Source organism: Mesorhizobium sp. IMUNJ 23033 (genome assembly GCF_044778005.1).
Classification (GTDB): domain Bacteria; phylum Pseudomonadota; class Alphaproteobacteria; order Rhizobiales; family Rhizobiaceae; genus Mesorhizobium; species Mesorhizobium amorphae_A.
The window spans coordinates 1-53,815 of the sequence record NZ_JBJACT010000035.1; the positions used below are offsets into that span (position 1 = coordinate 1).

General features: G+C 61.6%; 54 protein-coding genes and 5 pseudogenes (1 of these 59 cut by a window edge). 31 read left to right on the forward strand and 28 right to left on the reverse strand.

The features are described from left to right. Positions 1–195: 195 nt before the first annotated feature. Positions 196–480 (forward strand): annotated as a pseudogene (locus tag ACFX5Q_RS29090) (HlyD family type I secretion periplasmic adaptor subunit); the annotation flags it as partial. A 546-nt stretch (positions 481–1,026) separates the two neighbouring features. On the opposite strand, the gene ACFX5Q_RS29095 reads toward ACFX5Q_RS29090, so the two are convergent. From ACFX5Q_RS29095 to ACFX5Q_RS29105, 3 genes are all read right to left on the reverse strand, one after another. Beyond that, the gene (locus ACFX5Q_RS29095; RefSeq protein ID WP_404283551.1) at positions 1,027–1,272 is read right to left on the reverse strand and encodes a transcriptional regulator; all 246 of its coding nucleotides are present in this window, start codon (positions 1,270–1,272) and stop codon (positions 1,027–1,029) included. A gap of 255 nt (positions 1,273–1,527) precedes the next feature. Continuing rightward, positions 1,528–1,734 carry a hypothetical protein gene (locus ACFX5Q_RS29100; RefSeq protein ID WP_404283444.1) on the reverse strand — a complete coding sequence of 69 codons (207 nt, stop codon included), beginning with the start codon at positions 1,732–1,734 and terminating at the stop codon, positions 1,528–1,530. A gap of 343 nt (positions 1,735–2,077) precedes the next feature. Beyond that, positions 2,078–2,314 carry a helix-turn-helix domain-containing protein gene (locus ACFX5Q_RS29105; protein WP_112099334.1) on the reverse strand — a complete coding sequence of 79 codons (237 nt, stop codon included), beginning with the start codon at positions 2,312–2,314 and terminating at the stop codon, positions 2,078–2,080. Between the two features lie 166 nt (positions 2,315–2,480). Between ACFX5Q_RS29105 and ACFX5Q_RS29110 the strand changes: the two genes are divergently transcribed. Beyond that, positions 2,481–3,089: a helix-turn-helix domain-containing protein gene (locus ACFX5Q_RS29110; protein ID WP_404283446.1), complete on the forward strand. Its 609-nt coding sequence runs from the start codon at positions 2,481–2,483 to the stop codon at positions 3,087–3,089. Here the strand turns inward: ACFX5Q_RS29110 and ACFX5Q_RS29115 are convergent. The 4 genes from ACFX5Q_RS29115 to ACFX5Q_RS29130 all read right to left on the reverse strand — a co-directional run bounded on the left by ACFX5Q_RS29115 (position 3,009) and on the right by ACFX5Q_RS29130 (position 6,659). Continuing rightward, positions 3,009–4,262, reverse strand: coding sequence for a CapA family protein (locus ACFX5Q_RS29115; protein WP_404283448.1), 1,254 nt, complete (start codon positions 4,260–4,262; stop codon positions 3,009–3,011). The genes ACFX5Q_RS29110 and ACFX5Q_RS29115 overlap by 81 nt on opposite strands. A 74-nt stretch (positions 4,263–4,336) precedes the next feature. Next, positions 4,337–5,185, reverse strand: coding sequence for a transporter substrate-binding domain-containing protein (locus tag ACFX5Q_RS29120; protein ID WP_404283450.1), 849 nt, complete (start codon positions 5,183–5,185; stop codon positions 4,337–4,339). Between the two features lie 51 nt (positions 5,186–5,236). After that, on the reverse strand, positions 5,237–5,986 hold the full coding sequence (locus ACFX5Q_RS29125) for an ABC transporter permease (protein WP_404283451.1): 750 nt from the start codon (positions 5,984–5,986) through the stop codon (positions 5,237–5,239). 13 nt (positions 5,987–5,999) lie between these two features. Beyond that, positions 6,000–6,659: an ABC transporter permease gene (locus ACFX5Q_RS29130; RefSeq protein ID WP_404283452.1), complete on the reverse strand. Its 660-nt coding sequence runs from the start codon at positions 6,657–6,659 to the stop codon at positions 6,000–6,002. A 271-nt stretch (positions 6,660–6,930) separates the two neighbouring features. Between ACFX5Q_RS29130 and ACFX5Q_RS29135 the strand changes: the two genes are divergently transcribed. Further along, the gene (locus ACFX5Q_RS29135) at positions 6,931–7,995 is read left to right on the forward strand and encodes a LysR family transcriptional regulator (RefSeq protein WP_404283453.1); all 1,065 of its coding nucleotides are present in this window, start codon (positions 6,931–6,933) and stop codon (positions 7,993–7,995) included. Here the strand turns inward: ACFX5Q_RS29135 and ACFX5Q_RS29140 are convergent. The 3 genes and pseudogenes from ACFX5Q_RS29140 to rocF form a co-directional block, all read right to left on the reverse strand. Then, positions 7,982–8,452, reverse strand: a pseudogene (locus tag ACFX5Q_RS29140) (MucR family transcriptional regulator). The gene ACFX5Q_RS29135 and the pseudogene ACFX5Q_RS29140 sit on opposite strands and share 14 nt — an antisense overlap. A gap of 228 nt (positions 8,453–8,680) precedes the next feature. Next, on the reverse strand, positions 8,681–9,736 hold the full coding sequence (locus ACFX5Q_RS29145) for an ornithine cyclodeaminase (RefSeq protein ID WP_404283455.1): 1,056 nt from the start codon (positions 9,734–9,736) through the stop codon (positions 8,681–8,683). A 2-nt stretch (positions 9,737–9,738) separates the two neighbouring features. Next, positions 9,739–10,671, reverse strand: a complete 933-nt coding sequence (gene rocF / locus ACFX5Q_RS29150) for an arginase (protein WP_404283456.1) — start codon at positions 10,669–10,671, stop codon at positions 9,739–9,741. 133 nt (positions 10,672–10,804) lie between these two features. Here rocF and ACFX5Q_RS29155 point away from each other — a divergent pair, with 133 nt between their 5' ends. Then, positions 10,805–11,245 (forward strand): Lrp/AsnC family transcriptional regulator, encoded by a 441-nt coding sequence (locus ACFX5Q_RS29155; protein WP_031261243.1) that lies wholly within the window; start codon positions 10,805–10,807, stop codon positions 11,243–11,245. A gap of 858 nt (positions 11,246–12,103) precedes the next feature. Here the strand turns inward: ACFX5Q_RS29155 and ACFX5Q_RS29160 are convergent. Together ACFX5Q_RS29160 and ACFX5Q_RS29165 are read right to left on the reverse strand one after the other, a co-directional pair. Further along, positions 12,104–12,580, reverse strand: coding sequence for an Hsp20 family protein (locus tag ACFX5Q_RS29160; RefSeq protein WP_404283458.1), 477 nt, complete (start codon positions 12,578–12,580; stop codon positions 12,104–12,106). A gap of 161 nt (positions 12,581–12,741) precedes the next feature. Continuing rightward, on the reverse strand, positions 12,742–13,200 hold the full coding sequence (locus ACFX5Q_RS29165) for a DUF982 domain-containing protein (RefSeq protein ID WP_404283460.1): 459 nt from the start codon (positions 13,198–13,200) through the stop codon (positions 12,742–12,744). A gap of 206 nt (positions 13,201–13,406) precedes the next feature. Between ACFX5Q_RS29165 and ACFX5Q_RS29170 the strand changes: the two are divergent. From ACFX5Q_RS29170 to ACFX5Q_RS29180, 3 genes and pseudogenes are all read left to right on the forward strand, one after another. Next, positions 13,407–13,835, forward strand: a pseudogene (locus ACFX5Q_RS29170) (divalent metal cation transporter); the annotation flags it as partial. A 102-nt stretch (positions 13,836–13,937) separates the two neighbouring features. Continuing rightward, positions 13,938–14,096, forward strand: a complete 159-nt coding sequence (locus ACFX5Q_RS29175) for a hypothetical protein (RefSeq protein WP_404283462.1) — start codon at positions 13,938–13,940, stop codon at positions 14,094–14,096. Next, a complete protein-coding gene (locus ACFX5Q_RS29180) occupies positions 14,087–14,353 on the forward strand; it encodes a hypothetical protein (RefSeq protein ID WP_404283464.1) in 267 nt (88 codons plus the stop codon). The genes ACFX5Q_RS29175 and ACFX5Q_RS29180 overlap by 10 nt, the downstream gene beginning before the upstream one ends. Before the next feature lie 522 nt (positions 14,354–14,875). Here the strand turns inward: ACFX5Q_RS29180 and ACFX5Q_RS29185 are convergent. Beyond that, the gene (locus tag ACFX5Q_RS29185; RefSeq protein ID WP_404283465.1) at positions 14,876–15,526 is read right to left on the reverse strand and encodes a methyltransferase family protein; all 651 of its coding nucleotides are present in this window, start codon (positions 15,524–15,526) and stop codon (positions 14,876–14,878) included. A 163-nt stretch (positions 15,527–15,689) separates the two neighbouring features. On the opposite strand from ACFX5Q_RS29185, the pseudogene ACFX5Q_RS29190 reads away from it, so the two are divergent. The 4 genes and pseudogenes from ACFX5Q_RS29190 to ACFX5Q_RS29205 all read left to right on the forward strand — a co-directional run. After that, a pseudogene (locus ACFX5Q_RS29190) lies at positions 15,690–15,812 on the forward strand (ATP-dependent DNA ligase); the annotation flags it as partial. Positions 15,813–16,151: 339 nt separating this feature from the next. Beyond that, positions 16,152–16,454, forward strand: a complete 303-nt coding sequence (locus ACFX5Q_RS29195) for a hypothetical protein (RefSeq protein ID WP_404283467.1) — start codon at positions 16,152–16,154, stop codon at positions 16,452–16,454. Between the two features lie 298 nt (positions 16,455–16,752). Continuing rightward, positions 16,753–16,974, forward strand: a complete 222-nt coding sequence (locus ACFX5Q_RS29200; protein WP_404283469.1) for a hypothetical protein — start codon at positions 16,753–16,755, stop codon at positions 16,972–16,974. A gap of 23 nt (positions 16,975–16,997) precedes the next feature. Continuing rightward, complete coding sequence (locus ACFX5Q_RS29205; RefSeq protein WP_404283471.1) at positions 16,998–17,210, forward strand: hypothetical protein; 213 nt, start codon at positions 16,998–17,000, stop codon at positions 17,208–17,210. Between the two features lie 85 nt (positions 17,211–17,295). On the opposite strand, the gene ACFX5Q_RS29210 is transcribed toward ACFX5Q_RS29205, so the two are convergent. Continuing rightward, positions 17,296–17,517: a hypothetical protein gene (locus ACFX5Q_RS29210; protein WP_404283472.1), complete on the reverse strand. Its 222-nt coding sequence runs from the start codon at positions 17,515–17,517 to the stop codon at positions 17,296–17,298. A gap of 769 nt (positions 17,518–18,286) precedes the next feature. Beyond that, on the reverse strand, positions 18,287–18,577 hold the full coding sequence (locus ACFX5Q_RS29215; protein WP_404283474.1) for a hypothetical protein: 291 nt from the start codon (positions 18,575–18,577) through the stop codon (positions 18,287–18,289). Between the two features lie 564 nt (positions 18,578–19,141). Here ACFX5Q_RS29215 and ACFX5Q_RS29220 point away from each other — a divergent pair. After that, positions 19,142–19,417, forward strand: coding sequence for a hypothetical protein (locus ACFX5Q_RS29220; RefSeq protein ID WP_404283475.1), 276 nt, complete (start codon positions 19,142–19,144; stop codon positions 19,415–19,417). Between the two features lie 782 nt (positions 19,418–20,199). Here ACFX5Q_RS29220 and ACFX5Q_RS29225 read toward each other — a convergent pair. Together ACFX5Q_RS29225 and ACFX5Q_RS29230 are read right to left on the reverse strand one after the other, a co-directional pair. Further along, on the reverse strand, positions 20,200–21,273 hold the full coding sequence (locus ACFX5Q_RS29225; RefSeq protein ID WP_404283552.1) for a Gfo/Idh/MocA family protein: 1,074 nt from the start codon (positions 21,271–21,273) through the stop codon (positions 20,200–20,202). 61 nt (positions 21,274–21,334) lie between these two features. Then, positions 21,335–22,072: a GntR family transcriptional regulator gene (locus ACFX5Q_RS29230; protein WP_404283477.1), complete on the reverse strand. Its 738-nt coding sequence runs from the start codon at positions 22,070–22,072 to the stop codon at positions 21,335–21,337. A gap of 127 nt (positions 22,073–22,199) precedes the next feature. Between ACFX5Q_RS29230 and ACFX5Q_RS29235 the strand changes: the two genes are divergently transcribed. Then, entirely contained in the window at positions 22,200–23,357 is a 1,158-nt protein-coding gene (locus ACFX5Q_RS29235) for an LLM class flavin-dependent oxidoreductase (protein WP_404283479.1), read from the forward strand. After that, the gene (locus tag ACFX5Q_RS29240) at positions 23,357–23,842 is read left to right on the forward strand and encodes a flavin reductase family protein (RefSeq protein ID WP_404283481.1); all 486 of its coding nucleotides are present in this window, start codon (positions 23,357–23,359) and stop codon (positions 23,840–23,842) included. Before ACFX5Q_RS29235 ends, ACFX5Q_RS29240 begins: the two co-directional genes overlap by 1 nt. Here the strand turns inward: ACFX5Q_RS29240 and ACFX5Q_RS29245 are convergent. Further along, positions 23,824–24,891: a LacI family DNA-binding transcriptional regulator gene (locus ACFX5Q_RS29245; RefSeq protein ID WP_404283483.1), complete on the reverse strand. Its 1,068-nt coding sequence runs from the start codon at positions 24,889–24,891 to the stop codon at positions 23,824–23,826. The genes ACFX5Q_RS29240 and ACFX5Q_RS29245 overlap by 19 nt on opposite strands. Positions 24,892–25,004: 113 nt before the next feature. Here ACFX5Q_RS29245 and ACFX5Q_RS29250 point away from each other — a divergent pair, with 113 nt between their 5' ends. From ACFX5Q_RS29250 to ACFX5Q_RS29280, 7 genes are all read left to right on the forward strand, one after another. Then, complete coding sequence (locus ACFX5Q_RS29250; protein ID WP_404283485.1) at positions 25,005–26,105, forward strand: glycoside hydrolase family 105 protein; 1,101 nt, start codon at positions 25,005–25,007, stop codon at positions 26,103–26,105. Further along, positions 26,102–26,935 (forward strand): 5-dehydro-4-deoxy-D-glucuronate isomerase, encoded by an 834-nt coding sequence (gene kduI / locus ACFX5Q_RS29255; RefSeq protein WP_404283487.1) that lies wholly within the window; start codon positions 26,102–26,104, stop codon positions 26,933–26,935. The genes ACFX5Q_RS29250 and kduI overlap by 4 nt, the downstream gene beginning before the upstream one ends. Then, positions 26,932–29,436 carry a hypothetical protein gene (locus ACFX5Q_RS29260; protein WP_404283489.1) on the forward strand — a complete coding sequence of 835 codons (2,505 nt, stop codon included), beginning with the start codon at positions 26,932–26,934 and terminating at the stop codon, positions 29,434–29,436. Before kduI ends, ACFX5Q_RS29260 begins: the two co-directional genes overlap by 4 nt. A gap of 87 nt (positions 29,437–29,523) precedes the next feature. Then, positions 29,524–30,792, forward strand: coding sequence for an ABC transporter substrate-binding protein (locus ACFX5Q_RS29265; protein WP_404283490.1), 1,269 nt, complete (start codon positions 29,524–29,526; stop codon positions 30,790–30,792). Next, the gene (locus ACFX5Q_RS29270; protein WP_404283491.1) at positions 30,789–31,811 is read left to right on the forward strand and encodes a carbohydrate ABC transporter permease; all 1,023 of its coding nucleotides are present in this window, start codon (positions 30,789–30,791) and stop codon (positions 31,809–31,811) included. The genes ACFX5Q_RS29265 and ACFX5Q_RS29270 overlap by 4 nt, the downstream gene beginning before the upstream one ends. Further along, positions 31,808–32,860 carry a carbohydrate ABC transporter permease gene (locus ACFX5Q_RS29275; RefSeq protein ID WP_404283493.1) on the forward strand — a complete coding sequence of 351 codons (1,053 nt, stop codon included), beginning with the start codon at positions 31,808–31,810 and terminating at the stop codon, positions 32,858–32,860. The genes ACFX5Q_RS29270 and ACFX5Q_RS29275 overlap by 4 nt, the downstream gene beginning before the upstream one ends. A gap of 7 nt (positions 32,861–32,867) precedes the next feature. Beyond that, positions 32,868–33,956 carry an ABC transporter ATP-binding protein gene (locus tag ACFX5Q_RS29280; RefSeq protein WP_404283495.1) on the forward strand — a complete coding sequence of 363 codons (1,089 nt, stop codon included), beginning with the start codon at positions 32,868–32,870 and terminating at the stop codon, positions 33,954–33,956. Between the two features lie 507 nt (positions 33,957–34,463). Here the strand turns inward: ACFX5Q_RS29280 and otnK are convergent. Genes otnK through ACFX5Q_RS29300 form a run of 4 tightly spaced genes read right to left on the reverse strand, consistent with a single transcriptional unit; the run spans position 34,464 to position 38,857 of the window. Then, positions 34,464–35,741, reverse strand: a complete 1,278-nt coding sequence (gene otnK, locus ACFX5Q_RS29285; protein WP_404283497.1) for a 3-oxo-tetronate kinase — start codon at positions 35,739–35,741, stop codon at positions 34,464–34,466. Further along, complete coding sequence (gene otnI, locus ACFX5Q_RS29290; protein ID WP_404283499.1) at positions 35,738–36,550, reverse strand: 2-oxo-tetronate isomerase; 813 nt, start codon at positions 36,548–36,550, stop codon at positions 35,738–35,740. The genes otnK and otnI overlap by 4 nt, the downstream gene beginning before the upstream one ends. A gap of 17 nt (positions 36,551–36,567) precedes the next feature. Beyond that, positions 36,568–37,515 carry an L-threonate dehydrogenase gene (ltnD, locus tag ACFX5Q_RS29295; RefSeq protein WP_404283500.1) on the reverse strand — a complete coding sequence of 316 codons (948 nt, stop codon included), beginning with the start codon at positions 37,513–37,515 and terminating at the stop codon, positions 36,568–36,570. Between the two features lie 28 nt (positions 37,516–37,543). Continuing rightward, complete coding sequence (locus ACFX5Q_RS29300; protein ID WP_404283502.1) at positions 37,544–38,857, reverse strand: MFS transporter; 1,314 nt, start codon at positions 38,855–38,857, stop codon at positions 37,544–37,546. Between the two features lie 255 nt (positions 38,858–39,112). Here ACFX5Q_RS29300 and ACFX5Q_RS29305 point away from each other — a divergent pair, with 255 nt between their 5' ends. Both ACFX5Q_RS29305 and ACFX5Q_RS29310 read left to right on the forward strand, forming a co-directional pair. Further along, positions 39,113–40,090 (forward strand): LacI family DNA-binding transcriptional regulator, encoded by a 978-nt coding sequence (locus ACFX5Q_RS29305; protein ID WP_404283504.1) that lies wholly within the window; start codon positions 39,113–39,115, stop codon positions 40,088–40,090. Continuing rightward, positions 40,087–40,752, forward strand: coding sequence for an aldolase (locus ACFX5Q_RS29310; RefSeq protein ID WP_404283505.1), 666 nt, complete (start codon positions 40,087–40,089; stop codon positions 40,750–40,752). Before ACFX5Q_RS29305 ends, ACFX5Q_RS29310 begins: the two co-directional genes overlap by 4 nt. On the opposite strand, the gene ACFX5Q_RS29315 is transcribed toward ACFX5Q_RS29310, so the two are convergent. Together ACFX5Q_RS29315 and ACFX5Q_RS29320 are read right to left on the reverse strand one after the other, a co-directional pair. Further along, on the reverse strand, positions 40,749–41,039 hold the full coding sequence (locus ACFX5Q_RS29315; RefSeq protein ID WP_404283506.1) for a hypothetical protein: 291 nt from the start codon (positions 41,037–41,039) through the stop codon (positions 40,749–40,751). The two genes, ACFX5Q_RS29310 and ACFX5Q_RS29315, sit on opposite strands and share 4 nt — an antisense overlap. Positions 41,040–41,254: 215 nt before the next feature. Then, complete coding sequence (locus tag ACFX5Q_RS29320; protein ID WP_404283508.1) at positions 41,255–41,938, reverse strand: GntR family transcriptional regulator; 684 nt, start codon at positions 41,936–41,938, stop codon at positions 41,255–41,257. A gap of 165 nt (positions 41,939–42,103) precedes the next feature. Here ACFX5Q_RS29320 and ACFX5Q_RS29325 point away from each other — a divergent pair, with 165 nt between their 5' ends. The 6 genes from ACFX5Q_RS29325 to ACFX5Q_RS29350 all read left to right on the forward strand — a co-directional run bounded on the left by ACFX5Q_RS29325 (position 42,104) and on the right by ACFX5Q_RS29350 (position 49,060). After that, entirely contained in the window at positions 42,104–43,141 is a 1,038-nt protein-coding gene (locus tag ACFX5Q_RS29325; RefSeq protein ID WP_404283553.1) for a 4-hydroxythreonine-4-phosphate dehydrogenase PdxA, read from the forward strand. Between the two features lie 69 nt (positions 43,142–43,210). Then, positions 43,211–44,203 carry a Bug family tripartite tricarboxylate transporter substrate binding protein gene (locus ACFX5Q_RS29330; protein ID WP_404283509.1) on the forward strand — a complete coding sequence of 331 codons (993 nt, stop codon included), beginning with the start codon at positions 43,211–43,213 and terminating at the stop codon, positions 44,201–44,203. 61 nt (positions 44,204–44,264) lie between these two features. Beyond that, positions 44,265–44,765, forward strand: a complete 501-nt coding sequence (locus ACFX5Q_RS29335) for a tripartite tricarboxylate transporter TctB family protein (RefSeq protein WP_404283511.1) — start codon at positions 44,265–44,267, stop codon at positions 44,763–44,765. 36 nt (positions 44,766–44,801) lie between these two features. Next, entirely contained in the window at positions 44,802–46,340 is a 1,539-nt protein-coding gene (locus ACFX5Q_RS29340; RefSeq protein ID WP_404283513.1) for a tripartite tricarboxylate transporter permease, read from the forward strand. 33 nt (positions 46,341–46,373) lie between these two features. Then, entirely contained in the window at positions 46,374–47,351 is a 978-nt protein-coding gene (locus tag ACFX5Q_RS29345) for a sugar phosphate isomerase/epimerase family protein (protein WP_404283514.1), read from the forward strand. Further along, positions 47,348–49,060: a dihydroxyacetone kinase family protein gene (locus ACFX5Q_RS29350; protein WP_404283516.1), complete on the forward strand. Its 1,713-nt coding sequence runs from the start codon at positions 47,348–47,350 to the stop codon at positions 49,058–49,060. Before ACFX5Q_RS29345 ends, ACFX5Q_RS29350 begins: the two co-directional genes overlap by 4 nt. A 290-nt stretch (positions 49,061–49,350) precedes the next feature. Here the strand turns inward: ACFX5Q_RS29350 and ACFX5Q_RS29355 are convergent, their stop codons facing one another. Genes ACFX5Q_RS29355 through ACFX5Q_RS29370 form a run of 4 tightly spaced genes read right to left on the reverse strand, consistent with a single transcriptional unit; the run spans position 49,351 to position 51,923 of the window. Then, positions 49,351–49,851, reverse strand: coding sequence for a DoxX family protein (locus ACFX5Q_RS29355; protein WP_404283518.1), 501 nt, complete (start codon positions 49,849–49,851; stop codon positions 49,351–49,353). Continuing rightward, positions 49,848–50,657 (reverse strand): DUF2063 domain-containing protein, encoded by an 810-nt coding sequence (locus tag ACFX5Q_RS29360; RefSeq protein WP_404283519.1) that lies wholly within the window; start codon positions 50,655–50,657, stop codon positions 49,848–49,850. Before ACFX5Q_RS29360 ends, ACFX5Q_RS29355 begins: the two co-directional genes overlap by 4 nt. After that, entirely contained in the window at positions 50,644–51,570 is a 927-nt protein-coding gene (locus ACFX5Q_RS29365; RefSeq protein ID WP_404283521.1) for a DUF692 domain-containing protein, read from the reverse strand. The genes ACFX5Q_RS29360 and ACFX5Q_RS29365 overlap by 14 nt, the downstream gene beginning before the upstream one ends. A 29-nt stretch (positions 51,571–51,599) precedes the next feature. Further along, positions 51,600–51,923 carry a DUF2282 domain-containing protein gene (locus ACFX5Q_RS29370; RefSeq protein WP_404283522.1) on the reverse strand — a complete coding sequence of 108 codons (324 nt, stop codon included), beginning with the start codon at positions 51,921–51,923 and terminating at the stop codon, positions 51,600–51,602. 171 nt (positions 51,924–52,094) lie between these two features. Here ACFX5Q_RS29370 and ACFX5Q_RS29375 point away from each other — a divergent pair. Beyond that, a pseudogene (locus ACFX5Q_RS29375) lies at positions 52,095–52,214 on the forward strand (RNA polymerase subunit sigma); the annotation flags it as partial. Positions 52,215–52,508: 294 nt separating this feature from the next. Further along, positions 52,509–53,815, forward strand: the 5' portion of a protein-coding gene (locus ACFX5Q_RS29380; RefSeq protein WP_404283524.1) for a chloride channel protein. Its footprint extends 46 nt past the window's final position; 1,307 of the gene's 1,353 nt are visible here — the first part of the coding sequence; it begins with the start codon at positions 52,509–52,511; the stop codon falls past the right edge of the window.

Sequence of the window (53,815 nt, forward strand, 5' to 3'; positions counted from 1 at the left end):
CGTACCTTGCTTTAGAAATATCGGACATACTTACCCCACCCTGTATGATCTTGATATTTTGTGAGTCTTAACAAATACAGAATCATGAAATGGATGTTGTTTGAAGTGATTGATAATATAAATCGACGCTGAATTAGATATACCTAATATTGTAGGCAGGTTTGATATTGATAAGCGGGATGGCCGTCGCCATGGCAGGGCGCAACATTGCAGCTGTCTGCCTTCAACCAGCGCACGACGCCTGAACTCAACGGCACCGTCAGCAAGATTTCCACCGATCTCAGCATCGATGAACGAAGCGGCGCCGGCTTCTACACCGTGCATGTTGTTTTGCAGCGCGCGGAACTCGCCAGGCTCAAAGGATTGGCCTTTGCGCCTGGAATGCCGGTCGAGGTGTTCTTTTCGACCAGCAGCCGCTCGACGCTGTCCTATCTGGTGAAACCCCTGGCTGATCAGATCAAGCGGGCTTTCCGGGAAGAGTGGGCTGCGCTCGATTTCGATCCGATGATGGCCCGCATCGCGTGTTGCCGAGGGGGGCATTGTGCATCAGGTTTACGGTCACTTTGCCAGCATCAAAGATGACCTTTGCTGGGCGCGAAATCGTTGTGTTGTCCCGGCTTTTATCGTCAGCGTTCGGGTTTGGCACGGCCAAGCCTGAACAGCCTCCTTGATCGTATGTGAAATGTCCGCTTCAGCTAAGTACCTCCCGATAGCGGAGAGTCGGCTTTCGGCCCGTTGCGGCCATTTCTGAGCTCCCACACTTGGCTTTTCCAGCGCTAAACTGTCCTTGGGCGATGAATGGAAACGGTCAGATGTTCCCGGTCTGTGCTCGAAAAGTGGCATAAAAGGCAGTGTGGAACTGCAGCGTATTGGGTAACGGCAGCTCGTCCTACCGAACCACCAAAAGCCATCCGACTGCTTACGGCCCCTTGTCGGTCGTTCAATGTCACAATAGGTATGGCGGCACCTGGCGCAAAGCGGCCGGAAGTCGGTGTCGATCGCTCGAAGCTGTGCGTTCGGCGTTCGCTATTGCCGTTTGGCCAAGCGCACGCCAGCACCACCGCCGTTTTCCGAAATGAACACGATGCCCGCTCTCTCAAGGGCGCCACGGATCGCGTTCCGATTTGCTATTGTGATCGGAGGGACGCCATCCGCAGCTTCTGCGCGCCTAACTGTCGCCACTCCCACGCTAGCTGCATCGGCCAAATCTTCGGCACTCCAACGTATCAACGCTCGCGCTGCTCTGATCTGGGCGCCGGCAATTTCTTTCACATCATCTAATTTCAAGTTGATCACTTACGGCTCATGTGATATGAAATCGCTCACGTAAGCCTTTCTGCCGCCGAAGTTCATAGGGCAGGGGCTCACGTATGGACTCGGCTGAGGGACGTGCGTCGGCAGTCATCCGGCCTGACCACAACCAAGCTTCAGGGAACTCGGATCATAGCTGATTCCGACAATAGCACGACTTTGCTTCTCGTCACGCGCAGGAGGGTACTTGTGGGAACGGCAATTGCAATGGCGAGATCAAATCGAAACGCGTTTGTCCGCAGCGATCTGGAAACAGGCCAATCTGCCGATCATGCGGTGGCGGTGTGGCGCAAATGGCAGGATGCCCACCAGCAGACTGAATGGCTGTGCCGTCAACAGCAACGCCTGGAGCGGAAACTCATCGAAACGATTGGATTTCCTTGCGCGACCACCCTGTCCGACGGTGAGACCGTGACGCTGCATTCACCTGAGGCGCTTCGAGATGTACTCGGCGTCGGTCCTATCACGTGGCTGTCCGCGCGAAGGCTGAAGCCGACTTTGCGGCCCAGGCACGCTGGGATACGGCAGATAGGGAAGTTGGCTACTCGGCGACGTTGCGGGCCGAACGCGAGGCGGCCGTCCGAGCAGCGGACCTGCTCGAGATACTGTCCGACCCCCCCGCTGCTTCTCGTGCCGGTGTGGCAGCCAAGCTTGATGGTGCCTAGCGAAGGGCAGTCTTCGGAGGACGACGCTGAGTTTCCTTGGCCGCAGATACGCTCGACCTTGGAGAATATTATTCGGATTGGCCAGCAAACAGACTGGACCATCAAACCAGAGGATCTAAGAGCCGTACACCCTCACCCTTTTGACCAGCAGACAAGAATTCGACACCTGCTTTTGTCAGAGCCGCCTCAATGGCCTGCAACGTGCTGATCCGGGAATCTACCTTGCCATTTTCCAACCGGGCCAGCGCATTCAGCGACACAATTGCCTTGTCGGCCAGCTCCTGCTGCGACCAACCAAGCAAAGCCCGAGCGGCTCGAATCTGTCGTGGACTGACCATGAGTCCACAATCGGCAGGCAGATTTTCTTTGCCACCTATAGGGTCATTTTGCACCCTATAAGGTATATTAAATGGCGATTCGATCTGCGGATAACATCGGAGCGAAGAGCCCGGAGCGTACGCGACATACTCTCTATCCGACTGACTTGTGGAGGATCGAAAGGCCTTGTTGAAACCGCAACGCTCCGTCCTCCTTCGGACGGGGCCGAAGCCAAAGATCGACAGTGACCCTCATCCCGCCGATCAGCACGTCGGCAGGCAGATTGCGACCGTTCGCGTCCAATCCGACGTCTCGCAAGCCCAGCTTGCCCGGTCCATAGGCATCAGCTTCCAGCAGCTCCAGAAATACGAGAACGCGCGGAATCGCGTGAGCGCGTCGATGCTCTACGAGATCGCCAGCTCGCTCGGCGTTCCTGTCGGCCGCTTCTTCGAAGGCCTGCCGGGAAACGATGAGGCCCGTGTCGAGGCGCGGCCCCTGCCGGTCGATGAGCGCCTGGATTTCATCGCCAGCGCGGAGGGCCGGCGCCTGATCGAGGGGCTTGTAAACCTTCCGCCGCGTGTGCGCGGTCGCGTCTCGTCCCTTATCGCCGCATTGGGGGAGGAGTTGGCATTGCTCGATGCGAACGCGACAATGAAACGGTCGGCGAAGCCGCGCCGGCCGAACACAATACGGCCTGACGGCCGGTCGGCCCCGTCAGCCGAATTTTCGGGCAGCGAACACTGCGATGCGGCCGCAAGCCGAGGACACTTCGATTTCGACGCCGAACGCCCGTGAGCGGGTCGCGAATCCCTCGAGGATGTCTCGCGCCGCGCTTCCCGTCACGGCGACGGGTACCAATCTGCCCGTTGCTGATCCGAGAGACTGAGCTTCCGCCCCGATCACGACGGGCAGGAGATCTATTTCTGCGAGGTTTCCGCCCGCATCATAGCGGCACGCGGCGACGATGCTTTGCCAGACTTCCGGTGGATCCCATTCGTTTTCGTCGGGATGCACGTGGAAGAGGAAATTTCCCAAACCGTAGAAGATCGGCGAGTCATTGTAGATCTCCACCGCCTGCAGCACCGGAGCGCCGTGGCTGACGAACAGGTTCGCGCCGGCGTCGATGCACATCCGGGCAAAGGTCTGCACCCAGCGCGGCACGTCCTGCCAACCTGGTTCCCAATGATGGTGGTGCAGATAGGCGATGACGAAATCGCCTTGTGCCGCCGCGTGCCGGATGGCGGACAGATGGACACTCGCGCTCCGCTGATCGACCTCGATCCGACGGCCGAAATCCGGGGCTTGCGTGAACACGGTGCCGTAGAAATTGATCTCCTTGCCGGCCGACACCTCTACCGGGTCCTCCGGTTGCGCATAGTTGGCCAGTTCAAAGGGGGAGCTTTGCAAATGAGCGCCCAGCCTTGCCAGTCTGCGGAAATGTCCGTCCGGCACCCCCATCTTGCGAACGGTGTTCAGACGATTGACGCCGGGCCGAGCCGGCCGGAAGGCCGTGCGGTCTTCCGCATACATGTTGGTCGGGCCGGGGCCTGCATCCATTGCAAGAAGCGCGACCTCGCGCGCGCCCAGCCGGCGGCGGCCCGGTTTCCTGGCCTCCGTCTCGTCGGCCCCGATGCCGGCATGCAGGAAGCCGCGCGCTTCCACTTCCTCCAGCGTCGAGAGGATGCCGCCGGCGCCGAGATCGAAGGCGTGGTTGTTTGCCAGCGCGAGCGCGTTGAAACCGATGGCCTGCAATGCGTCGAGCACTTCAGCCCTGGAATATCCGAAGTATTTGCCCTTGGTCGGCCACCCGCCGTGCTTGCCGAGGATTGTCGACTCGAAGTTGGTGAAGACGACGTCGCCTTGGCGCAGGAAGTCCGTAACCGCGATGAAGCGTTCGTCTTTGACGTCACGGATATCGTGCGTGATCAGGGATTGGCCGGTAACGACCGCGCAGAACTGGTCTTTCATGGAGCTCGCCTTGAAGGAGGGGAGGGCGCTGGCGTTCCGGCCACCGCCCCGTCAATGTCGAAGCCGGTTGCCGCCTATTGAGAGAGGGCCGGTGAGATGTCGGTTTTGAACCACTTCAGGCTCAGCGCCTTGATCGTCCCATCCTTGGTGGCCGCGTCGATGGCCGCGTTGAACTTGGTGAGCAATTCGGCATCGTCCTTGCGCATGCCGGCGCCGACGCCCGGTCCCCAGAGGCCGCCTTTCAATTCCGGGCCGAAAAACACCGCATCCGAGCCGGAAGGCGTCTCCAGAAAATCCCGCCAGGTGAAATAGTCGGCGAGGCCGCCGTCGATGCGACCCGCGGCAAGATCGAGCTTCATGTTGTCGAGGCTGTCGTAACTGCGAATGGTCACGACATCGCCCAGGATTTCCTTCACGACGGCTTCCGAATTTGACGAGCGCAGGGCCCCGATCGCCTTGCCGGCGAGTGTCGATCTGAGGCGATCAATGGTCGCCTTCTCCTTGTCGCCGATGGTCGAAAGGTTGACCTTTTCCTTGGTGTCGCCGGCGTCGAGACCCAGTTCCTTTCGCACCACGAACTGGTTGAAGCCGGCGGCGTAGGGGATCGAGAATGCGATCGACTGCTTGCGCTTCTCGGTGATCGCCATGCCGGACATGATGACGTCGAACTTGCCGACAAGCAGTGCCGGGATGATCCCGTCCCAATCCTGCGGGACGAAGGTACATTTGATCTGGATGCGACGGCATAGTTCCTGTCCGACATCGATATCGTAGCCGTAGAGTTGACCGTTCGCGTCGGTGCCGTCCCAGGGCGGTGAGGCGCCTTCGGAGGCGATCGAAATGACGCGCTCGCTTTCGGCGTTGGCCGGGAATGCCGACATCAGGGATGCGATGGAAACAGCAATAGCCAGGGGTATGCGCATGATGCACCTCATCGTTGGTTAAGATGGAAAGGGCGGCCAAAAACCCGCAGTTCAGGGCATGGGCGTCGTGATCTCTGGGTCAGGCAAGGGGGGACGCAATCGGGCTTTGCGTCGATGCACCGCATGGCCGTCGGTCGAAAGCCATCGCTCCAGCAACTGGATCGCTTTCACCGCGATCGAGGTGAGCGATAGGTAGATCGCTCCGGCGACGATGAAGATCTCGTACGGCGCGAACGTCGTCGACACCATCTGTCTCGCCATGCCGGTGATCTCGAGCAGCGTTACGGTGCTCGCCAGGGACGAGCCCTTGATCATCCCCACGACCTCGTTGCCGTAGGCCGGAAGCGATATCCTGAAGGCGATCGGGAAGGTGACCAGGCGAGCGATCTGGAAGCGTTTCAAGCCGAGAGACGTGGCCGCCTCGGTGACACCCTTAGGCACGGACTGGAGACCGCGGCACAGGATCTCGGTGGTGTGTGCCGCGCTGTTTAGCGAAAATGTCAGAAGGGCGCACCAGAAAGGGTCGCGCAGGATCACCCAAAAGATGCTGGTTCGCACCGCCTCGATCTGACCGAGGCCGTAGTAGAGCAGGAAGAGCTGAACAAGCATCGGCGTGCCGCGGATGACATAGGTGTATGCCAGCACAGCGAGCGAGAGGCCGGGGCGTCCAAACGCGCGCATGAAGGCCAGCGGCACGGACAGAAGAAATCCGGCCGTCAGCGACAAGACCGTCAGGGTCAAGGTGAGACCAACGCCCGAAGGCAGGACAACCATTGCGTCAAAGATCAAGCCGAGGTTCATGGGTCGCTCCCTCCTACCGGCTGAGTGCCGGATAGCGCCGCTCAGCCAGCTGGATCGACAGCAGCGTGACGGTGGTCAGCGAGAGATAGAGAGCGGAGGCCGCAAGGTAGAAGGTCAATGGTGCGCGCAAGGATCCGGCCCCCACATACGCAACGCGCATGATGTCGGTCAGGCCGACGATCGAAACCAGCGCGGTATCCTTGAAGAGCGAAATCCAGAGATTGCCATAGGCAGGCAGCGCCAACCGCAGCATTTGAGGTCCGATGACGAACATCCAGCGCTGCCAGGCGTTCAGCCCAAGCGACTTTGCCGCTTCGGTTTGACCCGCTGGCACTGCCGCAATCGCGCCGCGAAACACTTCGGTAGCATAACCGCTGAAAACGACCGAGAGCGCGATAACCCCTGCGGTGAATGCGTTCACCTCCACATACCGGCCGGCGATCTTGCTGGCGAGCGTGGTTCCGCCGAAGTAGATGAGCAGGATAATGAGAAGTTCTGGTACACCACGGACAACCGTGGTGTAGGCCGTCACGACACTGTTGAGGCGCGGTTGTGCCGTGCCCTTCGAAATAGCCAAGAACAACCCAAATGCCGTACCCAGGCAGCCGCTGACAAGGGCCAGGCTTATGGTCACGGTGAGCGCGACAACAAACTGAATAGTAAAACCACCCATGGGGCGTTTTCCTCGACTCGCAGTACCTCAAGATACGCCGGCCTTTGTCACTCAGACCAAGTCGTATAACCCAAGGTTGCGAATTGTTATATTTGTAATTTGGAGTTAATTTGAGATATTGCCTAATTCTAGCGCTTGAAATTACACACTCAATCTATAATTTTTATTATTTTATCTATAACGCACCGTTATATACTGCGGCGGTTCGTTGTTCCCCAGGTTGGCCTTATCTGCTTCCCGGGTGGCGTTATCAGGGAAAGGAGCGCAGGGAATGGAGTTGCTGCAGAGCGACCTGAAGCTCCGTCAACTGAAGGTCTTCCGAGAAGTGTTGCGGGCCGGTTCGACAAGGCGAGCGGCGGCAGTGCTCGGGATAAGCCAGCCGGCCGTCAGTCAACATGTGAAGCAACTCGAGACCACGCTCGGCATTACACTCTTCAAGAGATCAGCCAACCGCATCGTCCCCTTGCAGGAAGCCTGGGAACTCCTGCGAAACGTAGAACTTGCCCTGACGTCCCTGGATCGACTGGAAGCGTCGATCTTCGCGATGAAGAATGAGGAAAAGCAGAGGATTGCGATTGCCGCGCCATCCGTTTTCGGTTTCGTGACCTTGCCCAAGGTTGTGGCGATTATCCATTCAAAGACCGCTTCGAATGTCCGGTCGATTTCTGGAAGCTACGAGCAGATCGGCGAGCACATCCTGGCTGGGCGGGCAGATCTTGGAATCTCGAGACTGCCGCTGGACCCAAGCCTGTTTGAATGGGCGGCCCTTGGGTCAGCGCGCAACGTATGCATTTTTCATCCCGACCATCGCTTTTCAAAACAGACCTGTATCGAGGCCCACGACCTGGCAGGCGAAACGATCGTCGATATCGATCCGCAGTTCGCCGCCCACCAAATGAACTTCAATGCCTTGCGCTTTGCCGGCGTTGAGCCTGACATACTGGTGGAATTCGATTGCAACGGTCACGAAGCCGGATACGTTTCGGCCGGCCTAGGCATTTCGATCACTAACGAGATCATCGCGCGTGAGTACGCGGCGTTTAACCTCGAAGCAAAGCCGGTGGAACCATCCGCGCTCTATCACTACGTCGCGATTTGGCAGAAGGGCAGGACCTTTTCCAACGCATTAAATGTATCGCTCGAGGCGATCATCGCTGCGTTTTCAAATATGCCGACTGCGAGAGGGTCATCACCCCTAGAGGGATGGTGTCCTTCGACAGCCGCCGCCCTTGAACAAGGGGCAACGGTTCATTCTAACAGAAAACGATCAGCCCGCGCCCCTGCAACAGAACGCGGGCCTTTTGAGCAAAATAGCCCCGATGTCAGCTCGTCTTGATGCCAATCTTGCGGCGCTTCGCTGGCGCCGCTTCAGGCTCAGGCGCTACGGCCTTCCGTCCCAGGCCGATCGCCTTCGCCATCGTCGATCGCACCGCAGCGTAGTTCGGCGCAACCATCGGATAATCAGAGGGTAGGCCCCATTTCGCACGATACGCATCCGGTGACAGATCGTAGTGAGTGCCTAAGTGTCGTTTGAGCGATTTGAACTTCTTGCCGTCTTCCAGGCAGATGATGAAATCGGGCGTCACCGATTTCTTGACCGGGACAGCGGGTGTAGGCTTCTCTTCCGCTTTGGGTGCGGGTGATCCCCGCAGCTTGCTGATCGCTTCATAGGTATCGACAATTATACGAGCGAGTTCCGCAACTGGAACCGGATTGTTGCTGACTTAGGCGGAAACGATGTCGGCGGTCATCTCGAGCAATTCCACGTCGGACTTGATAAGATCTTCAGGCATTTGGCCACCCTTCATTTGCTCTTCAGTTGCCGCAGCCCCGATCTACGTCAGCAGCCTCGCTACAGCAAAGCGCACCGGGTGCACAAGACAAGATGTTACAAAGAGGAACGCGCCGGCGGCAGGGATCACGAAACTCTGCATGAACCAGTTCGGGCGCGGCACCGCCAGCAATGAAGGTGCAAGTGCAATTGGGCAGGAGGGCGGATACAGGTTTTTGAGCGACCCTTGTTATGCTGCCGGCTGCATGGCTGCCCTCAGCAGCATGCCGAACAGATCTCGCGGCTCGTCGGGATCGGCGAGCAGATCGAGTTCCTCGTACAGGCCGGTCGCTTGCAACTGGTCCCGTACATATCGCAGGGCCGAAAAATCCTCGATGGCGAAGCCGACTGAATCGAACAGCGTGATCTGCTTGGCGTCTCGGCGGCCTTGTGCCTTGGCGGTGATCACTTCCCAGAGCTCGGTCACTGGATGGTTGGGATCCAGCTGCTGGATCTCGCCCTCGATGCGTGTCTGTGGCGGGAACTCGACGAAAATGTCGGAGCGCAGCAGGATGTCCTTGTGCAGTTCGGTCTTGCCGGGGCAGTCGCCGCCGACGGCGTTGATGTGGACGCCGGAGCCGACCATGTTGTCGGTGAGAATGGTGGCGCATTGCTTGTCGGCGGTAACGGTCGTGATGATCCCGGCACCTTCAACCGCTTCCTGGCCGGTCCCGCATATGGTGATATCGAACCCCATGCCAGCCAGGTTCTTCGCGCATTTCCGCGAGGCGGACCGGTCGATGTCGTAGAGCCTGAGCCGATCGAGACCAGTCAGCGCCTTGAAGGCGATGGCCTGGAATTCCGACTGGGCGCCATTGCCAATGATGGCCATGGTGCGCGTGCCGCCCGGTGCCAGATACTTTGCCGCGACAGCGGATGTGGCGGCGGTGCGCAACGCAGTCAGGATGGTCATTTCGGTAAGCAGCATCGGATAGCCGCTGCCAACATCGGCGAGCACGCCGAAGGCGGTGACCGTCTGCAAACCCTGGCGCATGTTCTTCGGATGACCGTTGACATATTTGAAGCCATAGAGGCGCCCATCGCTTGTCGGCATCAGTTCGATGACGCCGTCATGGCTATGCGAGGCGATGCGAGGCGTCTTGTCGAAAAGTTCCCAGCGACGGAAGTCTTCCTCGATGTAGCTGGCGAGCTCGGTCAGGCAGCGCTCGACGCCGATGGCGATCACCAGCTTCATCATGCGATCGACGCTGACGAAGGGGACGATGTTCAGCTTTGCCGTGGTCATGATCAAAAGCTCCCGGAATGGCTGCGAGTCGGGCGGTCCATGATGCGGCGGCCCATCAGGCTCGCCGTCAGGTCGACCATCAGCGTCGCGGTACGGCCTCGCTCGTCCAGAAAGGGATTCAACTCGACAAGGTCCAGGCTGGAGACGAGCCCGCTGTCGGACAGCATCTCCATCACCAGATGCGCCTCGCGAAACGTCGCGCCGCCGGGAACCGTGGTGCCGACTGCCGGTGCGATCGACGGGTCGAGGAAGTCGACGTCGAGACTGACATGCAGCAGCCCGCCTTCCGCCGACACGCGCGCCAGGAAGGCGCGCAGCAGCGGCGCGATGCCATGCTCGTCGATGGCGCGCATGTCGTGCACAGTCACGCCCGCCTGGTTAAGCGCACTGCGCTCGGCCGGGTCGACACTGCGCAGGCCCATGGTGCAGATACGCTTGGGATCGACCGCTGCCGGAAGATCCGGAAAATAACCACGGAAACCCGGCTGGCCGCTGGCGTAGGCGAGCGGAACACCGTGCAGATTGCCGCTGGCGGTGGTGTCGAGCGTGTGGAAATCCGGATGCGCGTCGAGCCACAGCACGAACAGAGTGCGCCCGGCCTCGGCGGCGCGGCGGGCGAGGCCCGACACGGTCCCGGCTGAGATCGAATGGTCGCCGCCAAGAAAGATCGGCATGGCGTCCTCGCTTGCCGCGTAGGCGGCCTCGGCAATGGCGAATGTCCAGGCCGACACCTCGGGCAGGGACTTCAGCGCCAGATTGCCATGCACGACGCGCCTCGCCGGAATTGCCTGGACGGCCCCCATATCCTCGACAGTGTGGCCGAGGCCGGACAGCACCTCAACAAGTCCGGCGGTCCTCAGCGCACTTGGCCCCATTTCGCATCCCATTCTGCCGGCACCGTCCTGCACCGGCGCCCCGACGATTTTGCAACGCATTGTTTCCCCGTCGCCAAGTTCGAATGACCGTGAGGAGATCATGGCGAGCCGGCGATATGAACAAGCAGAATTGGCAATCCGGAAAGCTATATTTATCATAATGGCAGCGAAACTGATCAGAATGGTAACCCTGATGGATGCGCTAGACGAACGGCTCGTAACTTTGCTGCGACATGACGCTCGGCGCAGCGTGTCGGATCTCGCCGTCGACCTCGGCGTCTCGCGCGCCACGGTCAGGGCCCGTATGGAGCGACTGGAACGATCCGGCGACATCATCGGCTACACCGTGGTGCTGCGCGCCGACGCCGTCGATCAGCGCATCCGCGGTATCATGCTCATTGAGATTGAGGGCCATGCCGCTGACCGCGTGGTTCGGGCGCTGGGTGGCTTCCCGGAAGTCTCGACCATCCATACCACCAACGGCCGCTGGGATCTGGTTGTCGAACTCGGGACGGCCTCGCTGACCGATTTCGATGCTGTGCTACGCCGCATCCGACTGATAGCTGGCATAACGGGCAGCGAAACGAGCCTGCTTCTGGCCACGCCGCGCACGACGCGGGCACGACTGACCTAAAGTCGCAGCTCTTGCCGCTCGCAGCAGATCATGGCGTCCCATGCCAAGGGAGGCACTGCCTCCCGCATGGCGGCCCGGGCCGTCCATGATTGGACGCTCTTTTCCTCTTCCTGACAGGTTCAACGAGAGCAATGGGTCAGGCAGGCAGATTTCCGAATAGCACGCCATGCTATCCGTTTCTGCGACGGGCCGGTTTGCCTGCTTCTGTCAGCTCTCGAATGAATACATCTTGCTAGGTATGGAGAAAAATCGCGATCTCGGTTGGCTTGAAGGAGGCCACGCATCCTGCGGACAGCAGTCCGCGAATCTAGCAAGTCCACCGCCATTCTCCGCCCCAATGCGGGCTCCGCACTGGCAGTTGCTACGCCACTGCCTCGCCTTGGAGCGACGATGCCATACGCAGGACAGGGTGGGGGCTCGTCGTCATCATCCGGCCGCCGTCGACGAAACCAAGGCGACAACTTAATTAGGTGCCGTCGATCGTAGGGTCTTCGCCATGGCGTCCCAGGCCGACCTTGACCCTTTTCGTCTGGCTGTTGCCCGTCCAGCGCCTTCAGAGCGCGAAGGATTGCGTCGACCATTACAATTGAACCGTCATCCAACTGACGCAGTATCGGCACTCCGGGGATGGCACGTGCGTCGGACGCCCACGAGGCCAGCAACGCCCGCTTCTCGGCAACGCTCATGTTGGGGTGCTGGAGGACATCATCAGGATGTCCTGGCAATTGCGACGCGCGGTCCGATGCCGCATAGCCTGCTTTCGTTTGTAAAAAGATCTCAGATCCGGTGGTCATCTCCATTCTCCGCAATCAGTGCCTCCCGGCTTAGCCGGGAGGCGGGACCGCAGATTGATTTTGGTCAGGCAACTTTGCGCTGTGGCTGGGTATCCTGGCTAATCTGCTTATTGGGCGACGGCTGCTTGCCGGTCGACGTGCCAATGCCAATACGACGCGGCTTCAGCTCCTCGGGGATCTCGCGGACCAGATCCACCGACAGCAAGCCATTCTCCAGCGTGGCATCCGCGACCTTCACATAGTCCGCCAGCCTGAAGACCTGTTTGAAGTTGCGTGTCGCCATGCCGCGATGAAGAATTTGCCGATCGCCCTGCTCGGGCTGCTTCTGCCCGATGACGATCAGTTCAGGGCCGTGCTGTGTAAGCTCGACTTCCTCGGGGCTGAAGCCCGCAACTGCCATGGTGATGCGATAGTCGTTGTCGCCGGTCTTCTCGATGTTGTAGGGCGGCCAGTCCGATCGCACGCTGCTATCTAGCATGTCGAACAGGCGGTCAAAGCCGACCGTCGTGCGATACAGGGGGGCATAGTCAAAGCTTCTCATAGCCATATCCTCCATGAAGCAACATGGTTTACAAGCAGCGTCGCAGCGTCACCGCGACGCCATTTTTGTCGAGCCTAAAGCCTCGACGGCGAACGATTTGGGAATGCTCTAAAAACCGTTCAAGAGGCCGCAGAAATTTTTTTCGACTGCCACGCAGAAGCTCAATGTTGCGCTTTCAATATCCTGGCCTCGCGCAGCAACGAGGACCGGTCGGCCCCCATCATATTGATCAGATCACGGGCCTGGGTTTCGGTGATGCCCGTTTCGCGCGCCAGGAAACGGACCATAAAGTCTTCCTCTTCCTCCATTCGCGCCCGGTTCTTGCGCTTTGCGTCGCCTGCCGGGCGGCGTGTCGCCTTTACCGCGGGCTCCGCTTTCAGAACGACCAAACCAGCCTCTTCCGCCGCGGCGAGGAAGGCTTGGCGGGCCGTTTCGACCTTCTCCGGATTGGTGAGATGGCCGGTGCATGCTTGAAGTGCCACCCTGTGGCGCTGCCCATGTTCGCCGGGCCAGCTCTCCATCATAAAGATCGCCGCCTCAGAGACACTAACCAAAGTGCGATAAGCTCCCGGGTTTGCCGTCTCAATCATCACCGGCTCTTCAAAGAAGGGATCTTGCATATTTTCTGCCCCAGCGTCGCCAAGGCGAACGAGGGAACCCTGGTTTCGTTCCAAGCGATCCCAGGAGCGAACGGCGGCAGCCACGCGGGACGACCGTGACGGCGAGACAGCCACTGGGGCCCGCCGGGGGCGCAGGATAATTTTCTGCACGGCGGAGCTTTTGCCGTGGCGGCGAGTTACCCCGCTCGCAGCGGAGGAGCCTGTGCATGCAAAAGAACGGGCCGTCGAAGCCCCGGTTTCTCGGCATTTTGGGCCCTGGCCTCATAACGGGCGCCTCCGACGATGATCCAAGCGGTATTGCCACGTATTCCCAGGCCGGAGGCCAGTTCGGCTTCGGCCTCACATGGACGATGCTGTTCAGCTATCCCCTGATGTCGGTGGTTCAGGAGATCAGCTGCCGCATTGGGCGGACCACCTCCCACGGAATTGCCGGAAACATGCGCCGGTGCTATCCGAACTGGCTGCTTCAGTCTCGCCTATGTCATCATGTTCGGGGCAGTTTCCGTCGTCCTGCAGATTTTTCTCAAATACAGCCGCCGCTATGTCTCGGTGCTGAAATGGCTGACCTGTCGCTTTTTGCTTATTTCGCAACCGTGCTGGTTGTACATGTTCCATGGGGTGAGGTCGCGCGCGGCGCAGATCGTGAGGGATGCCGCCGGCGTCACGCATCTTCACCAGGCGCGGCCTCGATTGGACTTCGAAGTACCGCGATCTGGCCGACGCCTCCAAAGGCCTGAATGTGCAGAGCCATCATCGGCGGCGAGATCGTCGTCTTGAACGACGCTGGCCTGTCCGATTTCGGGGAACTTCGGAAAGCGATCACCAGGCGGCAGCACGACCTCGATTTCGTCGCCTTCGATCTCCCAACGGTCACGATCTGCGCGACATGCCGCTAGCGGACCGCCGCGAGATATTGGCGAGCATGATCCCGCCTGACATCCGAATCCAGGTCAGCCAAGCGCTGCCGGGCAAAGCCAAGGCAATCTTCCATCTGGTCGATCAGGCAGGGCTCGAGGGGCTGATATCGAAGCGCCGGGACAGCAAATATCGCAGCGGCCCGTCAACGGCCTGGCTGAAGACGAAAGCCTTTACGATCGACGAATACGATCTGCTCGGCGTCGAGCGCGAGCTGGTAAGCCCGCTTTCGCCCTGATGGCCGAGCGCGACACAGGAAATGTCGGCTCGGCCTTCATCACTTTGAAGCGGGAGATGCGCGAACGGCTGTGGAATTGGGTCCAAGAATACGCAGGGCCGGCACCGAAGGGCATGAAGCGGCCGGCGACGCGATGGGTTAAGCCGGGGCTCATTGCCCGTGTGAAGCACCTTCGCGGCGAGGAAGATTTACGGCACGCATCACATCGGGAGGACGATTGACCGTTATTTGTGCTTCTCGACGAACGCTTTGCATGCGGGGGATAGCTGATCGATCATGCTTTGAAGATCACATTTGCCGATTGGTGTCATTGGGCAAAGCCGTTTGTAGTCGGGTCTGCACTCTTTGCCTTGGAAGCTTTTGAAAGCTTTTGCCTCGGCGGTCATGGCGTTCAAAAGTATTCCTGAGCAAGCTAACACCAAGCCTAACCACAGATGCTTCCCCATTAGCCCTTTCCCTTGTTGCTTCACAATATCGGTGCAATAAATTAGGATACGCTAATGGGCTGAGCGCTGCAAGCTGCTAGGGCAACCGGAACAGGACCGGCAATATGCCCGACTGCTGGGCGCCGTCGATCAGCTCGAAGGCCGGAAGCGCGACGAGGAATACCAGGCCGTCCAGCAGCGTGGTCAAAAGCAGGCTCGGCTTGAAGCTGCCAGTGTCGCCTTCCTCGTAAAGCGAAAGATCAGGAAAGAAGCGTGGCACTTTCGCCAGAAAGGCCTGATACGGAAGGCCAAGGGCTTCCTTGAGGAATTTTTCCTCGCGCAAGATGACGACATGGAACGCCAGGCCGCACATCACCGCAAAGCCGATCATCGTGGTGATCGAGCCGATCTGGGCGCCGACCCCGGCAGCGGCCACGCTGGAGAAGACATAGAGCGGGTTGCGGGTGATCGAATAAGGGCCGCCAGTGACCACCTCGGAGGATTTGCGGCCACCGATATAGAGTGTTGCCCACAGGCGACCAATCACCCCGAGAAAGATCAGCACCACGCCAACCATTTCAATCGCCTCGTGCACCGGGGTGTCTGGCGGGAAGGTCGACTGACCGAACATCAGAGCCGAGAACATCACCACGATCAGAACGGCAAGCACCATCCTGCGTATCTGCTGGAAGTTGCCTAGCCCGTATTTGGCGTCCTTGACGTCCGAATACTTGACTTCATTGACCATGTCGGAATCCGATCATCGAGAAATTTTTGCCGCCGATCGCAGCGTCTGGGGCCCCGCCGATCGCGGCGACCCTTTGGGTTACGATTCAGGCGGATTTACAGCGCGATGGGCAAGCCTGACGTCATCGTGATCTCGGGTCTGTTTGGAAAAAAGGGACGCAGCCCAAGGGCTTGAGTGCCCGGCGACGCAGTGGGTCAAGCCGGGGCTGATCGGCCGCGTGAAGCACCTACGGGGCGAGGAAGATTTACGGCATGCCTCGCTGCAGGATTTTCGCGAAGATAACTGATTTTGCAAAGTGATTGGCTAACGGCTGCATTAAAGCGTATGGATGTAGGGGTCGTCAGCTTACAACTCCTGGGCGCTGACGCTTGTGAGCGACTATCGGACTCTTGCCCCAACCTAAGGCACTAGGACGACGAACGAAGATCAGAGACGGCCCCTCTTTCGGTCGAAACTATTCGAGCTCTCGCGCAGGAAACAGGGGCTACCGACGAGCAAATACGTGAGATCATCTCATTGGTCGGGATCGATCGAGCTTCGATTCTGAGGGAAGCGCGCTACCTCAAAAAGACCAGATGAATCGCGCAAGCCAAATCCTAAATGACCATGAGCCGGCGGTATCAATATGGACGAAAAATATTCCAATGCGCGGGGGCATTTCTTTGCGGCAATAAGAGCGCTAGCGGCTTCATCAGAAAGCATTCAAACGCGATTGATCGAAGCGAATGAAAGCATTCTACACGTTACCATCGATGAGTTTGATGGCGACCGTGAGCTAAAGTTTAAGTTTGCAAAGATCCTTGACCTCTTGGCCGTTGATCAGGACGACATGGAAACTGTCGCTGTTGAGACAGCCGCGCACATGACCGATTTTGAAGCCGTCAAGGTTGCCGACCTTATTTGTGATTTTTGCTTCGAACTCGCTTAACCACGCGGTCTGCGCGACCTCCAGCAGGAGGCGCTACTTCTTGGTAATGTTACCGTTGTTCAGATCGAAGGCTTGAGTGCCGCGCGTTTGGGCGTAAAAATTGTCCTGCAGATCGCCCCATTCACCAAGGAAGCCGCCACAACTACTGCAATGAATTGGCGTAAGTCAGTCGCTTTTTCGGGAATGTCCAGACGAACCGTCCCGCATGCTTTGCAATCCAGTTTGTGGTCTAGTACGTCGTGAGGAACGATTCTATCACTCTTACGTTCGCCCTGCCGGATATTGAAAGGGCAAAAAAATGAGCGTACGGGGCACCAACTTCCTGCACAAGTGGATTTCCAGCAACGTCCCCGAGACGGTCGGCGCCGACATCATCTCAGTCGCCGATCTGACGCAAAAGCTGTTCGCCGACGCCAAGGCCGTGGAAATCAGCAGCACCGAGATTGAGGAAGACACCGGCAGCGTCTATGAGGCGATCCTTGATGCCATCGTGCATCACGATGCTGGCTTGACGGATTGAGGTAGTGAGAGAGAGCTGACAAAATGGATGCCCTCAAGCGAACATATCGTCTGCAGATCATGGTCAATGCCGAGGAACTCGCTGTCCTGGATGCTTGGCGATTTGAGAAAAGACTTCCGAACCGTGCTGAGGCAGTGCGGGCGTTGCTTCAACGCTGTCTCATGGCCAAGGACTATGAGACAGATCGGGGCGCACGTTCGGTCGAATTCGGCGTTCTCAATCGGCCCGGCGACTAGGGCCGCTGAGCGTCTACGAGGTGTGGGCGGACGGGCGTGGCGTTCTGCCAAAACCCGGCCGGTCACCATAAGCAGGTACTCATACCTACTGGATAGCGCTTGGTTTCCAGTCCTTTGAGATGCTGTCCAGAGCCATCCTGATATCGTCTGGACTGTCGATCCCGCCGCTGAAAAGTGCAATCAGGCGACGGGCTAGATGCTCTCGCGCCGGGTGAGAGCCTTCAATCCCGGCTTGCTCGCAATAGTCGTCTAGAATCCTGGTGAGTGTTGCTAACTGCTTCTCGTCAGCTATGCCGCGTAAGGTCATCGCGCATCTCCCTATTGGGCGAAAGCGTGATCTACTCTTCCAAGCACCCGTGTGCCGTAGAAGGCGGGCGACAATTTAGGGTACGCCTGTGGAGATGCACTAGCGAGTCATTTATTTCCGGAACTGGAAGGCCCTTGGCACGTTGCGCCCTCAGTATGGCCGAAATCCCCCTGAGCGCTGAGAATGTTGCAGTTCATCGCTTAGTCAAAGAGACAGGCATCACCGAAGCACAAGCCCGCGAGCTTATCGCCTTCCTTGGGCCGCATAATTGGTCATCGCTTCTGCGTGAAGCTCGAATTCTTGGAAAGCGCTGACTCCGCGCGGGACCAGCACCGCGGCGGCCTCAAGGGTGTGCTTGACGACACCAGCCCCCAGAAGCAGCTCTAGTCGACCATGTCCGCGCAGCGGCTTCTTATACTAACGGCGCGGGAACAAAAATTCGCCTCCCTCGTTGAAGGGGCTTGGCCGGATGCCCTTGTGCCCAATCCCCATCCGGCCAAGCCTTGATGGGCCCGCTGTCTCCCCGGCAGCGGGCCCGACTCTCGCAAATGCCCAACTAGGCTCGACTGAATACGACCGTGCCGTCATCTTTGCGGACTTCCACCGCTACGATACCGTCATCCTGCCTTCGAGCAGGAAAGGTCGCCAGCGCGTGATCTCTCGCGGCCTTCTCGGCATCGAAGGGCGTCTTTTCAACGATGCCCTCTCCCGTACCAAATCACCGTGTAGGCCACTGCTGCGACGCTCCTCTTCACGCTTTCAGGCAGTGCTACGCACTGCTGTCTGTCTCGCTCTCCTCGTCGATCGTCCGGACTGGAAGATAGGCTTTGGCTTCCAGCCACTCGCGCAACACGATCTGAATGAGATCCGAGCGTCCAATTTCCATCTCGGCCGCGAGTGAGCTAAGCGCCTCTTCGATCGACGGCTCCAGCGGCACACCAGCGACGTTCCGAAGCATCAACGCCGCACGTCGCAGGATGACCTGCAAATCCGCCCGCGACATGTCGGCGATGCGGTCAGCAGCGCTCTCAAGGTCTTCGGCAACAGACAAGCGGGTCATCCCGAACCGCGCTGCTGCCGGGCGTTCCGACGCTCTTGGCGGAGCCTCGCCTTTTCCAACTCAGCGGCGAGGTAGGAGGCAGCGTGCTCGGCTGCCCGCTCAGCGCCTTTGCGCAGTCGGTGCAATTCCTCTGGCGGGTAGTGCGCGTCAAGGCTCGAGGTCGACCTAGCATCGGCCGCGGGCAAATGGCTCCAGTGCTCAACCGCACCAGCCGGCTTAGAAGCCAATCGATCTCTGACAGTTTGCCAAACGTGCCGCAGTCTCATCGACTGAGGATCGCCGAAACCCTGGGCGCGCGCAAGCGGTCGGGCTCTTTATGAACATTTCGGCGAGCCAGCCGGCAACCGCCGATGATTATCTCAGCGATCGAACCGACGCCAGAAGAACGTGCGCTATTTGCCGGACCTGGCTGGGAATGCTCACATCTTTTCGGGCTCGCGAAATGGTGGAACTTCGTTTCGCAAGGTTCGTTGTGAAGTCGCAAACAGTGCCGCGTTCAGCCACCGGTGCAATGGTTAAGCCGAACGCGGCGTGCATCAACACTAACGCACAAGGAAACGTACCATGATCCGCAAACTTTTGGCTACCACAGCTGTAGCTACACTTCTCACCGCCGGAGTTTGGGCCACAAGTGCCGCAGCCGAAGACGCTGCCAAGCCTGTCAGCACCGAGCAGACAACAACGGCGGCGCCGGCGACAATGGCCGACGGGAGCCTGGTTACCAAGATCATCGGCGCTGACGTTTACAACAGCGCCGCGGACGATGCCGAGAAGATCGGCGATGTGAAAGACATCGTTCTCTCCAACGTCCCCAGTGTGTTTGAGCGGAGTGCGGGTTGAGCTTAGCGTACGGACTGTACCCACGTCATCCAAACGCTTTTCGATTCTGCTGTGCTGCTTGTCGACCATCGCCCCTAAACCTCTGTTTGCAGATATTCTCCAATGATCACCTCAACAATTCCTTCATTATAGCGAACGTTTTTAATCGATGTGGATTTGTATTGAGATGGTTTTCGATCTGCAGACATGAACAGTCCGATTGTCGAGTAGACCGCCGAAGCAACCTATCTCGCAACCACAATGGTGCTGACGTTAGCCTGTGACAGAGCACTGAATGGAGTTCCGCTACGTCTCGAAACCCGTTCCTGAGCAGGCGCTATTGTGCTTAGGGCGACAGTCGGCGCAAGCGACCTTTGTATCGTCAGGAACCGTGTCTCTTTACAATCTGCCTTGGAAGGCATTGCGCTTGCAGTGGAAGTTTTAGCGTCGCCTACACCCGAAGTGAGCGCGCCGCGCCTACTTTCCTTCTTATCGAAGACGCCCGTTACACCTATTACAGAAATTCTGACGCCGAAAGGGCGCTGGGCGATCCGTGCGGTGATCGGCGGCAACGACGTACGAAAGGGATGGATTGATGCTTTCTGATGCTCAGTCTGTCTCTGCTCCGGGGAAGAAACAACGATGGGCAATGCCGGCTTGGCAAAGAGAACGTCGTAACGCAAGGCGATCGCACGAAGCGTTTCCCGTCGTTCGAATCCAACGAGCAGTTGCGGTTGATAGCAGGAACGCTTCCTTGAGCATAAATGACTGCAAAGTGCCGAGGGCCGCTTGGTTCGCTCATCCTAGGCCGGCAGCGCGAATTCACTGGCGAGTTCGATGGCACGGCCTTCGCGGGCCGATGTTTGAGCAGCGAGGCCCGTGATGACTGCCCACCAGCCGTCTTGCAAGGTCACCTCCACTTCGCCTTGCCCACGTACCGCGGCGACAAAGCGGGCGTGCTCGAAATAGGTCGAGCCATTGTGGTCGCCCGCTTCGAGGAGCTGGGGTTCGACCGGTATCTCGAGCAGGCGCGGTCCCGGCGGGTTGCGCGGACTGACGATGAGCTGCGGCAATGGGGCGAGACCCAGATGCGCCGGCCAGAAGCGGCCCGGCCCGGGCACCAAACATTCGATCTTGCCGTTGCCGCCGACGGCGGAGAGTTCCTCCTGGTAGCGGCTGCCTTCGGCGAACATGCACAATTCCAGCATGGCGCGCGCGCCACTGGCGAAGTCAACCAGCACATAGCCGTGGTCGAGAATATCCGGCGCCTCGCCATCGTAGCGTTCGTCGAGATGGTTCACGGCCTGTGCCGCGCTCGCCATCACGCGGACAGGATCTGATTTGAGGATCAGCCGCATCAGATCGAAGAAGTGGCAGCACTTCTCGACGAAGGTGCCGCCAGTGTTGCGGTTGAAGCGGTTCCAGTCGCCGACCTTGGCCAGGAAGGGGAAGCGATGCTCGCGAATGGTCAACATGCGGATGCCGCCGGTGGCGTCGCCGGCCTGCTCGATGAAGGCGGCGACGGGGGGCATGTAGCGGTACTCCATGGCTACCCAGACGAGCGGGATCCGGGCTTTCAGCGCCGCAATGCGCTTCTCGTCGGCTGCGTCGGTGAACAACGGCTTTTCCACCAGCACCGGCAGCGGCCGCAGTTCAGCGATCTCCTCCAACTGTGCGAGGTGACGGTGGTTTGGGCTGGCGATCAGAACGCAGTCAACCTCGTCCATGGCCAGCAGCTTGGCGACCGACACCGCCGGCCGGGCCCCCTGCGCCATGGCCAGCGATGCTGCCAGCATGCCGGGGTCCGGCTCGAAGATCGCGGCGACATGCGCGTCCCGCAGCAGGGCGATGTTGCGGATGTGCTCCTGGCCCATCATGCCGCAGCCGACAATGCCGTAGCCGATCGATGATTTGGTCACGCGGCGTTTTCCTTCCCGGTTATCTGAAACGCGTCACGTAGCGCGCCACATCCGGATCGAACCAGCTGCGGGAATATTCCACGCTGGCTCCGTCGCCGGCCCAGGCGATGCGTTCAATGAACCCCACGACCGTCCCCGGCGTCGGCCTGAATTCGGCCGGGGCCCAGTCCGGTACGGGCGCGACGGCGATGCGATCCTCAGCGCGAACGATCGAGAAGCCGAGCGCGAGCCGGTAGTGGAGATAAAGCGATTCTGACAGATCCTCGCGCTCGAGCCGCGCGGCGCGGTTGGCGTCGAGCCAGATCTCCTCGACCGCGGCCGGCTGGCCGTCGAGCCGTCGCAGCCGGCGGATGCGGTGAGCTTCCTCAGCGTTGCCGAACTCCGGCAAGTCGGAGGGCTTCTGTAGCCGCTCGACCGACAGGATGTCGGCGCTCGGTAGGCCGCCACCGCCGATGCGCTCAAGCCGAAAGAAGGCATAGACGCCGAACAGCTCGCCGCGCGCCCGCACGTAGTTGCCCGATCCCTGGATGCGGTCGAGAAGCCCTTTTTCGGTCAAGTCGGCAAGCGCGCGCCTGAGCGTACCAACGGCGATCCCTAGGCTCGCGGCCATCTCACGCTCGGTCGGCAGCCGCGCCCCGTCGGCCAGTCGTCCCGCGGCAATTTCACGGATCAGCATCTCGCTGATCTGCAGGTGCACGGGCAGGGGGCCGCGCATCTGGCTCGATCGGTGGCCGGGGTCGGCCCGTGTCAATTGCATTCTGCTTCCTAATCCGGCCCGTCGGGCCGTTGCCCAAGATTGATACAGTATTGATCTACATCAAAACGAGTGCTACGCAAACCCCATTCGCAGCGCCTAAAGCGACGAACACCTTCAAAGAGTGGCAATGACCATCGTCCCAATCACCTCGCCGGACCTCGACGCAGCCGAAGTCTCCTGGTTCGCCGCGCTCTGCTCCGACGACTACCGCTATCTCAGCGTGCCGGACGGCGGGCTGCGCTCGAGCTGGGCGCACTGCTCCGAAATCGTCAAGAGGTCGGAGGAACTAGGCTTCCGCAACATCCTGTGCCCGTCGTCCTATCAGGTCGGACAGGACACGCTGAGCTTCGTTGCCGGCTGCGCGCCGATCACCTCGACGATCAATCTTCTCGCCGCCGTTCGCTGCGGTGAGATGCAGCCGATCATGCTGGCGCGCACGATAGCGACGCTGGACCATATGCTCGGAGGCCGGCTGACAGTGAACATCATCTCGTCCGACTTTCCGGGCGAGACGGCCGACAGCGCCTACCGCTACCAGCGCTCGCGCGAGGTGGTGCAGATCCTGCGCCAGGCCTGGACCCGGGACAGCATCGATTTTGAGGGCGAGGTCTATCGCTTCAAGCGGGTGCCGACGGCGCCGGCAAAACCCTATCAGCAGAATGGCGGCCCGCTACTCTATTTCGGCGGCTACTCGCCCGATGCACTCGAGCTCTGCGCCGAACAGTGCGACGTCTACCTGATGTGGCCGGAGACGAAGGAAGAGCTCGCCGGTCGCATGAGAGCCGTGCACGAGCGTGCCGCGCACCACGGGCGCACGCTCGACTACGGCCTGCGCGTCCATATGATCGTGCGCGACACCGAGGCCGAGGCGAAGGAGTATGCCCGCGAGTTGGTGTCGAAGCTGGACGACGAGCAGGGCAGGGCGATCCGCGAGCGGGCGCTCGACGCCCGGTCGCTCGGCGTATCGCACCAGGCCAGGAACCGCGAGCTCGCCGATGCGGAAGGTTACGTGGAGCCGCATCTGTGGACGGGAGTCGGGCGAGCGCGTTCGGGCTGCGGTGCGGCGCTGGTGGGCTCAGCCGATCAGGTTCTGTCGGAGATCGAGGCGTATATGAAAATGGGCATCCGCGCCTTCATCTTTTCCGGCTACCCGCATCTCGACGAAGCACGCCATTTCGGCACCAAGGTGCTGCCGCAGCTGAAGACTTGTTCGCTGCCGCACGCCTATGGCCGGGTGCCCGACCGGGTCCCCGTGACGCCACTGGGAACGGGGGAGCGACGCTGATGGAGCATGTCGTGTGTGATCCGCGCCTGTTGCGCACCGCGTTCGGGCGCTTTGCCACCGGTGTCACGGTGGTCACCACCGGCACGGCAGACGGGCCGGTCGCGATCACCGCCAACAGTTTTTCGTCGGTGTCGCTCGATCCGCCGCTGGTCCTGTGGTCAATCGGCCGGCACTCGCGCCGGTTCGACGCCTTCGCCAATTCAACCCACTATGCCATCCACGTAATGGCGGAAGACCAGGCCGAGTTGTGCTGGCGCTTTTCGAAATCCGGGGCTGACTTTGCCGATCTCGATCTCAGGTGGAACGCACACGGCGTGCCGCTGCTGCCGCGAGCACTGGCGCGGTTCGAATGCAGCGTCGCCGACCGTTTCCCGGCTGGCGACCATATGATCCTTTTGGGACGCGTACTGGAACTGGAGACGCAAGAGGGTTCGCCGCTGCTCTTTGCCGGCGGCACGTCGCGGACTCAAGGCGCCTGCAGATGAGGCTCGGCGCCGGCCCGCGCTCGTGCCGTCGACTGGCGCACCACGAGATTGCAGGCCAGCTCGACGCGACGCGGTGGCAAACCCGAATGGGCCATGTCGTCGAGCAGCAGGCTGAGTGCGGCCGATCCGATCTCGCGCATGGGAATATGCATCGCCGTCAACGGAGGATTGCAGAAGGCCGCCAGCGGCAGGTCGTCCATGCCGACGACAGAAACATCGGCCGGCACCGAATATCCCGCTTCCTGGACGCCGGCGATCGCGCCAAAGGCCAGGCTGTCGCCCGCGGTCAGCACGGCTGTGAAATCAAGGCCGCGCGTGGCGATGCGCTCCTTCACGGCCTTGTTGGCCAACTCCGGCAGCCAATCCTGCACCTCGACCGCGAGATCCTCGAAACCGGTGATGCCTCGCGCGACCAGCGCATCGCGCCAGCCTTCGTAGCGCCGCTCGATCGTGCGCCGGCCCCGCCGCATCAGGAACAGGATCCTGCGGTGGCCGAGGCCGATCAGGTGCTGGGCGGCAAGCATGGCGGCAGAGCGGTTGCAGGGTGTCACGCTCGAATGGCGCATCTTGGGATCGTCGCCATTGACGAGCACGATCGGCTTGGCGAAGCCAGCCGTCAGTGTCAGCACGTCGTCATCATCCAGCGTCAGGAAGAGGCAGCCGGCAACCCTGTCGTCGCGCTCGGATTCACGCAGGAGGACTACTTCGTCCTCGGGCGTGGCGACCGGTCGGGTCACCAGTTCGACGCCGAGCAGCCGGGCGCGTTCGTTGAGCCCGTCAAGCACATGGTAGGTGAACTGGCTGCGGGCGCTGTCGACCATGGCGACGCTGCTTGCTGCCAGAATGACCTTGCGTCCGGCCACCGAGGCCGGAATGGCGTAGTTCATCGACTTAGCCGTCTCGATGATCGTGGTGCGAAGCTCGTCCCTCACGCCGCCGACGCCGCTCAGGGCACGCGAGGCGGTGCTTACCGACACGCCGCAGCGCGCCGCGATCTCCTCAAGTCGAATGCGCCGGCTGGGGCGACCGCGCTTGCCCTGAATCGTCATGCGTTTCCTGCGTCTCCGGCAAAGTGCTCAATACTGCAAAAAATTTTCAGATTGCGCAAGAAAAATGCCTGTGGAACAGTTGTGGCGGGAGAGGAGGAACGGGAGGAGGAGTGATGCCGCTGTCGGCCGAACGCCTGAAATCCGCGCTTGCCAGCCTCGTGGCCGGCATGACCGGCTTGCGCCATGACGGGCGGTTCCACGAGCCAAATCTCGACGGGACGCCGGGCGACTATGTCAGCTTCGACAGCTGGGAATGGCCGCAGGGCGTCGGGCTCTACGGGCTGGTCCGGCTGTGGGCGCAAACCGGCGACGAGCAGCTGCTGCAGACGATCGAGGCTTGGTACGACCGACGCATCGCGGCCGGTCTCCCGCCGATGAATGTCAACACCACCGCGCCCTTGCTGGCGCTCAGCGAATTGTGGCGGCGCCGGCGCCAGCCGCGCTTTGAGCCGGTCTTGCGCCAATGGGCCGAGCAGGTCGTTAGCTACATGCCGCGGACGCCCGAAGGCGGCTTCCAGCACAATGTTTCGGACCGGGTCAACGACGACGAATTGTGGGACGACACGCTGTTCATGGTGGCGCTGTTTCTCGCTTCCTTTGGCCAGGCCGCCGGCGAGCGACGCTTCGTCGAGGAAGCGGAACGGCAATTCCTCGTCCACGCCCGCTATCTCGCCGATCCGGCATCCGGCCTGTGGTTCCACGGCTGGACGTTCCAGGGCCGGCACAATTTCGCCCGTGCCCTTTGGGGGAGGGGCAATGCCTGGATCACGGTGGGCATCCTCGACCTGGTCGAGTTCGCCGAGATCACGCCCTCGGTGCGCGCCTACCTGCTTGGCGTGCTGGAGACGCAGATCGAAGCCCTGGTTAAGCTGCAGACGGGTTCGGGCGCATGGCACACCCTCCTCGACGACCCGACCTCATATGAAGAGATCTCCGCCACCGCCGGTTTCGGCTATGGGCTGATGAAGGCTGCGCGGCTTGGAATCGGCCCAGCGGAATGTCGCGCCGCCGGCCGCCGCGCCTTGGAAGCCGTGGTGGCCAATATCGACGACAAAGGTGTGGTGACGAACGTGTCCTACGGCACCCGCATGGGGCACGATCTGCAATTCTACCGCGACATCCCGATCCAGCCGACGGGCTACGGGCAGGCGCTGGCCATACTGTGCCTGACCGAAGGCTCGCGGCACCTGCAGGCGAAGGTGGAGGCGGCATGATGCGGACGGTCTACGGCGCTTCGCCGGCGGATATTGCCGGCATGGACACCGAGCGGCTGCGAGCCGAATTCCTGGTCGACGGACTTTTCCGGCCAGCCACGATCGAGTTCGTTTATACCCATATCGACCGAATGATCGTTGGCGGCGCGGTGCCGCTGGCCAACCCGCTAATGTTCGGCAGTGGAGCCGATGTTGGCACCGAGCTCTTCTTCACCGCGCGCGAAATGGGCATCGCCAATCTCGGCGGCAGCGGCACCGTTACCGTGGACGGCACGCGCTTCGTCGTCGCCAACCGCGACGTCGTCTATGTCGGGCGCGGGGCACGCGAGGTGACCCTGCAGAGCGACGATCCGGAGAGGCCGGCGTGCTTCTACATGAACTCGGTGCCGGTCGGCGCCGACATCCCTCACCGTCTCATTGCCAAGGGCGAAGCCAAGCCGATGGTGCTGGGCGAGGAGGCTCGCGCCAACAAGCGCACGCTGCGCATGTACATCCATCCCGAGGTGGCGCCCTCCTGCCTCTTGCTGATGGGCATCACCGACCTCGCGCCGGGCAGCGTGTGGAACACCATGCCGCCGCATCTGCATGAGCGGCGCATGGAGGCCTATTGCTATTTCGACCTTGCAGCGGCGGACCGGATCGTCCACCTGATGGGCCGGCCCGACAATACCCGCCATCTGGTTGTTGCCGATGGCGACGTCGTCCTGTCGCCGGCCTGGTCTGTCCATATGGGCGCCGGCACCGGTCCCTATGCCTTCGTCTGGGGCATGACCGGCGAGAACCAGGCCTACACCGATGTCGATCCCGTTGACGTGAAGGATTTGCGATGAGTGCGGCCGCCGACTTTGCCTTGCGCCGGCCGGTCGCCACGGGGCAGCCGATCGTCTACTGGCGGCTGGGTTCTATCGCCGAGCAGCGCTACGACGTGGCCGACCAGCCGATGAAGGGGGAGATGGATCCCTTCTTCTTCCTGACCAAGCATAAGAATTTCATTCCGCATGAATATCCGTGCCGCACTGAGTTCGCAGCGGAGCGCCGCGGCAAGCGGCCTCAGATCGGCGCCGAGTTCAATGCCGAACGCATCTGGTTGCCCTTTGCCTCGCCGCGCGTCGACCTGTCGGGCTTCTGGTTCCGGCCGACCATGCTCGGAAGCTGGGCCGAGACGGCCATCGAAGCCGCCACGGCCGGTGAGGCGCTGGTGCGGCTGCGCACATGCGGCGGCGCCATACTCTTCGCCAATGGCTCTGAAGCCGGTTGGATGGCGCCCTACGGCCGCAATCTGGAAAGCGCCGAGGAATTTCGAATCACGCTGAAGGCTGGCCGCAACGACATCCGCATATGGTTCGACGATCTCGCCGAGCGCGACGCCCGCTACTATTTCCAGCTCGACTATCTGTCGGGACCCGCTGTCTCCGTCGCGTTGCCGATCGAAGTGGAGGGCAACATAGCCGATGCGATGGAAGCAGCCCTCGACGACATGCATTTCGAGCGTCCCGCCTATGATGGCGGCGAGGTGGCGCTGGCCACTGGCGTGGCGCTGCCGCGCGATGCTCGGGTCGCGGTCGAGATCGAGGGTGATTTCATGTCCATCGAGGCGCCGGTGCGCTTCGCCTTCGATCTGACCAAAGGTCAGAAACGGCTGCCGATCGCCGACACGGAGCAACTGCCCGCCGATTTTCGCCACTTCAAGGTGACGCTGACCGTCGGTGACCAAGCCGTATCGCGTGTCTTCGGCGTCGAGATCTGCCACGCGCGCCGCCAGGGCAGCGCAGCGGCAACGCTTGCCGCGCGCATCGACGAGGCGCTCAGTGAAGTCGCCGAGCACGCCGAGGCCGATACGGTGCGCGCACTGGCGCGTCTGGCGATCGGGCAGGAGGGTGCCGAGACCGAAGCCATGATCTCCGGCGCGCTGCCGGCGATTGAGGATTGCCATGACTGCGCCGATTTCATCCTGGTGCCGCTGTTGTGGTGCCGCAAGGCCTATGGCGATCGGCTGGCAGCGAACCTCTGCGCGCGTGTCGACAAGGCCATACTCGGCTATCGCTACTGGATGGATGAGCCCGGCAACGATGTGCAGTGGTATTTTTCCGAGAACCACGCGCTGCTCTTCCACACCGCCGCCTACATCGCCGGCGGGCTTCTGCCTGATGCGCGCTTCGTGCGGTCGGGCCGCCTTGGCCGCGAGCAATCAGCGGTGGGGGCGGCGCGGGTGCGCGCCTGGCTCGACCATTTCGAAGCTTGGGAGATGGCCGAATTCAATTCGGCGCCCTATTTCCCGATCGACCTCAAGGGCCTGTGCGCGCTCTACGCGCTGGCCCCGGACAAGGACATCGCGGACCGTGCCGGCAAGGCGGTCATCCGCTTGCTGGAAATCGTCGCCCGCTCCGCCCAACACGGGATCCTCACCGGCGCGCAGGGCCGATCCTATGAGCACACGCTGCGCGCCGCGCGTTCGCTGGAACTGTCGGGCATATGCCGCATGGTCTGGGGCAAGGGCAATTACGGAATGCGCTTCCACGCGTTGCCGCAGCTGGCGCTCTGTCTGCGCGATCACGGATTGAGTGTTCCCGCCGAGCTGGCGGCGATTGCCTCGCTCACGGACGATACGGCGTGGGAATGGACTTTCGCGCAGGGACAGGACCGCTTCGCGCGGCTCTATCACCACAAGACGCGTAACCATGCGATGGGCAGCGCCGCCGGCTATCGTTGGAACCAGTGGGGGTATCAGGAGACCGTCGTTCAAGCCCGGCTGGGCGAGAATCCAGATGCGCAGATTTGGGTCAACCACCCGGGCGAAGTCCTGCAGTCCGGCTACGGCCGACCGTCCTACTGGGGCGGTTCCGGCACCTTGCCGCGAGTTCACCAATACCGCGACCTCGCCGTCGTCAGCTTCTTGTGCTCGGACGAACAGCCCGACTTTACGCACGCCTGGTTTCCGGCCAGCACCTTCGATGCCGTGCAAGTGGATAGCCATCGGGCGTTCGCGCAATCGGGCAACGCCTTCGTCATGCTGAAGACTGATGTGCCGCTGATTGAGGTCAAGGGCGGACCGACGGCCGGCAACGAGTTGCGGGCAGCGGGGCGCAAGGCGACATGGATCGTCCGTCTCGGCGGCCGGGATGCCGATCTGCCAGCGCTCGACGCCTGGGCGTCGGTCTTTGCGGACCTGTCGGTGCGGTCGGGCGCCGACGGCGAGTTGATCGTCGAGGATCCGGTATACGGCACGGTGCGTTTCCTCGCCGACGCGAAGGTGGTCGCTGAGGGACGGACACTCGATCCGGCCAACTGGACCGTGCGCGGTGAGGCGACGCGCATGAAGCGCAGGGAATAGGAGGAATCAGCTGCGGCCCTCAAGAGGAGAGGGCGTGGCGGCTTGAACCATCGGGGTGCAGCCCCGGACAAAGGAGGAGACGAAAGCATGAAGAAGACCCGCACTTTGCTGGCCGCGCTATCGGTCAGCCTGCTCGCATCGACCAGCGCATTCGCCGGCGACGTGCGCATCATGTGGTACTCGGACGGTGTCGAAGGCGATGTCATCCAGGACCTTCTGAACCGCTTTATGAAGGACAATCCCGACATTCACGTCACGCTCGACAACGTCGCCTACAAGGTGATCCAGGAGCAGCTCCCCATCCAGCTCGAAGCGGGCCAGGGCCCGGACATCGCCCGCGTCACCAACATCAAGGAACTCGCCCAGCACTGGCTCGATCTCAGGCCGCTGGTGGCCGACCCGAAATACTGGGACGACAATTTCGGCGACACACTGGACTGGATGCGACCCGACGGCTCCAAGGCCATCACCGGTTTCATGACCCAGCTCACGCTCACCGGCGGCTTCGCCAACAAGACGCTGTTCGAACAGGCGGGCGTGGCGCTGCCCGGCGACAAGGCGACCTGGGACGACTGGGTCAACGCCGCCGCCGAAGTGGCGAAGAGCCAGCAGCTTCCGGCAGCGTTTGCGATCGACCGCTCCGGCCACCGCATTTCGGGTGCGAATGTCTCCTACGGGGCGAACTATATAGGGCCCGACGGTAAGCCGGCGAAAGTCGATGACGGCACCAAGGCGTTCGTTGGCAAGCTCGTCGACTGGACCGCCAAGGGCCTGATGCTGAAGGATACCTGGGTGTCGGCGGCAGGCTCGACCTACCGCGCGGCCGCCGACGATTTCATCAACGCGCAGATCCCATTCTATTATTCGGGAAGCTGGCAAGTCGCCAATCTGTCGACCAAGATCGGCGACAGTTTCGACTGGGTGGCAACCGGCTCGCCCTGCGGCACTGCCGGCTGTTCTGGCGTGAAAGGCGGCGCGGCACTTGTCGCCATCAAATACACGAAGAACCCCAAGGACGTCGCCAAGGTCATGGATTACCTGGCCCGCGAAGACATCGTGAAAGAGTTCAGCGAGCGCACGCTGTTCCTGCCGGCGCACAAGGGCGTCATCACGAAAGGTGGGCTGAAATGGGGTTCGGCCGACAAGAATGTCGGTCCGGCGCTCGACAAGTTCGTCAAGGCGGCGGGTGAAACCCTGCCGGCGGCCGACGCGCTGCCGCCGTGGAAATGGGCCAACGCCTATTTCGCCGCACTGGTGACCCGCGTCAGCCAGGTTATGGCCGGCGAACTCACCCTCGACGAAGCCTGGAGCAAGATCGATCAGGATATCGCCGACAAGGTTGCCGAGGCAAAGTGATCGCCGTCGCGACATTGAAGACATGGACGGGCGCCGCTCTGGCGGCGCCGGTCGTCTGGCTGGCGTCGATCGTCAACGTGCCGCTCAAATGGTGGCAGCGCGCAACGGGCACCGGCGGCATGGCCGCCTTCTTCCTCGCCCCGAACATGGCGATCTTCGGCATCTTCGTTCTGGTGCCGCTGGTCATCAATTTCTTCTATTCAGCCACGTCCGGTACGGCCTATTTCCTGCAGGATCGCACCTATGTCGGGCTGGAGCAGTATCAGCGCCTGCTTGATTGCGGCAACTATCTAGATACCGCCACCTGCCGCGAGGACCTCTTCTGGAAGGCCGTCCACAATACCGGCCTGTTCGTCCTCGTGCAGGTGGCGCTGTTGACGGTCGTGTCGATGATAACCGCGCTGATCCTCAACCGCGAGATCGTCGGGCGCAGCTTCTGGCGTGCGGTGTTCTTCTTTCCGGTGCTGCTGTCGCCGGTCGTCACCGGCCTGATCTGGCGCTGGATCCTGCAACGCCAGGGGTTGCTCAACCTGATCGTCCACGATCTGGGGGGCGACCCGTACAATTGGCTGACCGACCGCTTTTGGGCGTTCACCGCCGCCGTCAGCGTCTCGGTCTGGGCCCATATGGGCTTTTACACGCTCATCCTGCTTGCCGGATTGCAGGCGATCCCGCGCGACCTCTACGAGGCGGCCGAGATGGACGGCACCAAGCCGGCGCGGGTGTTCTGGCGCATCACGCTGCCGCTGCTCATGCCGAACCTGCTCGTCGTCATCGTGCTGGCGCTGATCCGCGCCGTGCAGATCTTCGATGAGGTCTATGTGCTGACCGGAGGAGGGCCGGGCACCTCGACCCTCTATCTCACGCAGTACATCTATGAGATCGGCTTCGCCTCCCTGCTGCGCAATCCGGGGCTGGCTTCGGCGGCTTCGATCCTGATGGGACTGGTGCTGGTCGTACTGACCCTGCTTCAGCTTCAGGTCGGGCGCCGGGGCGAACGGAAGGGGGCGCGCGAATGAGCGGCGTGACGACATTCCTGACTCGTCGGCGCGGCGGCCGTTTCTGGCACTGGACGGATATCGTCAGCTGGCTGTGGTTGGTCGGCGGTCTCGTCATCATGTTCGGTCCGGCCGTCTGGCTAGTCGGCTCGTCGTTCAAGACACCGGCGCAACTCGCCGAGTTCCCACCGACAATCCTGCCCTATGTCAGCCAGCAGGCGAGCGTCGAAGGTCACGACAAGCCGCTGGCGCTCTACCGTGTGAAGCAGGCGGACGGTTCGACCAAGGTCATGGCCGAGGTGCGGCGCATCGGCATCGTGGCGCAGATGGTCGACCCCAAGGCGCCGAAGGACATCATCAAGGTCAATATCGCCGATCGGCAGCCGGTGCGCGAAATCGGGTTTGCCACAGGCAACTACACCGAACCCTTCGTCCATTTCGACTTCATGCGCTACCTGCGCAATTCGGTTTTCGTCACCGCGATGGCGACGCTGATCACGTTGCTCACCAATTCGATGGCAGCCTTCGCCCTGTCGAAATACAAGTTTCGCGGCCGCGATCTCACCATGCTGTTGATCGTCGGCACGCTGATGGTGCCGCTGTCGGTGATCCTGGTGCCGCTCTATTCGGTGGTCAGCGCCGTCGGCCTGCTCGATTCGCTGTGGGGCGTGATCCTGCCGACTGTGGCGACGCCGACCGGCGTGTTCCTGCTACGCCAATACATGCTGACCATCCCGGACGAGTTGCTCGACGCGGCGCGCATGGACAATGCGTCGGAATGGCAGATCTACTGGCGCATCGTGTTGCCGCTTGCGGCACCCGCGCTCGCGGTGCTGGCGATCTTCTCGGTGGTCTGGCGTTGGAACGACTTCCTGTGGCCACTGGTGGTGCTGTCGCGCAAGGAGCTCTACACGCTCCAGGTCGGGCTCAACACCTATGCCGGCCAGCTCAACGTGCAGTGGCACTACATCCTGGCGATGACCGTCGTGACGATGATCCCCGTCGTCCTCGTCTTCGTCTTCCTGCAGCGTTACATCACGTCCGGCATCGCCGGCACCGGGCTGAAATGAGGGCGCCATGGGACGGATAACGCTGACCAACATCGATCGCGCCTACGGCAAGGTGAAGATCCTGCACGACATCAATCTCGACGTCGGCGACGGCGAGATGCTGGTCCTCGTCGGCCCGTCGGGTTGCGGCAAGTCCACGCTGCTCAGGCTGATCGCCGGGCTCGACCGGCCGACCGGCGGCAAGATCGAGATCGACGGCGCCGACGTCACCGAGGTTTCGGCCGCGCAGCGCGGGCTTGCCATGGTGTTCCAGTCCTATGCGCTCTACCCGCATATGAGCGTGCGCCAGAACCTTGCCTTCGGGCTCGAAAACATCCGCACGCCGAAGGCCGAGATCGACCAGCGCATCGCGGAAGCGGCGCGGATGCTGGAAATCGCGCCCTATCTCGACCGCCGCCCAGGGCAGCTTTCTGGCGGCCAGAAACAGCGCGTGGCGATCGGCCGTGCGGTGGTGCGCAACCCGACCGCGTTCCTGCTCGACGAACCGCTGTCCAACCTCGACGCCGAACTGCGCATCTCGACGCGCGCCGAACTGGCAGCCCTGCACAAGCGGCTGGCAACGACGATGATCTATGTCACCCACGACCAGGTCGAGGCGATGACGCTCGCCGACCGTATCGTGGTGATGCGGGCCGGAAAGGTCGAACAGGTCGGCCGGCCGCTCGATCTCTACAACGCGCCGGCAAACCTGTTCGTCGCCGGCTTCATCGGCGCGCCGCGCATGAACCTTTTGCCGGTCAAGGTGCGTTCGGCCAGCGGCAACGAAGTGCATGTCGAAGGGCCGGGCGGGCTTTCGGCCACGGTGGCAGTCGACGGCAGCGCGCTGAAGCCGGGAGACGATGCCACACTCGGCATCCGGCCACATGACATCGAACTTTCGGACGGCGGCAAGGGGGCGGTGGAAGCACACGTCACGCTGGCTGAAGCGCTGGGGCCGGAAACCGTGGTGCACGCCACCATCGCCGGCGACAACAAGCTGGTCGCCGTGGTCAAGCGGCAAGGCGTCGAAGCACAAGGCGCGCCGCTCAGCCTCGCTCTGCCGCCGGAGCGGATGCATCTTTTCGATTCCGCTGGGCTGCGCGTCGCCTCGTGCTAGCTGGCAAGGAAGCGTTGGCCGCAAGGCGTCCGGACTCGCCGCGCAGGCGCGACAATTCGAGCTGGAGCTGGATCGCGATCGCGATAGCCGCTTCGAATAGGCGACCAATCACAGGGACGGCGATACACAAGCCAAGCTTGACTACCGAAATCGCTCATATCGCCTCCTAAGCAGACAGTTCGCTGACGGCCAAAACCGGAATCCTAGCTGAAAGTCAGAAATGCGCCGCTTATCGATCGTAGAATCAGTTTTGGCGAGGAATCGAGTCGCGGTGGAAAGGAGCGTCACTTCGTGAAGCGAGCTTGCGGGTGTGCCGAGCGCGCCGATCACTGCATCGTGGCCTTAGACTGACGTTGGCCTTTTCGCCCCCAGTGACGTTGATGTCGCTGTCACAACCCATTTCGCGATTGACGGCGATGGCCTGAGGGGCGAAGGCCTCGTTAGCTGCCATCAGATCGAGGCGGGTGCGGTCATTCGACCTTCTGCGGCTTAGAGCGCTACTTGGCCCTACGCCATGATGGCCAAGGCGTCCGAGAAGAAGTCGTCACCGCCGAAATTGCCTGATTTAAGGGCGAGCACCATTTCGCCGTCCTGACCTCCCAGCGCTCGCAACACGGGTACGCCCGCCGCGATTTCCGGGCCTAACTCGAAGGCTGGAATCGCCAGGCGATCAACGACCGCGCCAGATGTCTCGCCACCGGCAACGACCAGCCTGCGGACTCCCAACTCGACCAGCCCCGCTGCAATCGTCGCGAGGGCGCGCTCGATAGTGTGGCCGGCCGCCCCCCCTCCATGGCGTTCCTGGAGTCTGGAAACCTCATCCGGGGGCGCGCTGCTGGCAATCAGAATAGCGCCTTTGGCAAGGTGCTCCGTCGCCCAAGTGAGGGCACGTTCTACTGTCTCCAAAGGATCGCTTACCAATGTCTCCGGATCAAGCCTCAGGACAGGCATCGTCTGTTCGGCTTTGGCAATCTGTTTCAGCGTCGCCGTTGAGCAGCTGCCGGCAAGACATGCTGCAGGACCGCTGATCCGCTGGGCCTGTGTTGACCGTTCGTATCGCCGTGCGGCGCCGGCAGCGATCAGGCCCCGGGCGAGACCCAATCCCAAGCCAGATGCTCCGACCGACAGGCGTTGGACTAACGCTGCCGTGCCGATTGCTTCGAGGTCGCTCTCAAAAACGGCGTCGGCGACGGCCGCTCCCGTCCCGCTGGCAGAAAGCTGTTCTAGTCTTGTGCGGATTGCATCCGCTCCCTGAGCGACGGTAGCGAGCTCGACTAGCCCAACCGTCCCGGTGGTCTGCCTAGCCAGCACGCGTACCAGATTGGCATCGCGCATGGGATTGAGAGGATGATCCCTGAGCGAGCTCTCATTCAACGGAACCGCACCGACAAATAGATTGCCCTTGTAGACGGTGCGATCGGTTTCGGGAAAGGCCGGCGTCACCAGAACCGATGTTTCAATGGCATCAGCGCGCAAGGCATCGAGGACCGGGCCGATATTGCCCGCATCGGTAGAATCGAAGGTCGAGCAAATCTTGTACATCACGTGCGCTGCGCCGCGGGTGCGGAGCCAATCGTGGGCGGCGCGGGCGCGTTCAACCGCTTCGGATGCGGCGACCGAACGGATTTTCAGCGAGATGACGATAGCGTCGATTTCGGGTAGCGGCAGGTCAGCTGATGGAATCCCGATGGTTTGAACCGTACGCAAGCCTTGTTTCGCCAAGGTGTTCGCCAAGTCTGATGCGCCGGTATAGTCGTCCGCGATACAGCCAAGGGCGAGGGTCATGGAAGGGCTCCGACGGCTTTTGAGAGCCGGTGGTGCTCTCCGGCAAAGGGGGCGAACCAGCCAAGCCCGTCAAGCGTCCCAGCCCTCGGCCGATATTCGCAGCCGACAAAACCGTCATAGCCCAACCGGTCCAACTCCGCGAAGATGAATCGATCGTCAAGTTCTTCACAGCTGGGTTCGTGCCTTGAGGGTACGCTTGCGATCTGGATGTGCCCGATAATTGGCAACAGGCTCCGTAGGGCCATCGTGACATCCCCATGCAGGACCTGACGGTGGTAGATGTCGAACTGAAGCTTGAGATTGGGCAGCGCGAGGTCGTGGATCAGCGATTCCGCAAAGGCGAAGTCGTTCAGAAAATAGCCCGGCATGTCGCGGCCATTGATCGGTTCGATCACCAGGTCCATGCCGCGATCCGCCAGTTTTTCGGCGGTCCAGGTCACAGCTTTTCGATAGGCATGGACGGCGCCCTTGTCCTCGCGCGAGCCGAGCCCGGACATGAGATGGAGGCGCTGTGCAGCGGTGGCCTCGGCGTAGGAGAGCGCGGTCTCGACGCCGGCCTTTAGCTCATCGAAGCGCTCGGGCAAGGCAGCAAGGCCGCGTTCGCCTGCAGCCCAGTCGCCGGGCGGGAGATTGAACAAGGCCTGGGTCAGACGGTTCCGCCCGAGGCGCTCGCCGACCGCTTCCGGCGTGTGCTCGTAAGGGAACAGGAATTCTACCGCTGTGAAGCCGGCGGCCGCGGCCGCATCGAACCGGTCGAGGAACGGCCATTCGTTGAACATCATGGTCAGATTGGCGGCGAAGCGAGGCATGAATGATCCGTTCCTGGTCAGGCTTGCGTTGCGTCGGGCAGTTCGATGCCGGTGATGCGTGCGTAGAGCCGGGCGACCGAGGCATCGTCGTCACGCCCCATTCCGCCCGCCGACGTCATCAGGAACATCTGCAGCGCGGCGGCTGCAACCGGCACCGGGAATTTTGCGCTGCGGGCCATGTCCTGGATGATACCGAGATCCTTGACGAAGATATCGACCGCGCTCCGCGGCGTGTAGTCTCCGTCGAGCACGTGCGGAACCCGGTTCTCGAACATCCAGGAACTGCCGGCCGAAGCCGTAATCACCTCGTAGACCTTGCGGAGGTCGAGCCCCTGGCGGGCGGCAAACACGATGGCTTCACTTGCTGCGGCGATGTGCACGCCAGCGAGCAGTTGGTTGATCATCTTGAAAGCCGCGCCGACGCCTGGCTCTTCGCCCAGCTCGTAGATCTTGGCAGCCATGGCATCGAGCACGGGTCGCGCCTTGGCGAAGGCGGGAGCTGAGCCCGAGGCGAGAATGGTCAGCGCACCGTCGGCCGCGCGGATCGAGCCGCCGCTGATCGGCGCGTCGAGATAGAGCCTTCCGGTCGCCTCCAGGCGGGCAGCCAATTTGCGCGCGACATCGGGATCCATCGTGGCCGAGGAGACGAAGACCGTCCCCTCGGCCAGCGTCTCGGCAACGCCACCCGCGCCGAAGAGGATGGCTTCGGTCTGCGGGGCGTTGACCACGACTGACACCACGACATCCGCGGCCCGCGCAGCTTGGGCAGGGGTTGGTGCCCCCCGCCCGCCGTCGGCGACGAAGCGCTGAACCACCGCATCGTCGATGTCGAAGCCGGTCACCTCGAATCCGGCCCGCTTGAGCGACTGTGCCATCCCGAACCCCATCGAGCCGAGGCCGATCACGGCGACCCTGGTCGCCTTGGTCACCACGGGGTTTTCCTTTTGCACAGCGTGAACAGTCATCATGGAAACTCCATTTTGCGTCGTCGGGTCACTTGTTGACCAGCTTGGCCGGCGTCGTCAGCACCAGGATCGCGCCGGCCACGAGGATGGCGGCGAGCGCATACATGGCGACATGCGTTGTCCCAGTCAGGTCCTTGAGGTAGCCCACAAGGTAAGGACTGACGAAGCCGGCCAGATTGCCTACCGAATTGATCAGCGCAATGCCCGCTGCGGCGCCGGTTCCCGTCAGAAAGGCTGTCGGCAAAGACCAGAAGAGCGGTGCGCAGGTGATCGCTCCAGCCGCTGCCAGCGACAGGAAGGCGATGGCGATCGTCGGATTTGAGGACGTAGCGGCGACGATGAAGCCGACGGCTCCGAGCAGCGCCGGCACGACCAGATGCCAGCGGCGCTCGCGGTGCCAGTCGGCGCTGCGACCGAACAGGTTCATGGCGACGACGGCACAGATAAATGGGATGGCGCTGATCAGCCCGATGTTCAGATTGCCGGTGACGCCGGTCGCCTTGACCAGGGTCGGCATCCAGAACGTCAGCCCGTATTGGCCCATCACGAAGCAGAAATAGATGAGGCACATCAGCCAGATGCGGCCGTCGCGGAATACCCCGGCGACTGAATGCGCTTGCTCCTTGTGGCGTTCCTCGCGCTCGATCTCCTCTTCGAGCACCCGCTTTTCCGCTTCGCTCAGCCACTTGGCGTCACGGATGCCATTGTCGAGGAAGAAGAAGACGGCGATGCCGAGCAGGACGGCGGGAACCGCCTCGATGAGGAACATCCACTGCCAGCCGGCAAGACCGCTATCACCGTGGAACGAATCCATGATCCAGCCGGAAAGCGGGTTGCCGAAAATTCCGGATATCGGAATTGCGGACATGAAGACAGCGATGATCTTGGCGCGGCGGTGCGAAGGATACCAGTAGGTCAGGAAAAGGATTATCCCTGGATAGAAGCCTGCCTCTGCGACGCCCAACAGGAAGCGCAGCAGATAGAACATCGGGGCCGATTCGACGAACATAAAGCCTGCCGAGATCAGACCCCAGGTGATCATGATGCGCGCGATCCACATGCGCGCACCGACCTTGTGCAGGATGACGTTGCTCGGCACCTCAAACAGGAAATAGCCGATGAAGAAGATGCCGGCACCGAGGCCGTAGACCGTTTCGCTGAAGCCGAGTTCGGCGGACATGTCGAGCTTGGCGAAGCCGACATTGACGCGGTCGAGATAGGCGACCACGTAGCACAACATCAGAAACGGCACGATGCGCCAGAAGACCTTGCTATAGGCGCTTCTCCGGGTCTCGATTCCTGCCACTGTTTCAGCCGGCAGCGTTGGGGTGAGCACCGTCATTTCATTTCCTCCCGGATTGAGGGCGTTCGTCGCCAGTTTTCGCGCCACTTAACCTCACTTTTGGCAGCGCTTGCATTGCCGGATATCATGGATTGGCAGCGCTGCCAACAGAAAAATGGCAGCGCTGCCAAAATTTGGTTGAGTTGGCTTCTGTGACGTGCCAAAACTGAGAGTGGCCAGATGGCTCTCGGAGGCGGCGTGGGTTAGGGGCTTGGAAATGGTCGACCAAATAGCCGAGGGATGGGAGCGGTGCCGATGATTACCCTCACCGACGTCGCGCGCGCAGCCGGCGTTGGCGAGAGCACCGCCTCGCGCGTGCTTCGCGGGCATGGATCCTTCTCGGCAAAGACACGCGAGAGCGTTCTCAATGCTGCAACAAGCCTCGGCTATGTGCCTAACCGCATTGCCGGGACGCTGGCTTCCACCGGTTCCAGGCTCGTCGGGATTGTCATCCCCTCGCTCAGCAACATCGTCTTTCCGGACATGCTGCGTGGGGCGAACACAGTCCTCGTCGGCGCCGGCTTTCAACCGGTCATCGCGGTAACCGACTACGAATTGGGACGCGAGGAGAGCCTCATCGAGTCGCTGCTGAGCTGGCGCCCCGCCGGCGTCATGGTAGCGGGGCTCGAACACACCGAGCGCGCGGGCGCAATGCTGCGCAACTCTGGTATCCGCGTGGCCGAACTGCTAGATACCGACGGCGAGGGTATCGACATCGTCGTCGGCTTTTCCAACCGCGAGGCGGGACGCGCCACCGCGCGCCATCTGGTTTCGCGCGGCTACCGGCAGATCGGCTATGTCGGCCACGACCTTAACCGCGACCTGCGCGCCGCCAAACGCTTCGCAGGATTTCGCTCGGCACTTGTCGAGGCCGGCCTCGATCTGGCCGGCGAAGAAATCATCCCCGCCTCGTCTTCGATCCAAGCTGGGCGAGACGGGCTGGCGCGCCTGCTGGAGCGCAGCACGAAATTGGACGCTGTCTACTTCTCCAACGACGATATGGCGATCGGCGGCTATTTCCACTGCCTCACCCGCGGCATCACCATCCCCGACCGGCTGGCGATTTTCGGCTACAATGGTCTCGACGTGGCGAGCAGCGCCCCGCAGCCGCTGTCGACCATTCTCACGCCCCGCGTCGCCGTAGGGGAGATGGGCGCGCGGCTGGTCTGCTCTGACGGACCACCGACGGTGATCGATCTCGGGTTCGAGCTAATCGAGGGAGCCACGACGTGACCGACGCGAAGTTCAGGGAAGAGATCTGCCGCTTCGGGCGTTCGCTGTTCGAGCGCGGCCTGACACCGGGATCATCGGGCAATATCAGTCTGCGGCTGGACGACGGCGGCTGGCTGGTTACGCCCACAAATGCTTCGCTGGGATTTCTCGATCCCGCCCGCATTGCCCGCCTCGACGCAAAGGGAAAACTTGTCTCGGGCGATCCTCCGACCAAGGAAATTCCCTTGCACACGGCTCTCTATGAGACGCGGGCAGGGGCCCGCGCCATAGTTCATTTGCATTCGACCCATGCAGTAGCCATCACCATGCTGCCCGAAATCGATCCCAAGGCGGTACTTCCACCGATGACGCCCTATTATCTGATGCGTGCCGGCCAGACCGCGCTGGTTCCCTACTTCCGCCCCGGGGACCCGGCCGTAGCGGATGCGATCAAGGGCCTTGCCGGACGCTACTCCTCAGTGCTGCTGGCAAACCACGGTCCCGTGGTTGCGGGCGAAACGCTCGAGGCAGCCGTATTCGCCACCGAGGAGTTGGAGGAGACTGCAAAACTCTATCTGCTGTTGCGCGGCCTAAACCCCCGCTACCTTTCGCCGGAGCAGGTCAGCGATCTGGTTCGGGTTTTTGGATTGACTTTGCCCAAGCATGACGAGCATGGCCATTAAGTCGCTGCAGACAGCGCCCGTCTTGTCAGATGCCGACGATATGGTTGCTGCGACGTCGCGGCCGAAAAATTGCCGAAATCCTCATTACCCGCCGGCACGAGCCGTTGGAGGCGTGCGATTGAAATCGATTTCCATTGCCAATCGCCCACCACTATCTTGCCCGCGTGGTTCGAAAGAAGGGACACGTGGAAGCGCTCGACAAGGGTCTTCGCGCAAGGATCGACGTCGGAATCGAGGACGCGGTACGGCTGACCGCTGCGGGCCAGAAACCCTGCAGCCGCATACATCACCCCTGTCGACGTCCGATAGTGATCGGTCCGCTCGTACCGCTCTCAGCAGACCGACGCGCGCAGAATATGCGCCCGCATCACGCAAAGGCAAGCATGGTGTCGACCATGCGGCTGTATGAGATCGCACCTGATCTCAATGTCCTGCAGCCGAGTATCGTAGCGCAGGCAGATCGCGCTTCAGGCGGCGCACAGCAACGCCCACCGACACGACTTCACAGAAGCGGCCGGACGCGCTCCCACGCTTTTCGGAGATGGCGTCCTAGAACCTCCGAAAGCCTATCCCCATCGCGCAGTCCAAGTGCGACGATCATTTCATTATGTTCGGCCACGGCGGCAGCCCAATTCTCCGGACCCTCATGGCCAACGAAGCGGATGCGCTTCAATCGCGTCTGCAACGTACCATGGATATCGATCAGCGTCGTATTGCCCGACAACGCAACGATCATGGAGTGGATCTGCTGGTTAAGTTTGTAATATTGCATTCGATCCCTGGCCTCGTAGCATCGGATCATTTCGTCATGGCTTGCCCGAATTGCGGCGATCCCCGCGTCCGAACCGACATCGCAGGCCAACCTTCCGGCTAGCTCCTCCATTGCCTGCAAGACCGTCAGCATGTCCTGAACTTCCTTGGCGCCGAAACGCTTCACGACTGCCCCTCTGCTTGGCACCAATTCGACCAGGCCCTCACTGGCCAAATATTTGATCGCTTCCCGCAGCGGCGTGCGCGAGACGCCCAGTTGTTCACCCAGTTGGCCCTCATGAAGACGGGTGCCGGGAGCGAGGTCCCCCTCGATGATCATGTCGCGCAGATGGTTGACGATGGTTTCGTGAAGCACGGTGCGTTGAATCGGACCTGTGGCGCTACGCTGGCGTTCAACGGGAATGGCCTCGTCCATCAAATCTGCACCTCGATCGGAAGACTCACACGGCGACTCCTTTGGCGCCGGTAGCATGGAGTCTCCCGATGATGGCGTCAAGAAACAAAAATGCTGCATACAGCATACAAAAGACTTGATGCAGACCGGCGCGCAATGTATGCAGGATGAAACGGAGAGGAAATGATGGTTGCTGCGGTTGAGGCTGACTCGCGTCCAGTGTTGGCACTCGCGATGGGCGACCCAGCCGGAGTAAGCGCTGAACTGACGGCGCGGCTCGTTGCTCTGCCTGAAATCCTTGAAGCGGCGAAGCTCGTCGTGATCGGCGATCGTCGCGTTCTGGACGAAGGCGCTCGCGTTGCCAGCGTGACACTCGATATCGAAATGATTCCGCTCGACGGACTGGAAGGGGCGGATTCCCGCCGACACGCCTTTATCGATCTGCGCCATCTTGATCCGAACGACGTGGAGCGAGGCGAGGCCACTCTGATCGGAGGAAGATTCGCGACCCGCAACTTCCGCACGGCGCTGGAACTGGCGAATGCCGGAAGGGTAAATGGCGTCTGTTTCACGCCCTTCAACAAGAAGGCGATGCGATTTGCCTATCCGGGCTATGATGACGAGATCCGCTTCGTTGCCGATGTGATCGGCTTCACCGGCAAGGTCCGGGAGTTCAACGTCCTGGACAAGGTTTGGAACGCGCGCGTTACCTCGCACATCCCACTTGCCGAAGTTTCGTCCAGCCTATCAGTCGATCTCATCCTGGCCGAACTGCAACTGACATACAGATGCCTCAAGGATGCTGGCTATGACAATCCGCGCATCGCGGTCGCCGGGCTCAACCCGCACGCTGGCGACGGTGGCAGCTTCGGCATGGAAGAGATCGAAATCATAGAACCGGCCGTGGCAAAGGCGAAGGCGCTGGGGTTGAACGTCGAGGGTCCATTCCCGGCCGATACCGTGTTCCTTCGGGCGCTGAAAGAAGGCTTCCAGGCTGTGCTGACCATGTATCACGACCAGGGCCAGATCGCGATGAAGCTGATGGGCTTCGACAAGGGCGTCACCATGATGGGCGGGCTGCCTTTTCCGCTGTGCACGCCCGCGCACGGCACGGCCTACGACATCGCTGGCAAGGGTATCGCCGACGTCGGCGCCAGCCGTGAAGCAGTCCTGCTCGCCGCCCGCATGGCGCGACGCAGTGCGGGCCTTTCCGCGGCAGCCTGAACCAAGAATGTTTCGCATATCGGCGTGCGGGGAGGTCTCTACGCCGGTTTTTCAAAGGGAGGAGTATCCATGAGAACTTCAGTATCCATTGCTACCATCTTGGCGGCAGTCCTGGGAGCGGCCACTCCGGCGCTGGCATTCGATCCAGACAGGCCAGTCGAGTTCGTCGTCACGGCCGGAGCTGGCGGCGGCACCGACATTTTCGCCAGAACGATCCAGTCGATCATTGGCAAGTATAATTTGATGAAAGCGCCGGTGATCGTTACCAACAAAGGCAGTGCCGGCGGCGCCGAGGGCTTTGTCTATACTGCGACGGCCAAGGGCGATAATTTCAAGCTCGCCTTCGGCACCAACAATGCCTATCTGCTGCCGATCCGTGCAAAAGTGCCGTACGCTTCGGCCGACCTGACGCCGGTGGCTGCACTGGCCGCCGATGAGTTCATTCTCTGGGTCAACGGCAAGGCGGACTACAAGACGGCGGCCGATTTCGTCGCAAAGGCGAAGGAAGCAGGGGGCAAATTCAAGGTCGCCGGCAGCCAGTCTAAGGATACCGATCAGATCCTGACCATCATGATCAACGAGGCGACTGGTGCCAATCTCGGCTACGTTCCTTACAAGAGCGGGGGCGAAGCTGCGGTCCAACTCGCGGGCGGCCATGTCGCGGCCAATGTCAATAATCCAAGCGAAAATCTCGGCCAGTGGCAGGCGGGCATGGTCAAACCCGTCTGCGTCTTCAAATCGGAAAGGCTGAGGAACGATGCCAAGGTCGCAGGTGACGCGAGCTGGGCCGATATCCCGACATGCAAGGACTCCGGCATTCCGATCGCGGACTACAATATGCCACGCACCGTGTGGCTGCCGGCCGGCGTAGATCAGGATGTCGTCGACTTCTACGCGAATGTCCTGAAGAAAGTCTCCGAGACGCCCGAATGGGCGAAGTATCTCGCCGACACCTCGCAGTCTGCCGACTACATGAGCGGCGCGCAGTTCGCCGATTTCATAAAGTCGGATGAAGCTTCGGTGAGCGAAATCCTGAAGCGTGAGGGTTGGCTCGCCAACTGATATCTTTCGAAGTCACGCGCGGGCGCCCTTCGGGCGCTCGCCTCTTACCGGGAGGTCGGTTATGAGCAGCGACGGTGCGAGAGGCATCTCCCGCTTTGCAATGGAGATATTGGTTGCAGCAGCGACAGCCGCGTTAGGCGTGGCGGTGTGCTATGGCTCAACCGAGGCAGGTGCCGGCTGGACCGAAATGGGGCCAGATGCCGGCTATTTCCCCTTCTATGTCGGCCTTCTGATTGTCTTAGGCAGCGTCATGAACATGTTGCTGGCGGTGACAAGACATCGAAAGCTCGGGGTGATCTTTCTGGATGCGCGACGCATCAAATCGGTCGCGTCCTTTCTGCTGCCGCTCGTCGGATACGCAGCAGTCTCCAGTTTCCTTGGCCTCTACGTTGGAACCGCGCTGTACATGGCGTGCGCGATGCATTTCCAGGGCAGATACAAATGGTGGATCGCACTGTCGTCGGGGCTGGCCGTGGCCGCGGTTTTCTTCGTCGTCTTCGAGGTGGGTTTCAAGGTTCCTCTTCTCAAAGGGCCAGTCGAGGCGTGGTTCGGCATCTATTGATCCGCAGTCCAGCAAGCATCCTGGGGAGGAACAGCAATGGGCAACATCGGCCTGCTATTTGAAGGCTTCGGCCATATCCTGACCTTTCAGCACGTGCTGCTGATGATGGTCGGCGTCACGCTGGGCATCCTGGTGGGAGTGCTGCCAGGGCTTGGTGCTCCGAATGGCGTATCGCTCCTGCTGCCGCTGACGTTCTCGATGGACCCAATTTCGGGAATCATCCTGCTGTCCTGCATGTACTGGGGCGCTCTATTCGGGGGGTCGACGACCTCAATCCTGTTCAACATACCGGGCGAACCCTCGTCGGTGGCCACGACCTTTGACGGTTACCCGATGGCGAAGGCCGGCCAGGCCAGCCGCGCGCTGACACTTGCATTTGTCTCCGCCGGCATCGGCGCGCTCGCAGGCGTCGTGATGATCACGTTGCTTTCCGGATGGGTTGCGAATTTTGCTCTGCGGTTCTCGTCGCCCGAATATTTCGCGGTCTATTTCCTGGCCTTCGCCAGTTTCATCTCGATGGGCTCCAGCGCGCCGTTCAAGACGCTGGTATCGATGATGCTGGGTTTTGCGCTCGCTTCGGTGGGCATGGACACGATATCGGGCAACCTTCGGCTGACCTTCGACATTCCCGAACTGATCAAGGGTATCAGCTTCCTGATCGCGGTGATGGGGCTGTTCGGCATCGGCGAACTCCTTTTGACCACCGAGGAGGGCCTGCGCTTCGAAGGCATCAAGGCCCGTGTCCGGATTTCGGAGGTCGGCCGGACGCTGCTCGAGTTGCCGCGGTATTGGTTCACGGTTCTGCGCTCGATATTCATCGGCATCCTGATGGGCATCACGCCCGCAGGTCCGACCGCTGCCTCCTTCATGAGCTATGGCCTGGCCAGCCGTTCGGCACGTGACAAGTCGAACTTCGGCAAGGGCGACCCGCGCGGCATCGTCGCGCCGGAGACCGCTGACCATTCGGCTGGAACGTCGGCGCTACTGCCGATGCTGGCCCTGGGCGTGCCAGGCTCGGCCACCGCGGCAGTCATGATGGGCGGCCTGATGATCTGGGGCCTCACCCCTGGTCCTATGCTGTTCGTCGAACGTCCAGATTTCGTCTGGGGTCTGATTGCAAGTATGTATCTCGGCAATATCGTCGCGGTCATATTGGTGATCGCCACCGTGCCTCTTTACGCCTCGATCCTGCGTGTGCCGTTTACCATCATCGGTCCGGTGATCGTGGCGGTCATCTTCAGCGGCGCTTACCAGGTAAGCAATTCTCTCGCCGACGTCTGGCTGGTCGTCTTGTTTGGCCTGCTCGGCTACATTTTCAAGAAACTCGAATATCCGCTCGCCCCGCTGGTTCTGGCTATGGTGCTTGGAGACAAGGCAGAAGACGCGTTTCGCCAATCGATGCTGTTGTCTTCTGGAAAGCTGAGCATTTTCTGGTCGAATGGTCTCGTATCCACGCTGATGGCAATCGGCTGCCTTCTTCTCTTATCCCCCTTGCTGATGTGGGCGCTGGGGATCTCGCGCAGGCGATTGACGAGGCCGGACTTGCAGCGGGACCCGAGCGAAAACCCGCTTTGAGCTCGACCCGACAGTCCCAGGCTTTTCCCCCTAATGGAGTTTCTCGTGACAATCCCACCGAGGAAATGGAACAGACACAATTGGCCGATAGCCGCAGCCATGATCCAGTATCCAAATGTCTTGCGCGACGGCCGATCGGTCCAGGATCAGAGTGTCGAGGAGTGGAAAGCCACGCTTGCCGATGTCGTGGATGCCGGCTTCACTGAACTCGACCCGACCGACAGCTGGCTGAGGCTGGCCGATCTCTCGGCCAAGCGGCTAGACGATTTCGTGAAATTGGCGGGCTCGCTCAATCTGGCGATTCCCGCGATCTCGACCTCGCGGCGAAGCGTCATTGACCCCGAGCATGGCGATGCACATCTCGCCTATAGCCATCGCGTCATCGAGACCGCGGCACGGATCGGCGCCGGCTGCGTGTCGCTTGGTCTGTTCGGGCCGTTGACCGATGCCCAGAAGGCGGCGCTGTGGTTCTGGACGGTGGATGGCGTCAGGAATCCCGACGATCCGCAGGTATGGAGGAAAGCCGTGGCGCGCATCCACGAACTCGGCCGCCACGCGGACGATCTCGGCATCGAATTGTCGCTCGAAATGTATGAGGACACCTATCTCGGAACGGCCGAAAGCTCCGTTCGCTTCGTCACCGATGTAGGTCTGCCGAATGTGGGCATCAACGCAGATGTCGGCAACCTCATTCGCCTCCACAGACCGGTCGAGCACTGGCTGGAGATGATCGACAAAGTCGCGCCATATGCCAAATACTGGCACGTGAAGAATTATACTCGCGTTGAAGATCCAATTTCCGGCGCGTTCATCACGCATCCGGCCCCACTTGAGACGGGTATCGTCAACTATCGCGTCGCCATAGGCCTTGCGCTTGACCATGGTTTTGCCAGCCCCTTCCTTTGCGAGCACTATGGCGGCGACGGGTTGTCTGTCAGTGCCGCCAACCGCGACTATCTGAGGCGCATTCTCCCCAAAACAGTATCGAGCAACGGGGAGACTGAGCGATGACCACCATTTACGACGCTCCGGAAGATTTCGCTTCGGCAGCTCTGGCAGGCTTTTGTGCGATCCATGGCCGGCATGTTCGCTTGGTCAAGGGCGGTGTGGTGCGTTCGACCGAAGTGCCGAAAGGCAAGGTCTCCCTCGTAGTCGGAGGCGGCTCGGGGCACTATCCCGCATTCGCGGGTTACGTTGGCCCAGGCCTGGCAGATGCCGCGGTTGCCGGTGATGTCTTCGCCTCGCCGTCGACTGCCGCCGTGGCGCGCGTATGCCGGCATGCAGACCGAGGCGGTGGAATTCTGCTCGGCTTCGGCAATTACGCCGGCGACGTGCTGAATTTCGGCGTAGCGGCGGAGCGATTGCGAGCAGAAGGCATTGACGTCCGGATCCTGCCGGTGACGGACGACATCGCCAGTTCGCCCGTGAATGCCGCTGCCAGGCGGCGCGGCATTGCCGGCACCGTCATTGTGTTCAAGATAGCGGGTGCCGCCGCCGAAGCGGGCCTGCCGATCAGCGAGGTCGAGCGCATCGCCCGCCATGCCAACGACCGCACGGTGTCTTTCGGTGTGGCCTACAAAGGATGCACGTTGCCGGGCGCCGCTGCTCCGCTGTTTACCGTTCCTGGCGGAAAGATGGCGTTGGGTCTGGGCATTCACGGCGAACCCGGAATCCGCGAGGAAGACATAACGTCAGCCTCCGATCTCGCAAAACTTCTCGTCGGCAAGCTCGTCGCCGAGCGCCCGGCCGGAGCGAAAAGCGTGGCCGCCCTGCTCAACGGTCTCGGCTCGACGAAATACGAGGAGCTCTTCGTGCTGTGGCAGGCAATTGCTTCGGAGCTCAAGGCAGAAGGGCTCGAGGCGGTCGAACCCGAAGCCGGTGAATTCGTCACCAGCTTGGACATGCAGGGGTGTTCGCTGACTTTGTTGTGGCTCGATGACGAATTGGAGATCTATTGGCGCGCGCCGAGCGATGCGCCCGTCCTGCGCAAAGGCGCGGTGATCGCCGTTAAGCCGGCCACGGACGTCCTAAATGGTGCGGAAGGACAACCGATTTACGGGCCGGCTTCCGAAGCGTCCAAGGCGAGCGGCGCCTGTATCGCCAAAATGATGCAGCGGGTCTCTGCGATGCTGAACACCGCCGAGGAGCAACTCGGCCGTATCGACGCCGTAGCCGGCGACGGGGATCATGGGCAAGGCATGAGCCGCGGGTCGGTCGCCGCTGCCGCCGCCGCTTCGGCCGCGGCGGCAGCCGGTGCCGGCGCCGCGAGTGTACTAGCCGCGGCCGGTGATGGCTGGGCCGACAGGGCAGGGGGCACGTCCGGGGCAATCTGGGGCTTGCTCCTCCGGTCGTGGAGTAGCAGCTTCAGCGACGATGAAGCTGTGACGACAGAGGCGGTCGTCCTAGGAGCGCGGCTCGCGCTAGACGGCGTGACGCGGTTAGGAGGTGCGAACATCGGTGACAAAACTTTGGTCGACGCCCTGGTGCCGTTCGTGGAGACGCTGGAAAATGGGGTCGCATCCGGAAAGTCGTTGGCGGATGCCTGGGGCCATGCTGCCAACGCGGCGACGCTGGCGGCTGATGCGACGTCGTCGCTCGCCCCGAAGCTCGGTCGCGCACGCCCGCTGGCGGAACGGAGCATCGGCCACCCCGATCCAGGTGCGGTGTCACTGGCCATGTGCGCACGAACCGCGGCGGTCCATCTGCGGGATGTTTCCTGACGCTTGAGGCTGGTTCGAGTGGGAGCCGCCAAAAGAAAACGCGAACGGCTCTGTTGGAGATGCCAAGGCGGGCAGCACGATGCGAGCGCTTGGCCGATGCGCATCGCCTATTTAAGGTTCGACCCGCCTCATTGAGCGCGCAAGCCTTGGGCTGCCTGGCTTACGTCATTGCCGCCAGCATTCTGGCCACACGCCTGATGAAGACGCACATTTCTACATGATGGTGGGTACTGCCCAAAGGCTTGAAACCCATGCTTGATCGAACTCGGGCACGTGTTAAGTCGGATAGCTCAGCGTCTGCGAGTGCCGATCCAGTGATCGAGCGAAATCCGCCCTGGTCCCCACGCCATGATGCCAAGCGCCATAGCCGCCCAGGTAATGTGCAGCGGCCAGCCGTCCGGCACGGTGAGCTGTATGACCAGCGTCATCAGGAGCAGCCCGAATGCCGCCAGTCGGGTCGCCAGGCCGAGAACAAGGAGAATTGGCAGCAGGATTTCCGCCGACCCCGAGGCGAAGGCCACGATCCCAGGAGCAGGGAAGTCGTAAGGTCCGCCCGGCAGATGCAGCTTGAGTTCCGAAGTGAAAAGCAGGACGGCGACATCGTTCAGCTGCAGAAAGCCGTCCCATTTGTTGACCCCTGACCGCCAGAAGGGGACTGCAAGCGCGCAGCGAAGGACGATCTGGGTCAGAGACGGCGTGGCAATCGTGCGCAGGGCCGCGTTCACCCGCTCGAACAGGCTTGAAATGCCTCGAGGCTCGGCACCGCCGCTCGCGGTTCGCTCGCTGTTCATGATGCAGAACCTCCCTGGTATGGCGCGGTAAAGGCGCCCGCCTCCAGCACGCCGCTAATGTTTGCGGAAAGGTCGAATTCGGTGCTCTCCGCAAAAGCCGCTGTGGCCGCTGCGCCCAGCGGCTCGCCCGAGATCAGATGCGAGACAAACACCGCACCGCCGGGCGGCAGGTGGCGGACAAAGACTTCGAGGCCAGGCCGCGTGACCAGCGCATCTTCCGGCCCGGTCGCTTTGATGTGCCCGACAGGGCCGCCCCTCCGGTTTGCCGCGAAAATCGTCACTGTCGGATAGAGTGAGCGCAGGACACGCGTTGCCGGATGTGGCACGAACACGGTATCGGCCAATCGATCGGGCGGGATCGACGCCAGCGCATCGGAAACCAACGGTTGCACATCGGCGGCGTGATAGGCGTCGAGCCAAACCCGCTCTATGCGCGCTACGTCGGCCAGCCAGGGCATCGATTGGGCATATTCGTAGCCCTCGATAAAATCGGGAAAGTCGCGGCCGTATTCGAAGAGCAGTGGCGAGGTGGGCGGCGTCTCGCGGATATGGAAGCGCGCCATCGCGCGAAAGAACTCCGGGCCGGTGATGCGCCGCGTCGCCGGAAAGCTGGCGGCCAGCGCGTCGATCAGGCTGACGGTCACGTTGTTGCGGTAGACGGCATATCGCTTGACGGCAGCCTTCCCATTCGGCCCCGAAACAGCGTCAGGTGGGGCGCTGTCGGGATCGAGCAGACCGGCCGTAAATGCCGCGGCATAGTCAGACCGGCTGCCGGGATCGCCCGACTGGAACTCATTCCGCGGCATGGGCTTTTCCAAGCATGTAGCTGCGCCCATAGCGGTCGAGGATCGCTTGCGCGGCGACAGCCTCCGCCTCGAGCGCCGGCCAGTCGGGGATGTCGCTGTCCCATTCGACAAGCGTCGGGAGCGGCCCGCATTGGCTAATCACGATATCAAACAGCTTCCACACCGCGTCGGCCACCGGGCCGTCATGACTGTCGATGAGTAGCAGGTCGCCCTCGTCATCCTCCTGCACGGCGTGCCCGGCAAGATGGATCTCGCCGATATGCTCGAGCGGGAAATCCGCGAGATAGGAAAGTGCCGAATAGCTATGGTTGGTGGCCGAGACGAAGACGTTGTTGACGTCGAGCAGCAGGCCGCAACCGGTACGCCGCACCAGCTCGCGGATGAACTCCGTCTCGCTCATCGTCGATTCCGGAAAAAGGATATAGGTCGAGGGGTTCTCGAGCAGGATCGCTCGGCCGATCCCCTCCTGCATCTCCTCGATGTGGTCCGCCACGCGGGAAACGGTTGCCGCCGTGTAGGGGAGAGGAAGGAGATCGTTGTAGTAGGTGGTGTCATGGGTCGACCAGGCGAGATGCTCGGAAACCAGCGCCGGCTCATAGCGTTCGACGAGCGCCTTGAAACGCAGAAGATGCACTTGGTCCAGCGGCCGCGGTCCGCCGATCGACATGCACACGCCGTGCAGCGAGACAGGATAGTCACGGCGGATGTGCGCGAGCGCATCGTGCGGCGGGCCGCCGGCGCCCATATAATTTTCGGCGTGGACCTCGAAGAAACCGTCCTGCTTGCCGCGGGTCAAGATCGCGGGCAGATGTTCGTGCTTGAAACTGGTGCCGGCTAGACCGGCGACGGGGTGCGCCGGAAAGCGCGAGGTTTCCGACACGCGGGACGCTGGGTGAATGACCAGTCCGTTCATCTTTGTCTTCGCTTTCCGGCAGGCATTGCTTACGACGGGACGTCGCGAGTCAGCTCCGTCGTCGATCCCTTGCGGTCGCCGGGCAGTTGCATTGTGGTGCAGGTGCCGCCGTCGACGAACTTCCAGGCATTGCCCTGGTAATCGACGGTCGAGGTGCCCTGGCAGGTTGTGCCGGCGCCAGCCTTGCAGTCGTTCTGTCCCTTCAAGGCGACGCCGAAGCACTTCTCCTTGCCTGCATCCATCGCCGCCTTCACGTCGGCTTCCGACATGGGGGCAGCGGCGGCAAACGATGCAAGCGCGGTTGCGACTGCGCCGGCCAGCATTGCAACGCTCACGGTTGATTTCGTAGGCATGATTTTCTTCTCCCGTTGGGTTTTGCACGCGCCGTTCCTCAAGCGCGCAGTAATCAGTTCGATCCGGCGGGCCCGTGTGTTACATCCCCTCCGCAACACAAATCCGTGATCGCCGCTCGTGGCGGCTTGGACTAATTTTTGCCGACGCAGAAACAAAGGCCCCCGTGGGCCGCGGCGGTTTCCGTGAATGGCCGTTCGATCAGCGAAACGGCCGGCAATCAAGGCATGAGCGAAACGGCTGTCCAGGTCGCTCTGCATCGGGGCTTGGCGGCGATCGCCAAACGGTTCGGCGGGACTGAGATGGATACGAACGACCAAGGCGCTGGAGGCCGATGCGCGGCCGCGCTCGGCATCGCTTTCGACCGTCGGGTGGGGCGCCGCAGCGCTCGCGGAAGCCGTCGCCGCGGCCGTCTTCCTCGCCACTCTCCGCCCGCGGCACGATATCGCCCCTGCTGCCGGTACGGGGCGCTTCCTGTCTAAAATCGTCGCTATGCTGACCTTGGCAGGTGGCGCCGGCGGACATGTTGTCGATTTGAGCAGAGGCTTCGTGCTAGGAGTGCTTCTTGCCCAACAGGACAGCCTCCCGTGACTCGACAGATTACAAAGTCCCGAATGGTACGCCGTTCGCGCGCGATGTGGGGTTCGCGGCGTGTCTGGCAGCCGCGCTTGGTCTTCTGGGCAGGTGCCATAGCCATCGGCCTGATCAGTGTGCTATTCGCGGTTCTGGCTGACAAAGCGCAGGCGCTGTTCCATCAGATCACCGGCGACAGTGACGGTTGGCGCAGCTATCTGCCGCTCGCCATTACACCACTCGGTTTCGTCCTGTGCGCGTGGCTTGCCTACGTCTTCTTTCCCGGCTCGCAGGGCAGCGGCATTCCACAGGCGATCGCCGCCCGGCATCTGCGCGATGACGCAGACCGCAGTCACATTCTTTCACTGCGGCTAGTCGTCGGAAAGATCGCACTCACCGTGGTTGGCCTTTTCTGCGGCGCCTCCATTGGCCGCGAAGGCCCGACTGTGCAGGTCGGCGCGTCGCTGATGCTGCAGGTGGCGCGCTGGGGCGGCATGGCGCAGGCGCGGGGCCTTATCCTCGCCGGTTCTGCTGCCGGCATCGCAGCCGCCTTCAACACGCCGCTCGCCGGCGTCGTCTTCGCCATCGAGGAAATGGGCCGCACCTTCGAGGCGCGTACCAACGGGCTGGTGCTGACGGCGGTGATCTTGGCCGGCCTCGCATCGCTCGGGCTGCTGGGCAACTACACCTATTTCGGTGTCGCCCGGGAAACCGTCGCTTTTGCCGCCGACTGGCCGCTGGTGGTGGCCTGCGGGATCATCGGCGGCGGCTTCGGCGCGCTGTTTTCGCTGCTGGCGCTGAAAGCAACGCGGCGGATTCGGCGCTGGAACGCGCTGCAGCCTCTGCGGCGCACACTGGTGGTCGCGGCGGTCTGCGGGCTGGCGGTGGCGATCATCGGCATCGCGTCGGGCGGCCTGACTTTCGGCACCGGTTATGCGCAGGCGCGAGGCGCGGTGGAAGGCACCCCGTTGCCCTGGTTCTTCTTCGTCGAGAAATTCGCGGCTGGGCTGCTGTCCATGATCTCGGGCATTCCGGGCGGTATCTTCGCGCCGTCCCTGGCGGTGGGCGCCGGCATCGGCAGCTCGCTTGGCCTTGTGTTCGGCGCCAGCACAGGGTCCGCCGCGCTGCTTGGCATGGCCGGCTATTTTGCCGGAGTGGTGCAGGCGCCGATGACGGCTTTCGTCATCATCCTGGAGATGACCGGCAATCACGACAACGTCATCGCGCTGATGCTGGCCTCGATGCTGGGCTACGGCACGGCGCGTATGATCTCGCACGAGCCGCTCTATCACGCGCTGTCGCGCGTGTTCATCGCCGAGGC

Excerpts from the sequence above, each read along its gene's own strand:
- ACFX5Q_RS29220 (WP_404283475.1), top strand. The coding sequence starts at position 19,142 with ATGATCCGCAAACTTTTGGCTACCACAGCTGTAGCTACACTTCTCACC.
- otnI (WP_404283499.1), bottom strand. The coding sequence starts at position 36,550 with ATGCCTCGCTTCGCCGCCAATCTGACCATGATGTTCAACGAATGGCCG.
- ACFX5Q_RS29155 (WP_031261243.1), top strand. The coding sequence starts at position 10,805 with ATGGATGCGCTAGACGAACGGCTCGTAACTTTGCTGCGACATGACGCT.
- ACFX5Q_RS29125 (WP_404283451.1), bottom strand. The coding sequence starts at position 5,986 with ATGAACCTCGGCTTGATCTTTGACGCAATGGTTGTCCTGCCTTCGGGC.
- ACFX5Q_RS29360 (WP_404283519.1), bottom strand. The coding sequence starts at position 50,657 with ATGCCGCGGAATGAGTTCCAGTCGGGCGATCCCGGCAGCCGGTCTGAC.
- ACFX5Q_RS29130 (WP_404283452.1), bottom strand. The coding sequence starts at position 6,659 with ATGGGTGGTTTTACTATTCAGTTTGTTGTCGCGCTCACCGTGACCATA.
- ACFX5Q_RS29265 (WP_404283490.1), top strand. The coding sequence starts at position 29,524 with ATGAAGAAGACCCGCACTTTGCTGGCCGCGCTATCGGTCAGCCTGCTC.
- ACFX5Q_RS29280 (WP_404283495.1), top strand. The coding sequence starts at position 32,868 with ATGGGACGGATAACGCTGACCAACATCGATCGCGCCTACGGCAAGGTG.
- ACFX5Q_RS29115 (WP_404283448.1), bottom strand. The coding sequence starts at position 4,262 with ATGAAAGACCAGTTCTGCGCGGTCGTTACCGGCCAATCCCTGATCACG.
- otnK (WP_404283497.1), bottom strand. The coding sequence starts at position 35,741 with ATGACCCTCGCCCTTGGCTGTATCGCGGACGACTATACCGGCGCATCA.
- ACFX5Q_RS29180 (WP_404283464.1), top strand. The coding sequence starts at position 14,087 with ATGCCGCTAGCGGACCGCCGCGAGATATTGGCGAGCATGATCCCGCCT.
- ACFX5Q_RS29230 (WP_404283477.1), bottom strand. The coding sequence starts at position 22,072 with ATGCAATTGACACGGGCCGACCCCGGCCACCGATCGAGCCAGATGCGC.
- ACFX5Q_RS29330 (WP_404283509.1), top strand. The coding sequence starts at position 43,211 with ATGAGAACTTCAGTATCCATTGCTACCATCTTGGCGGCAGTCCTGGGA.
- ACFX5Q_RS29315 (WP_404283506.1), bottom strand. The coding sequence starts at position 41,039 with ATGTATGCGGCTGCAGGGTTTCTGGCCCGCAGCGGTCAGCCGTACCGC.
- ACFX5Q_RS29195 (WP_404283467.1), top strand. The coding sequence starts at position 16,152 with ATGGACGAAAAATATTCCAATGCGCGGGGGCATTTCTTTGCGGCAATA.
- ACFX5Q_RS29365 (WP_404283521.1), bottom strand. The coding sequence starts at position 51,570 with ATGAACGGACTGGTCATTCACCCAGCGTCCCGCGTGTCGGAAACCTCG.
- ACFX5Q_RS29335 (WP_404283511.1), top strand. The coding sequence starts at position 44,265 with ATGAGCAGCGACGGTGCGAGAGGCATCTCCCGCTTTGCAATGGAGATA.
- ACFX5Q_RS29345 (WP_404283514.1), top strand. The coding sequence starts at position 46,374 with ATGGAGTTTCTCGTGACAATCCCACCGAGGAAATGGAACAGACACAAT.
- ACFX5Q_RS29305 (WP_404283504.1), top strand. The coding sequence starts at position 39,113 with ATGATTACCCTCACCGACGTCGCGCGCGCAGCCGGCGTTGGCGAGAGC.
- kduI (WP_404283487.1), top strand. The coding sequence starts at position 26,102 with ATGATGCGGACGGTCTACGGCGCTTCGCCGGCGGATATTGCCGGCATG.
- ACFX5Q_RS29120 (WP_404283450.1), bottom strand. The coding sequence starts at position 5,185 with ATGCGCATACCCCTGGCTATTGCTGTTTCCATCGCATCCCTGATGTCG.
- ACFX5Q_RS29145 (WP_404283455.1), bottom strand. The coding sequence starts at position 9,736 with ATGACCACGGCAAAGCTGAACATCGTCCCCTTCGTCAGCGTCGATCGC.
- ACFX5Q_RS29100 (WP_404283444.1), bottom strand. The coding sequence starts at position 1,734 with ATGCAGCGTCACGGTCTCACCGTCGGACAGGGTGGTCGCGCAAGGAAA.
- ACFX5Q_RS29250 (WP_404283485.1), top strand. The coding sequence starts at position 25,005 with ATGCCGCTGTCGGCCGAACGCCTGAAATCCGCGCTTGCCAGCCTCGTG.
- ACFX5Q_RS29240 (WP_404283481.1), top strand. The coding sequence starts at position 23,357 with ATGGAGCATGTCGTGTGTGATCCGCGCCTGTTGCGCACCGCGTTCGGG.
- ACFX5Q_RS29300 (WP_404283502.1), bottom strand. The coding sequence starts at position 38,857 with ATGACGGTGCTCACCCCAACGCTGCCGGCTGAAACAGTGGCAGGAATC.
- ACFX5Q_RS29200 (WP_404283469.1), top strand. The coding sequence starts at position 16,753 with ATGAGCGTACGGGGCACCAACTTCCTGCACAAGTGGATTTCCAGCAAC.
- ACFX5Q_RS29160 (WP_404283458.1), bottom strand. The coding sequence starts at position 12,580 with ATGAGAAGCTTTGACTATGCCCCCCTGTATCGCACGACGGTCGGCTTT.
- ACFX5Q_RS29370 (WP_404283522.1), bottom strand. The coding sequence starts at position 51,923 with ATGCCTACGAAATCAACCGTGAGCGTTGCAATGCTGGCCGGCGCAGTC.
- ACFX5Q_RS29350 (WP_404283516.1), top strand. The coding sequence starts at position 47,348 with ATGACCACCATTTACGACGCTCCGGAAGATTTCGCTTCGGCAGCTCTG.
- ACFX5Q_RS29185 (WP_404283465.1), bottom strand. The coding sequence starts at position 15,526 with ATGGTCAATGAAGTCAAGTATTCGGACGTCAAGGACGCCAAATACGGG.
- ACFX5Q_RS29205 (WP_404283471.1), top strand. The coding sequence starts at position 16,998 with ATGGATGCCCTCAAGCGAACATATCGTCTGCAGATCATGGTCAATGCC.
- ACFX5Q_RS29340 (WP_404283513.1), top strand. The coding sequence starts at position 44,802 with ATGGGCAACATCGGCCTGCTATTTGAAGGCTTCGGCCATATCCTGACC.
- ACFX5Q_RS29215 (WP_404283474.1), bottom strand. The coding sequence starts at position 18,577 with ATGACCCGCTTGTCTGTTGCCGAAGACCTTGAGAGCGCTGCTGACCGC.
- ACFX5Q_RS29225 (WP_404283552.1), bottom strand. The coding sequence starts at position 21,273 with ATGATGGGCCAGGAGCACATCCGCAACATCGCCCTGCTGCGGGACGCG.
- ACFX5Q_RS29260 (WP_404283489.1), top strand. The coding sequence starts at position 26,932 with ATGAGTGCGGCCGCCGACTTTGCCTTGCGCCGGCCGGTCGCCACGGGG.
- ACFX5Q_RS29355 (WP_404283518.1), bottom strand. The coding sequence starts at position 49,851 with ATGAACAGCGAGCGAACCGCGAGCGGCGGTGCCGAGCCTCGAGGCATT.
- ACFX5Q_RS29245 (WP_404283483.1), bottom strand. The coding sequence starts at position 24,891 with ATGACGATTCAGGGCAAGCGCGGTCGCCCCAGCCGGCGCATTCGACTT.
- ACFX5Q_RS29320 (WP_404283508.1), bottom strand. The coding sequence starts at position 41,938 with ATGGACGAGGCCATTCCCGTTGAACGCCAGCGTAGCGCCACAGGTCCG.
- ACFX5Q_RS29275 (WP_404283493.1), top strand. The coding sequence starts at position 31,808 with ATGAGCGGCGTGACGACATTCCTGACTCGTCGGCGCGGCGGCCGTTTC.
- ACFX5Q_RS29175 (WP_404283462.1), top strand. The coding sequence starts at position 13,938 with ATGTGCAGAGCCATCATCGGCGGCGAGATCGTCGTCTTGAACGACGCT.
- ACFX5Q_RS29165 (WP_404283460.1), bottom strand. The coding sequence starts at position 13,200 with ATGCAAGATCCCTTCTTTGAAGAGCCGGTGATGATTGAGACGGCAAAC.
- ltnD (WP_404283500.1), bottom strand. The coding sequence starts at position 37,515 with ATGACTGTTCACGCTGTGCAAAAGGAAAACCCCGTGGTGACCAAGGCG.
- rocF (WP_404283456.1), bottom strand. The coding sequence starts at position 10,671 with ATGCGTTGCAAAATCGTCGGGGCGCCGGTGCAGGACGGTGCCGGCAGA.
- ACFX5Q_RS29325 (WP_404283553.1), top strand. The coding sequence starts at position 42,104 with ATGGTTGCTGCGGTTGAGGCTGACTCGCGTCCAGTGTTGGCACTCGCG.
- ACFX5Q_RS29235 (WP_404283479.1), top strand. The coding sequence starts at position 22,200 with ATGACCATCGTCCCAATCACCTCGCCGGACCTCGACGCAGCCGAAGTC.
- ACFX5Q_RS29210 (WP_404283472.1), bottom strand. The coding sequence starts at position 17,517 with ATGACCTTACGCGGCATAGCTGACGAGAAGCAGTTAGCAACACTCACC.
- ACFX5Q_RS29105 (WP_112099334.1), bottom strand. The coding sequence starts at position 2,314 with ATGGTCAGTCCACGACAGATTCGAGCCGCTCGGGCTTTGCTTGGTTGG.
- ACFX5Q_RS29135 (WP_404283453.1), top strand. The coding sequence starts at position 6,931 with ATGGAGTTGCTGCAGAGCGACCTGAAGCTCCGTCAACTGAAGGTCTTC.